Below are 57384 nucleotides of genomic sequence, written 5' to 3'. Positions count from 1 at the left end.
AGAAGCACCGCCTGGAGGTTCTCCAGGAGGACTACCCGGAACCGGGCGCGAGCGTGGTGCGCACAGCGGGCGGGAAGGACCCAGCGGTGGCCATCGCCAACGAACTGCACGAGGCGGCCGGCGTCGAGTACGCGGTCCCGAACTTCGTGCGGCTGGAACCGCGGCTCTCCGCCCCCGCTGAGGAGCTCGACGAGCTTGAGGAACTGGTCGCACCCGATTCCTCCGAGGCCGTAGGTCCCACGTACACCCCCAACGACCCGCTGCTCGTGGCGCAATGGGGAATCGCAAGGATCCGCTGCCCCGAGGCATGGGACATCTCCCGCGGCAGCTCGGCGATCTCGGTGGCAGTCATTGACGAGGGAGGCAACGCGCATGAGGACTACGTCCTTGCGCCGGGCTTCGACGCCCGATTCAACGACTCGAACCCGACCCCTAAGCCGGCCGACGGCCACGGGGTGGCCTGCGCCGGGATCGTTGCGGCGACCGCAAACAACGGCCGGGGTGTTGCCGGGGTCGCACCGTTGAGCAAGATCCGGCACATCCGCATCGCCTACGGTATCGGTGGGGGCTACTGGTCAACCACCGATGCCGTCATTGCAGCCGGAGTGCGCAAGGCGGTGGACCTCGGCGCCGATGTCCTGTCCAATTCCTGGGGCACCGGGGCCAGTACCGTGGTGTCCACCGCTTTCCGCTACGCCCAAAGCCACGGGCGCGGCGGACTCGGAACCCCGATCGCCGCAGCCACGGGCAACGACGACTGGCGCGGCGTCGGCTACCCCGCCCGGCTTTCGTCCTCGATTCCGGGGTTTCTCGCCGTGGGGGCGTCCAACCAGTGGGACCAGCGCAAGAGCAAGACAAGTCTCGACGGTGAAAACTGGTGGGGATCGAACTACGGCCCGCAGGTCGACGTCGTGGCCCCGGGGGTCAAGATCCCGACCACCGACATCATGGGCTCCGGCGGCTATAGCAGTGGCAACTACGTGAACAACTTCAATGGAACCTCCTCGGCGACCCCGCACGTAGCGGGCCTGATGGCACTGATCCTGGCAGTTGATCCCGCGCTGCGTTCCTGGGAGGTTGAAGACATCATCAAGCTCACCGCGCGGGAACTTGGCTCCGCTGGCCGCGATGAGCACTTCGGGTTCGGGCGGATCGATGCCCGTGCCGCCCTCGAGGCCGCCTCGAGGATCTTCTCCTCGATCCAGGTCGCCCCGGTCTTCCTGGGTTCCGGGCGGGACACCTACATCCGCGCCAATATCCGGATCTACAACCCGGGGATCAACACGGTGCGGCTGAATTCGCTGACGTTCCGCTCACACGCACCCAACGGCGCGGTGCTCGAGGAGTTCACCTTCGCCGGGAACCCCGGCCCGGTGATGACCGCACGCAGCGGGAACGATGTCCGGTTTACCAACGTCTTGCTGCGGGCCAACGGGAACAGGTCCCGCTGGTCCACCAAATGGTCCGCCAGCTGGGGATACACCTACTGGCGTCCGGGGGCACCGCTGCATCCGCTCGGAGCCATGGAGCCGGTCGGCGAGACGATGGAAGAGGCACAGGGAATCAACGAGACGGTGCAGACGGTCGAAGGCTCGGACTCGGGATACGAATCCGCACCAGTGGCCATGCCGGCGCAGGCACCGGATACCACGGCGGGGGACACCGTCTTTGTCGAGAGGGAGAGCAAGACGATCACGATCCTCGTGCGCTGAGGCGGCAACACCAAGGAAGGGACCGCGCACACATTCTTGGGGGATGTGTGCGCGGTCCCTGCCTTCGTGCCCGGACCGCGGCGAGGATTGGCCTACAGCGGAACCTCAACGGCATCCCAGGGGGCGAAACCGGCAGGCAGCCCAGAGGTCCTGTTCGTCGCATCCGGTCACGATGTCCGCTGCGGGAGACAAAGGCGGGATAATCGAATCAAGCACCGCGTCAGCCGACAAGCTCAAGGAGTACTCCCATGACAGCAACCCCAAACACCGGAACCGAATCCGTACGCACCTCATACAAGGTCCGTGCCTCCGAACTGGTTGGCCGCAACTGGCTCAACACCGGCGGGAAGCAGCTAAGCCTTGAGGACTTCCGCGGCAAAATCACGATCCTCGATTTTTGGACGTTCTGCTGCATCAACTGTCTGCACGTGATCGATGAGCTGCGCCCGCTCGAGGCCAAGTACTCCGAGGTATTGGTCACCGTTGGAGTGCACTCCCCGAAGTTCGAATACGAGGCAGACCCCGCCGCACTGGCCGCAGCAGTGGAACGCTACGAAATCGCACACCCGGTACTCGATGACCCCGAACTTGTCACCTGGCAAGCCTATGCGGCTCGCGCTTGGCCCACCCTGGTGGTTGTCGACCCGTTGGGTTACATCGTGGCACACCTCTCCGGAGAGGGCCACGCCGCAGGACTTGAATCGCTCATCGAGGAACTCATCGCCGAGCATGATGCCAAGGGCACCTTGCACCGCGGCACGGGTCCCTATGTGGCGCCGCCGGCACGCGAAGGGGACCTGCGCTTCCCGGGCAAGGCCGTGGCGCTGGAAAACGGCAACTTCCTCGTCGGCGATTCCGGTCACCACCGCATCGTGGAGCTGGGCAACGACCTGGCATCCGTGGTGCGCACCTTTGGCTCCGGGACCAAGGGCTTTGCCGATGGAGAAGCGGACACCGCGGCGTTCAACGAACCACAGGGCCTTGCCCTGGTGCCCGCCGAGCTGGCACAGAGCCTGGGCTACCACGTGGTCATCGCCGATACCGTGAACCACCGCTTGCGCTCGCTGAACCTGGACACCGGTGTGGTCGGCACGCTGGCCGGCAACGGCGTCCAGCGACTGCTCGATTCCGAGCAGGCACGCGCTGCGGTTGACGAGAACGATGAGGAAACCTGGATCAGCGCACTGGGCAACGAGCCGCTGAACACCTCGCTGTCCTCGCCCTGGGACGTCTTGTGGAGCCCCAAGTCCCAGGCGATCATCATCGCCATGGCCGGCACCCACCAGATCTTCTCCTACGATCCGGTTTCCTTAGCCCTTGCGGTGTTTGCCGGCACCGGTCTGGAGGGCCTGACCGACGGAGTCGCCTCGGAGAGCTGGTTCGCCCAGCCCTCCGGGCTGGCGCTGGATTCGACGAAGAACATCTGGGTCGCCGACTCGGAGACCTCCGCGCTGCGCCGGCTGGTGCTTGGCGAAGACGGGGCCGTGGAGCAGGTGGAGTCCGCGATCGGTGCCGGGCTCTTTGACTTCGGCTTCCGTGACGGAGACGCCGACCAGGCCCGTCTGCAACACCCGCTGGGAGTTGCGGCGCTGCCGGACGGTTCGATTGCCGTTGCCGACACCTACAACGGTGCGGTCCGCCGCTACGATCCGGCCACCGCCACCGTTTCCACCCTGGCGCGTGGATTGAACGAGCCCTCCGACGTCCAGCTCGATGCCTCGGTGGATGGGGAGCCGGTGCTGTTGGTGGTGGAAACCAACAACCACCACCTCGTGCGACTGCCGCTTCCGGCAGAGGCGTTGGTCGTTGACGAGGGCGCGTCCCAAACCCAGCGCCCCAAGACCAAGGTCACGGCCGGGGAACACGCACTGACGGTGCGCTTCAGTGCACCCAAGGGCCAGAAGCTCGATGACCGTTGGGGGGATCCGACCCAACTGAAGATATCTTCCTCCCCGGAGGAATTGCTGCTCTCCGGCGCGGGGACCTCGACAGGGTTGTCCCGGACCCTGGAGCTGAACCCGGAAATCCCCGAGGGTGTCCTGCACATCACCGCCCGGGCAGCGGCCTGTGACGGCGAGCCCGGAGGCGAGATCCCGATGCACGCCGCCTGCCACCTCTACCAGCAGGACTGGGGTATTCCGGTGCTGCTGGATCCTGCCGGTGAGAGTGAATTGGTCCTGGACCTGCGCGGCCTGGACAACTAGCGACGCCGTATCCAATGGCCGGTACGTTCCGCACGAAGGCGGAGCGTACCGGCCATTGCGTGTTCAGCGACCGAGGTCGGTTTTACGAGGCAGGGTGAGGCGCATCATGGCGGGAATCTTACGATACGAGTATCGTTAGCAATGCTAAGAAACTAAAGAGGTCGAAAACGAGGTCGCCGGATGGCCGGCGCAATGAAGGAGAATCCGGGCTTCGCCCGGATCAAATGAACGTAACCGAGAATGCCCCGAATCCCATACGAATAGCCACCACCCGCGTCTGCAATGCGACGAACACCGGGGACCTGGCCGCCGAACTACGCGTGGCCGTGATGAAGACTTCGCGTCGCCTGCGCCTGGAGTCCAGCTCCGAGACACTGACTCCCGCCCAGTACTCCGTCCTAGCTGGTTTGCGCCATGAGCAACGAACCTTGGGCGAACTGGCCACCCGCGAACAGGTCACCGCCCCGTCCATGACCCGAATCGTGAAATCCTTGCTGGAAGCTGGGTTCATCACGCGCACCGTCAGCGAGTCCGATGCCCGTCAGGTGTTGATCGCGCTGACCCCCGAAGGGATGGATGCCTTCCAAGGTGCCAGGAACCAACGGACCGCTTGGCTGGCCGTCGGCCTCGAAGCGCTCGATCCCAAGGACCGCGCAACCCTGGCTCGGGCAGCAGCGCTGCTGCAGGAAATGAGCGCCAAATGAGCAAGATGTTTAGTGCGCTAAAGGTCCCGAACTACAGGCTCTGGACGGCCGGAGCCTTGGTCTCCAACATCGGGACCTGGATGCAGCGTGTTGCCCAGGACTGGCTGGTGCTCACGATCCTGACCAACCACGACGGAACGGCCACCGGCATCACCACCGGCCTGCAATTCGTTCCCATCCTGTTCCTTGGCCCGTTTGCCGGTGTGCTCGCGGACCGCATGAACAAGCGCAAGTTGCTCTTGATCACCCAATCGGCCATGGGAATCTTTGCCACGATCCTTGGGGTGCTGGTGGTCACGGGCACCGCCGAACTCTGGCACGTGTACCTGCTGGCCTTGGGCCTGGGCGTGGCAAGCGCATTCGATGCCCCTGCACGCCAGGCGTTCGTCGCCGAACTGGTCCCGGCCACTGAACTGCCCAACGCCGTCGCGCTGAACAGCGCCTCGTTCAACCTGGCACGCCTGGCCGGTCCCGGCGTCGCCGGGTTGCTGATCGCGTGGTTAGGCACCGGACCTGCTTTCCTGATCAACGCAGTCAGCTTCGGGGCGGTGCTCTTCTCACTGGCCAAGATGCGCGAAGAGCAGTTCCAGCCGACCACGTTGGTGGCCCGCGAGAAGGGACAGATCCGCGAGGGTATTGCCTACGTGCGCAAACGTCCGGACCTTTTGCTGATCTTTGCCCTGGCCTTCGTCGTTGCAACCTTCGGGCTGAACTTCCAGCTGACCAACGCCATGATGTCCACGGACGTCTTCCATGTGGGCGCCGGGGAATTCGGCCTGCTCGGAACCATCATGGCCGTCGGTACCCTCGGCGGTGCGTTGCTGGCGGCCCGGCGCGGAGTCCCAAGGATGCGCTACCTGCTCGGTGGTGCGGTCGGGTTTGGCGCGACGGCTTTGATCGCCAGTTTCATGCCGACATTCTTCTGGTATGCGGTGATGATGGTGCCCGTGGGATTGGCCTCGTTGACGTTCTTGAACAGTGCGAACACCATGATCCAGCTTTCCGTCGATCCGGCCTACCGCGGCCGCGTGATGGCGCTCTACGTTGTGATCGTCCAGGGAGGCACTCCGTTTGGCGCCCCGTTGGTGGGATGGCTGGGCACCGAGTTCGGTGCTCGGTGGTCGGTCGGCAGCGGCGCCCTGATTTCCCTGATCGCCGGGCTCATTGCGGTGATCGTGGTGTTGCGCAAGAACCGTGGGCCCCGGGAACCGGGCAACGGTTTCTTTGCCAGGCACAAGCCACGTATCTTGATTCCGGCTTCCAGCAGGTAGGTTCCCGCGGTGTAAAAGGCCTCCGGCGCGTCTATTCGCCGGAGGCCGGGGTGACCCGGACCTTGGTGGTGCTGACCTTGAGCCCGGCAGTGAAGCCGAAGTCTGAATCCACCGTCTGCTCGGTGTAACGTCCGGTGCGCAGGTCTTGTTCGGTGACCTCGAGGTGGGCCTTGACCGTCAAGGGACGCAAGGCCCAGGACCCGTCGAAGGCAACGATCTCGGCCGAGGGGTAGTCGGCGATGCTCCAGTGGATAGAATCCGAGCGCACCCGTGCTGTCGTGGAATAGCTCATCGGGCAACCTGCGGGCATCAGGACGTGCTGCTTGGCGCAGTCGTCGAGGTAGGCTGCGATCTGTTTGTTGACTTCGTTTTTCAGTTTCTTCGTCGGCTGCGTTCGCAGTTTCACCGCGGTGGGCTTCGTGGAGTAACCGGTGACAGCCAGTCCCCGGGAATCTGCACTGAAATGCGGGGTTGTGAAACCGGTGTCGATCACCGCCGGGACAAATACCGGAACTGTCGTCTTTCCCTTGGAGAGCGGTGCCGGCTGTGAATTCACCACCACTTCATTGGTGGTGTTCGCCGAGATGGCCACGGTGGGCAAGGTGACGGGGACGAACGACCAGTCATCAAAGAACACCCAGTGGCGACCGGTTCGCTGTAGCTTGTAGCTGGTCTGCTGCTCGACCCCGTGGATCGAATACGAGGCCATGAGGGTAACGAAGTCCTCGGAACCAGTGACCTTTTCCGGCTTGCCGATCGTGAAGTCCTTGATATCCGCGCTGGCGGCCTTCAAGCCTTCTCCGTCCAGGAGCAGGGCGTTGCCCTTGGGCACTTTGGCGTTGAGAAGTCCAAGGGCTGCCGCACCCTCGCCCTTGATGAGGTGCGATTGGAGCTGCTCGACTTTTTGGGCAGGCCCGAAGACCCGGTGGTTCGTCAGGGTGATGACGACAAATGCAATTACTGCCAGCACAACAATGGCCGCCGCCCAGATGGCGGCGACCCTTGTGGGTGATAAACGTTCGCTCATTGAATCCAAGGTTACCGGGAAAATTGCTTCGCCTGCGCCGACCTTCCCTAGCGGCGTCGTCGGCGCATCGTTCCGAACATGCCCCGCAGCATTTCCGCACCGAACATGTTGGCGCCTGCATGGACATGTCAAGCAACGGTTTATCGGGATTCGACCTTGTCGGACGGGGGCCGGATTTGCGTTTGAGGGCTTCGTTTGTGGCAACCGGCGGATCGGGCATGGTTCAGTCCGTTGCCCCGGTTTTCGGGGACGAGGGCGGGATTGAGGAAGGCAGGGCGAGTATTGACTCCTCGATCCGGCATGCCTCGGCATCGATGTCCGCCTGGGATTGCCCAGGTCCGGGCAAGCGGGCTGTCACCGAGCCGCCTTTGGACAGCGGTGCGGGCTTCCCCGCCACTGCCAGCACTGGCCAGCGGACGGTGAGCCTTGCGTCCCCATGGCGGAGATGCATCCATCGCGACGGAGGCGACAAAGCAGGCCAAGCCCACGGGCAGGTTCGAGGGGCTCCCTGTTCCGACCAACCCCGGGTTCGCCACCCTCAATCGGCGAGCCTGGGATCCGATCTGTCCGGAGTCCATAGGCCACCGATGGCGGGCAGAGGACGAATCTGTGTTTTCGCATGGGCGCCTGACCAAGCACGAGCGGATGAGGGGATGCAAGTGCTTCCGGGTATCCCGCGCGCATCCCTGTTCGCTGTCCCGGCAGCTAGAACGGGTTAAGCAGGCGATGGACGAATTGTTGGGTCCGCTCATTGCGGGGGTTACGCAACACCACGTCCGGGTGTCCATGCTCAACGACGACACCCTGGTCCATGAAGACAACCTCGTCGGCAACCTCGCGCGCAAAAGCGAGTTCATGGGTCACCAACACCATGGTCCAGCCTTCGTCTGCCAGCTCCTTGATGACCTTCAGTACATCGCCCACCAACTCAGGGTCCAACGCTGAGGTCGGCTCGTCGAAGAGCAACAACGAGGGCTTCAGCGCCAGGGCCCGCACGATGCCCACGCGTTGTTGCTGTCCACCGGAGAGCTCGTGTGGATACTGGTCCTGTTTCTCTGCCAGGCCCACTCGCCCCAGCAACGACTGGGCCGCGGAGACGGCTTCCTTGCGTTTGCGGCGCTGCACCTGAACGGGGCCCTCGATGACATTCTCCAGGACTGTCATGTGGGGAAAGAGATTGTAGTTCTGGAACACCATGGCGCTGCGGGTTCGCAGGACCTGGGCCTGCTTCTGGGTGGTTCCAGGGACGAACGCCACCGTCGGGCCCTCACTGAAGGAAACCTCGCCGCCGTCGGGGATTTCCAGGCCATTGAGGCAGCGCAACACCGTGGTCTTGCCGGATCCCGAGGGGCCGATCAATGCGAGCACCTGGCCCTTGCGGACTTCAAGGTTTATGGATTTGAGTACCTCGTGGTCGCCGAAGCGCTTCTGCAGGTTCGCAACCTTCAGCAGCGTCGGTGCGGTGGTGCCGGGATCAGTGGGCGACATAGCGGTCGAACCTTCTTTCCAAACGGGTCTGGCCGGCAGAGAGCACCAGGCAGAAAACCCAATAGACCAGTGCTGCCTCGATATAGACCAACATGAATTCCTGGCTGAAAGCGGCAATCTCTTGCGCCTTGCGAAATAGTTCGGAGAAGAGGATCAGCGAGGCCAGCGAGGTGTCCTTGACCAGAGAGATAAACGTGTTGGACAGTGGCGGCAGCGAAACGCGTGCGGCTTGCGGCAGGATCAACCGGCGCAGTGCGGTGGTACGTGACATTCCGATCGTATACCCGGCTTCCCATTGGCCCTTGGGAACAGAGAGGATCGCCGCCCTGATTACTTCGGCGGCGTAGCCGCCCACATTCAGCGAGAACGCAATGATGGCGCTGGGCCACGGGCTCAGCGTCACCCCGATGGAAGGCAAACCGTAGAAGATCACGAAAAGCTGGACCAACAGAGGGGTTCCGCGGACCACCGAAATGTAGGCGCGGGCGATGAAGGACACTAGCGGGTTGGTGCTCAGCCGCATCAGTGCCATCAGCAGAGCGATCACCAATCCGATGGCGAAGCTCGCCAGCGAGAGCGGAATGGTGCCCTTGAGTCCACCTAACACAAGGGGCCAGAGCGAGTCACCGAATAATTGCCAATCGATATCCATCAACCGGACTCCTTCGCAAGGTGGAAGCGCGGGCCGCTGAAGCGCTGCCCGCGATGCTGCCCGATACTACTTGGTGACGTCGGCCCCGAAATACTTATCGGAGATCCTGGCCAGGCTTCCATCGGCTGAGAGCTCATCCAAGGCCCCGTCCACCGCGGTGACCAGGTCCTCGCTTCCCTCACGAAAGGCCAAGGCGCTGAACGATTGCTCGGTGGTCTCGGCGGCGATCTTGATGCCGTCGTCCTGCTTGGTCTTTTGTGAATCCAGGTAGGTCAGCTTGTCGTTCACGGTGGCGTCCACGCGGCCTTGCTTCAGCAGTGTAATAGCCTGGGCCCAGCCCTCGATGGCTTCCACCTCAGCTCCGGAGTCCTTGGCAAGCCGGTACCAGTTGCTGGTCAGCGACTGGGCGGTGGTCTTGCCCTTGAGGTCGGCAAAGGAAGAGATCTCATTATTGTCCGACTTGGTCACGATGACCCCGGTGCTCACGGTGTAGGGCGTGGAGAATTCATACTTGGCCTTGCGTTCCGGGGTGGTTGAAACCTGGTTGGCTACCACATCAAAGCGACCGGATTCGAGCCCGGCAAATATTGCATCCCACTGGGTTTCCTCGAATTGTGGTTCCACACCCAGCTTCCCGGCCGCGGCGGTGACGACCTCGACGTCGAAGCCGGTCAGCGCGCCGGTACCACCCTCATGGAAGGAAAACGGCTTGTACGTCCCTTCGGTGCCGACCTTCAACACACCCGATTCCTTGACCTGGGCGAGCGTAACGCCCGTGGCCGTGCCCTCGGCCATCGAGGAACCGGAAGATTCGGTCGGGCTGCCACAGCCGGCCAGTGCCAGTGCCAGAAGCGCAATGGTCGCCAAGGCAGTGATTTGGCGTTTCATCGAAACGGTCCTTTCGTTCATGGTCGTGCACTGTTTGCCGGGCGGCCATTTCCTGGGGAAAGTGGGCAAGGCATAACGATCGGCACGGAGGAAGCTATCTGTGACACTAACAGGCAGCACGGAGCGCATATTCCCTGTGTTCCGAACTGCGTCGATGCTTCGTGGTCATGCCGGTCCAAGAAACCCTGGATGTTGGTGCATCTCAGGCGAGCAACAGGGGAATCGCCATCATCGCAGGTACGGCGACGACGGTGGTGAGCAAGACGGTGTCCTTGGCCAGGACGATGCCGCGCTCGTAGCGGGACGCGGTGACGAAGATGTTCTGTGCCGTAGGCAGTGCTGCCATGATCACCGAGGCGAACACCGCATCGCTGTCGAGCCCAAACACCCATACCGCCAACACCCAGGCGACCACCGGCTGGAACACCAGTTTCATCCCCGTCGCCACCAGGGTGTCGGCACTGCGCCCCGAAGAAGCCTCCAGCGGCTTGGAACCCACCAGGGAAATGCCGAAGGCGATGAGCATGGCAGGGATCGATGCCCCGGCGATCAGCTCGATCGGGTCGGCCAGTGGTTGGGGAAGCGTGACGTTGAACAGCGCGCACACCAGCCCGGCCAACGAGCCGACGATCATGGGGTTTTTCATCGTCTGCACCAGCATGGAAAAGGCGGTGGTGCGGTTCCTTGAGGTGCTCGAATCAAGGATCGCCAGGCACACGGGGGAGTAGAGGGCCAGCTGCCACAGGATCACCGGGGCCGCGTGGCCGATATCCCCCAGCACGTACAGGGCAATGGGCAGTCCCAGGTTCGCCGAGTTCACCGTGGAGGCGCTCATGGCCCCGATGGTGGTTTCGGTCAGGTCCCGGCGCAGCCACCAGCGGGTCAGCAACACAAAGACGATTGCGGTGGCCAAGGAGGAGAAGGCCGCGATACCCAAAAACGGTCCAAGCACCGCGGTCGGATCCGAATCGGCCAGGGTGGTGAAGAGCAGTGCGGGGCTGGCGACAAAGAAGGTGAGACGGTTGAGCACGTAGCGTGCCTGGTCTCCCAGGACACCGGTTTTACCGACGAGGTAGCCCACGGCGATGACCGTCCAGACCACCGCAAAACCTGAGAGTACACCGCTCATGAGTTTCCTGGGATCTCTTCCCGCCCTCCGGGGCGTTGGGCTGAATACCGGCTTAACGATGTGGGACCCGGCCACCGGCCGGGTCCCACATCGTTTTCGAGCGGGCGACGGGAATCGAACCCGCGTGTCCAGCTTGGGAAGCTGGCGCTCTACCATTGAGCTACGCCCGCAGTGCTCCGGAAAGCCTATTGGCCGTCCGGGCAAAAACAGCATATCCCAAAGTGGGGTGCCATAACCTAATCGGCGATTCAGTGGACGTCAAAAAGCGGTGTCGGGGCTCTGTGAGGGCTTGGGGAGGAAGGGCTTGGCGATGGGTTCGGCCAGGCGGGCCGCGACGGGTCCCAGGACCGCAAGCAGCAGCACATAGGCGGTTGACAGGGCGGCAAGCTCACCGGTGATCGCCCCGGAAGCGACGGCAAGCCCCGCAATGACAATGGAGAATTCACCGCGGGCAATCAACGCCACCCCGGCCCTGACGCGTCCGCGGATCCCGATGCCGACCCGCTTGGCGGCCCACACTCCGGTGGCGACCTTGGTTAGGGAGGTGACCACGGCCAGCAAGATGGCCATCGGCAGCACGGCCGGAATCGTGGTGGGGTCGGTGTTTAGCCCGAAAACCACAAAGAACATGGCGGCGAAGAGGTCCCTCAGGGGTTCCAGGACCTTGGTCGCCGAGTGGGCGGTGGACCCGGATATCGCGATGCCAAGCATGAAGGCCCCCACAGCGGCGGAAACCTGCAGGGCCGAGGCAAGGCCCGCGACCAGCAAGGCAGCGCCAATGAGCTTGAGCAGGAAGTTCTCCCGGTCCGAGGAGTGGATCAGCCGGGAGATCTGTGGCCCGAAGCGCAGCGCTGCCAACAGCACCAGCGTGATGGCTGCCATGGCGATCCCCACGGTCCGCAGTCCGCCCATGAAGCTCAGCCCGGAGAGGGTCGCGGTGAGCACCGGAAGGTAGATCGCCATGGCCAGGTCCTCGAGCACCAGGATCGAGAGCACCACGGGGGTTTCCCTGTTGCCAAGCCGGCCCAGGTCCGAGAGCACCTTGGCAATGATGCCGGAAGAGGAGACATAGGTGACCCCGCCCAGGACGAGCGCCCCGGAAAACCCCCAACCCATGATCAATGCTAGGCCCGCGCCCGGGGTGAAATTCAGCACAAGGTCCACCACCCCGGCGAACCAAGAGCCCTTCAGGCCCGTGACAAGTTCGCGTGCGGTGTATTCAAGGCCCAGCATCAGCAGCAGCAAGATGACGCCGATTTCGCTGGCGATCTCCCCGAACTCCGTGATGCCGGCCAGGTTGACCACCCCGCCGGCACCAAAGAGAAGGCCACCCAGCAGGTACAGCGGGACCGGGGACATACCGACCTTGGCAGCTAGGCGCCCCAACAATCCAAGCCCCAAGAAGACGGCGCCAAGCTCAACAAGAATCAGCGCGTTGCCGTCCATTTCCCGTGCACCTGCCTTTATCCGTCGTTGATCAGGTGCGCTGCGTTGTCCAAGCCTGCAGAAGTTCCGACGATGATCAGTACGTCCCCGGCATTGAGCTCGAAGCCCGGGATGGGGGACGGAAAGACGTTGCCGCTGCGCGAGACCGCGACAACCGAGACGCCGGTGCGTGTGCGCAGCCGGGTGTCGCCCAGGGTTTGGCCCACATAGGGGCTTTCGTGGCTCAGTACGAATTGCTGCGTGTTGACACCGGGCAGGTCCCGGTGTTCATCGGAGAGCTGCGTGACCAACTGGGGTGCTCCGAGCATGGCGCCAATGGCACCGGCTTCCTCGACGCTCAACGGAATGGCGGCGGCACAGGCATCAGGGTCTTCGCGCTGGGAAATGATCAGCTGCATGGTTCCGTCACGCAGGATCACCACGCCCACCCGACGACCTGAAGCGAGGGTTATTTCGCGTCGGACGCCGAGGCCGGGCAGCGACGTATCTTCAAAATTCATGCTCCCACTCTAGACTGAGCCGCCGGTAAAAACGCAGCGCGTCAAACACGGGGGCCGGCGGAAGCCGCGGCGGCCTAGTTTGACGGGCGCTTCAGGGTTCCGTCGAGGTTGAATTCTTCGCGGATGGTCTTGACCCCGGCGGCGTCGATCTCGAAGCACAGCTCGTGGCCGGGGTTGATCACCAGTCCGGTGTCGAGAAGCGAACGGACCACGGTGCCGCCAAGGACCTGCACGCCGTACGGGGCGACATCGATGTAGGCGCCCGGGATGCGTGCCACGTGCGTGAACAAGGCGATGACCGGTTCGCCGGCTGCGTTCTGCAGCAGCATTGGCTGGGCGTTACTGGTTTCGCCGGTGACTTTCTCGCGGCTCAGGAAAAACACCTCGGAGTTCATGAACGTGCCGATGACTTGGCCGTTGAGGGCCGGATCGTTCTGCGCGGCGCGGATCATCGTCTCGAAATGGGTGGCCGGGTCGTTGGAGGTGGTCGTCGATTCGGCGCGCCGTGCCGACTCGATGTCTTCGGCGCCGGTGCTGGGCTTGGCCTGCTCGTTGTCTTCACTCATGCCACCAAGCATGTCGACAATGCACCCGGGTGCGCAACCCGATGTCTGGTTGAACAACCAAGCGTTCTAGAGTGGGGGGACAAAATTGTTTCTGTTGCAAGGAAGCCTGATGCCCGAATTCCAGTATGAAGACCTTCTGCCCATCGGGGCGGACGAGACCACCTACCGCCAGATTTCCACGCAAGGCGTACGGACGGTGGAAGGCCCGGGCGGGCGGACATACCTCGAAGTGGACCCCGAGGCGCTTCGGATGCTGGCCAGCACGGCGCTGCACGACATCTCCCACTACCTGCGCCCGGCGCACCTGCAGCAGCTGCGCAACATCCTCGATGACGCCGAAGCCAGCGCGAACGACAAGTTCGTGGCACTTGACCTTTTGAAGAACGCCAACATCGCCGCCGGCGGCGTCCTGCCCATGTGCCAAGACACGGGGACGGCAATCGTGATGGGCAAGCGCGGATCGCAGGTGCTGACCCAGGGACCCGACGAAAAGGACCTCTCCAAGGGGATCTACGACGCTTATACGACGCTTAACCTGCGTTACTCGCAGCTGGCACCGCTGACCACGTGGGAAGAAAAGTCCACGGGCAACAACCTGCCGGCCCAGATCGAACTGTATGCCGACACCGAGCCGGGACATGAGAACCAGTACAAGTTCCTGTTCATGGCCAAGGGCGGCGGCTCGGCCAACAAGTCCTTCCTGTACCAAGAGACCAAGGCCATCCTGAACGAAAACTCGATGCTGCGCTTCCTTGACGAGAAGCTGCGCTCGTTGGGCACAGCGGCCTGCCCTCCTTACCACCTCTCCATCGTCGTGGGCGGCACCAGCGCGGAGTTCGCGCTGAAGACCGCCAAGTACGGTTCGGCTAAGTACCTCGACAACCTGCCCACCACCGGTGCGATGACCGGCCGGGGGTTCCGCGACATGGACCTGGAGGAGAAGGTCCTTGAGCTGACCCGTAACTTCGGCATTGGCGCCCAGTTCGGAGGCAAGTACTTCTGCCACGATGTGCGCGTGGTGCGTCTGCCGCGCCACGGTGCCTCGCTGCCGGTTGCCATCGCCGTTTCCTGCTCGGCCGACCGCCAGATGCTGGCCAAGATCACCGCCGAGGGCGTGTTCGTGGAGCAGCTGGAAACCGACCCGGCACGTTTCATGCCCGAGGCATCGCACCCGGCGATCGCCGCGCACGACGACGAGACCGAGGGAGTCACCGGCACCGGGGGTTCCTCGGTGGTGAAGATCGATTTGAACAAACCGATGAGCGAGATCCTGGCGGAGCTGGACAAGCACCCGGTGAAGAGCCGCCTGTCGCTGACCGGTCCGCTGGTGGTGGCCCGCGACATCGCACATGCCAAGATCAAGGACCGCTTGGACGCCGGCGAAGAGATGCCCCAGTACCTCAAGGACCACCCGGTGTACTACGCCGGACCGGCCAAGACGCCGGCGGGCATGGCCTCGGGCTCCTTCGGCCCCACGACGGCTGGGCGCATGGACTCATACGTCGACCAGTTCCAGGCCGCCGGCGGATCCATGGTGATGCTGGCCAAGGGCAACCGGTCCAGGTCCGTCACCGACGCCTGCAGCTCCCACGGCGGGTTCTACCTTGGCTCAATCGGCGGTCCCGCGGCACGTTTGGCACTGGAATGCATCAAGAAAGTCGAGGTCCTGGAGTACGAGGAGCTGGGCATGGAAGCGATCTGGAAGATCGAGGTCGAGGACTTTCCGGCGTTCATCGTCGTGGACAACAAGGGCAACGACTTCTTTGCCGAGACATCCAAGCCGACCTTCACCGGCATTCCGGTCCGCGCCAAATAGCACGGCACGGCGGGACCCTTCCGGGTCCAACGCACCAGGGGGACGGGTATTCAACCCGCCCCCCTGGTGCGTTAACGCAGTCCCCGGGAGATTCAGCCGTTCAGGGTCAGGACAACCAGCAGCACGTTCAGTGCGATCAACAGCACCGAGACCAGGATTCCGGCACCGGTGGTGAACCAGCGGTTGGCGTGGTTGCCCATCACCGATTTCCTTGCCGTCAGATTCACCAGCGGAACCAGCGCAAACGGGATCCCGAACGAGAGGGCAACCTGGCTCAGGATCAGCGCGAAGGTTGGATCCACGCCCGTGGCCAGCAGGGCCAGTGCCGGGGCCAGGGTGATCACTCGCCGGGCCAGCAACGAGATGCGACGGTGCAGCAACCCCGCCATGATCTCGGCGCCTGCGTAGGCGCCCACGGCGGTGGAGGCCAGGCCGGAAGCCAGCAGGCCGACGGCGAATAGCGTGGCGATGACCGGACCCAGCGCCGCCTCGAGCGCCGCATGGGCACCCTCGAGTGATTCGGTGCCCTGCACCCCGGCCAGGTTCACCGCGGCCAGCAGCAGCATTGCCACGTTGACCGACCCGGCGATCAACATGGCCAGGGACACGTCCCATCGGGTGGCCTTCAAGAGCCGGGGGATCGACTGCAGCTTCGGGGTCGTGCCAAAGCGGTCACGTGCCAGGGACGAGTGCGCGTAGATGGCGTGCGGCATGATGGTGGCGCCCAGGATCGAGACGGCGAGCAACACCGAGTTGGTGTCGGCGAACCTCGGGACAAGGCCGCCGGCCACCCCGGAGACTTCGGGCGGGGCAATGACCACGCCGGCGCAGAACCCGACGGCGATGACCAGCAACAACCCGATGACGATGCGCTCAAAGACCCAGGGCCCGTGGCGTGACTGCACGAGCAGCAGGCCCATGGAGATGACCCCGGTGATCAGCCCGCCGACGAGCAGCGGCAGGCCGAAGAGCAGATAGAGGGCCACCGCTCCGCCGATGACCTCGGCGATATCTGTGGCCATGGCGACCGCTTCGGCCTGGATCCAGTAGGCGATCCGTCCGCCCCGGGTGCCAAAGCGCTCACGCATCAACTCGGGCAGCGACCGGCCGGTGACAACACCCAGCTTGGCCGAGAGGTATTGCACGAGCCACGCCATGACGTTGCCGCTGACCACCACCCATACGAGCAAGTAGCCATATTGGGCCCCGGCGCTCATGTTGGCAGCGACGTTGCCCGGGTCCAGGTAGGCGACCCCGGCGACCAGTGCGGGGCCCAGGAACCAGAGCAGGCGGCGGGCCGGAGGCAGATTGGTGCTCTGGTTCGCGGTTTCCCCAGCCGTCGGTGGACGGTCGGGAACGTTTTTAGGCATGCCTAAACACTAACGCCGTTGGCCGGATCCACCGAGTAAAAGCGGCACCCGGATACAGGAAGTGCGGCGTTCTTCCCTGCATGGGGGCAGCTGGGAAGCGTGCCCGCGAAGCTTTGCTTCCGGGGGGGGCGGTTACGTGCGGGCCGCCCGGTCCCGGGGGGTGGAGCCTAGCGACCGAAGTCGTAGCCGGTCGACCAGTCGCGGTAGGGCGGCAGGAACCGCAGGACCAGCAGCGACTCGCGCTGCTCCTTGACCTGGGCGTCGGTGGGCGGCTTGGGCTTGGCCTTTGGGGCTTTCGGGGTCTTGGCCGCCTTGAGCAGGGTTGCCTGGTAGGCCTCGAAGGTGCCGGCCTTTGACTTGGCCATGGCCTTGGCATGGTCCGTCCCGATGTAACGCAGGTGCCACGGTTCGTACTTGTAGCCGGTGATCTTTTCGCCGTCGGAGGGGTAACGGATGATGAAGCCGAAATCGGCTGCGTTCGACGCGAGCCACATGCCGCCGGCGGTATCGCCGAAGCATTCCTTGAGGTTGCATTGTCCGGTGGAAAGGCCGATGTCCGCTGCCAGCCCGAGCTGGTGCTCGCTGGTTCCCGGGGCTGCCGAGATCCGCGTGGCGTAGTCGGTTCCGTAACGTGCCTTGTATCCGTTGAACAGGGAAACTTGGCGTTCGTAGGAGCGGTAGGCACTGAGCAAGACCAGCGATTTCGAATCCTTGCGTGCTGCACTGAGCAAGGATTCCAGCGCGGCGGAGGCGTCCTTGCGCAGCTCGTGCCCGCTATTGGCCACATCGCGTAGGTCCTTGGGCTTGTAGTTCGCCGGGTCCAACGGGTGTTCTCGGCTGACAAGGGCCAGGAAGGAGGCCTGGTCTTCGGTCAGTTCATCCTTGGTCGGAGGTTTCGGAGCCTTCTCGGCATGCACCTTGGCCGTTGCCGGCGCTACCGGGGTGGCCTGGGCTGCCAGCGGCGCAGCGAAGGCCAAGCTGGCGCACAGGAGCAGTGCGGGAATGCCGGCACGAAACAAAGACACGATGTCCCTTCGGGATGGAAGCCAAGGATGGATCCCCTTCAGGATAGCCGCTGGGGCGGTGGTTCCGCTCTCGCGGGCCTGGATCCTGTGCCTGGCCGCATTCGGGGACGGGGCGCATCGGTCAGACTCCAAGGTCACCGATGCCGTGCTCCCGGGGGGAATGGGATATTTTGGTGTTGTGCTGATTTCTGATGGTGATATTCGACGCGAGCTGGCCTCCAACCGTATTAAGGTGGACCCCTACGACCCGGGGATGATCCAGCCGGCGAGTGTGGACGTGAGGTTGGACCGGTTTTTCCGGCTTTTCGACAACCACAAGTACGCCCACATCGACCCGGCCGCGGACCAGCCCGAGCTGACCCGCCTGGTGGAAGTCGATCCGGACGAGCCTTTCATCTTGCATCCCGGTGAGTTCGTGCTTGGTTCGACCTATGAGGCGGTCACCTTGCCCACCGACGTTGCCGCCCGGCTCGAGGGAAAGAGCTCGCTGGGGCGCCTTGGCCTGCTGACCCACTCCACCGCCGGGTTCATCGACCCGGGATTCTCCGGACACGTGACCTTGGAACTGTCCAACATGGCGACCTTGCCCATCAAGCTGTGGCCGGGATCGAAGATCGGGCAGCTGTGCTTCTTCAGGCTCACCTCCCCGGCCGAGCACCCGTACGGGTCCGGACCCTATGGAAACCGATACCAGGGCCAACGCGGCCCCACCGCTTCGCGCAGCCACTTGAATTTCCACAGGACCGTCCTGGAAAACTAGGCAACCGGCCAAGCCGCCCGTGCGGTTTTCCGCATTGGACTAAAGAAGCAATTTCATGCCCTCGTGGCTGGCCTCGAAACCCAACGCCGCGTAGAAGCGGTGGGCCTCGGCGCGCGTTTTGTCGTGGTCAGCTGGACCAACGAGCAACCGTTGGCTCGCGCATTTTCGATGGCCCAGGAAACGAAACCGCTGCCTACCCCTTGTCCCCTGTAGCCCGTTTTGATCCGTACCGCCTCGATCTGGGCCCGCAGGGAGCCGCGGCGCGAAAGCCCCGGGATGAAGGAGAGCTGCAGCATGGCAATGACCCTTCCCGCATGTTCGCACACCAGCAGGCGGTGCGCGGGGTCCCGTTCGATCGCTTCGAACGCCATGCGATAATGGCCCATATCCGTGTCGGAGGGCGACTCACGCACGGCGCCCAAGGGGTCAGCGGCCAGCAGTGCCAAGAGCACCGGCAGGTCCGGGGCCTTGGCCTCACGGACCACCACATCGATCCCGGGGATTGCCAACAGTTCGGTTTGCTTCACGAACACTTCCTTGTCTTGGGGGATCCCTGACTAGATGAGTCCGAGGGACCTGACCATCTCGCGTTCCTCAACAAGTTCGTTGACCGAGACCTCCAGGCGTTCCCGGACATCGGCGCCCATTTCCAGCTGCTGCTCGATATGCCAGGATCCCTGCTGGGAGGTGACGGGGAAGGAGCTGACCAGTCCCCGCGGAACACCGTAGGATCCATCGGAGACCACGGCGGCCGAGGTCCATGAACTACCGGTTCCCAACACCCAGTCGTGGACGTGGTCGATGGCCGCGGCCGCGGCAGAGGCGGCCGATGAGGAGCCCCGGACCTCGATGATCTCCGCCCCGCGTTGGGCCACCCGGGGGATGAAGGTCGTGGCGAACCATTGCGCCATGTCCTGGGCACTGCCAATCGCCTTGGCCAGGGCTCCGACAAGCGAGCCCTGGGTTCCGTCTGGCCCGGTGAGGATGCCGTGGGAGATATCCGGAACCTGGGTGGCCGAGTGGTTTCCCCAGATGGTGACATTGCTGATCGAGGCCACCGGGACATCGAGCACCTGGGCCAGCTGGGCCAGGGCGCGGTTGTGGTCCAGGCGCGTCATGGCGTTGAAGCGCTCCGGAGGGACATCCGGCGCATGGGCCGAGGCGATCAACGCGTTGGTGTTCGCGGGGTTGCCCACCACCAAGACCTTCACGTCCTCGGCGGCATGGGCGTTGATGGCGGCGCCCTGTGGTCCGAAGATCGCGCCGTTGGCTTTGAGCAGGTCGGAGCGCTCCATGCCCGGTCCCCGTGGCCGGGCACCGACCAGCAAGGCGACATTGGCCCCGTCGAATCCACGTGCCGGATCATCGGTCACTTCCACGGACTCGAGCGCGGGAAATGCGCAGTCCTGCAGTTCCAGGGCGCTGCCCTCGGCGGATTTCAACCCGGCGGGGATTTCCAGCAGCCTGAGCCGTACGGGAGTCTGCGGGCCCAGCATGGCTCCGGAGGCGATGCGGAACAGCAGTGCATAGCCGATCTGTCCGCCGGCACCGGTCACGGTCACTGTTACAGGTTTTTGTGCGCTCATGCTCTCATGCAACCATCCCGGCGGGGGCAAAGTCACGAAGCGACTCACCAAACGGTTACTTGGCCGGGTGCGGGGACCGGACGGGCAGCAGCAGCAGTAGTCCCAGGAGCAGGACCACCAGGATGCCCAGGATCCCGTAGCGCTGTGCCTGGGCCACGTGCGGGGCCGCCAGCGCAATGGACGCGGCAAAGAGCGCGGGAGCCAGGAAGCTGACTGCACGGCCCGTGGTGGCGTAGAGCCCGAACAGTTCGCCTTCCTGCCCGGCGGGGGCCAACCGTGCAAGGAAAGCGCGGCTGGAGGACTGGGCGGGACCCACGAAGAGGCACAACATCAATCCGAACACCCAGAAGCCGGAGGCGTCCGGGGACAGGAACACCCCGGAACCGGCAATGAGCAATCCCAGAAGCGAACCGACGATGACTCGCTTGGGGCCGATCCGGTCATCGAGCCATCCCCCGAGCATTGCACCGGCGGCCGCAACGACGTTGCCCGCGATGGCGAAGATGATGACCTGGGTCAGCGGGAAGCCGAAGGTCCCGGCAGCAATGATCCCGCCGAAGGTGAACACCGCGGCCAAGCCGTCACGGAAGACAGCGCTGGCAAAAAGGAAGTAGACGGTGTGCCGGTCCGCGCGTGCCAGGGCCACGACCCGACGCCACAGTTCCTTATAGGACTGAAGGATCGTGAAGCGGGGGCCACCTTCGGTCCCGGGGATCTCGGGGACCGCGAAGAGCACGGCAGCCCGAACCCCATGAACCACACCGCGGAGAACAACGCGACCAGGCGCAGGTTCAGCGAGTCGGTTTCGGAGGCGCCGGCCCAGGGGAAGATCGGGGTGACCAAGGTGAAGAGCACGATCGCTAGGGCCGCGATTCCACCGATATAGCCCATGCCCCAGCCAAATCCGGAAACCTTGCCGATGGTCTTGGGAGTGGAGATCTGCGGGAGCATGGCGTTGTAGTTCACCGTGGCGAACTCCGAGAAGACCGAAGCAGCGGCAATCAACGTCACCCCGAGGATGAGGAAACGCGGTTCGGGGAAGACGAAGAAACAGGCGCCGGTGAGAAGCGCCACGATCACGGTGTTGACCCCGAGCCAGAAACGGCGCCTTCCGCCGGCATCAGAGCGCAGGCCAGTGACCGGTGCCAGCAAGGCGATGGCCAGGCCTGCAATTGCCAGGCCGTTGCCCAGCACGACCGAGTTGGCGTCCTTGTCTCCAAACAGGTCGCTGGTCAAATAGACGGTGAAGACGAAAGTGGTCATCACCGCGTTGATGGCGGCAGCTCCCCAATCCCAGGAAGCCCAAGCCAAGACGGTTTTGGTGATAATTCTCTGCCGCTTCACCGGCGCCGAGGGTGCCGCAGGTAACTCGCTCATGGCAAGTAGCGTAGCGCCCCGCACCGGGCAACGGGGGTCAGCCGAAGATTTTCTTTTTTCGAGCCGAATAAATGTACTTTGCGAAGTGTCTCTTTAACGATGCAGAAACACTTTTCGTTCCGTGAAGTTTCCCTTCCTGGATTCCGCGTCAAAACGCGAGCTGGCAAGCCTTGGATGTTAGACTGGGGGCTGCGTTTTGACTGTTTTGATACCTCGACGCCCCCTGCCGATCATTGGAGAAATGAGTGCTGTTTGTCCTGATTGCGCTCTTTGCCGTCGCGGGGATTGCACCACTCATTTTTAGGGTTCTGGGCCGTTCGACGTTCTACGTCCTGGGTGCGGTTCCCGCAGCTGCCTTCGTCTGGTTGCTGGCCAATTTCCCCAGGTTCACCCATGCAGGCCAGTCGGCGGCCAGTGGCCAGCCCAACGCTCCGCCTTCGGAGCTCTACACCTGGATCGGCCCGCTGGACGCGCATCTGGATTTCAGGATGGACGCCCTCTCCGCGGTGCTGTGCCTGTTGGTGTTGGGCGTCGGGGCACTCGTACTGTTTTACTGTGCGCGCTACTTCAAGAACGATGACCCGCACACCGGTGCCTTCGGAGCCCAGCTGCTGGCCTTCGCCGCGTCGATGTTCGGACTGGTGACGGCCGACGACATGATCATGCTCTTCATCTTCTGGGAGCTGACAACGATCCTTTCGTACCTGCTGATCGGGTACAACCGCACCAGGATGAGCGCCCGGCGTGCCGCCCTGACCGCCTTGATAGTCACCACCTTCGGCGGATTGACGATGCTGGCCGGATTGGTGATGCTTGGCACCGCCGCCGGAACCTACCGGATCTCCGAGATCCTTGCCAAGGCCCCGGAGCTGAGTGCGCTTGGAACCTTCACCGATGTGGCAATCGCCCTGATGCTCATCGGGGCCATTTCCAAATCGGCACTGGTTCCCTTCCACTTCTGGCTTCCCGGCGCCATGGCCGCACCGACTCCCGTCTCGGCATACCTGCATGCCGCGGCCATGGTCAAGGCCGGCATCTACCTGGTGGCACGCCTGGCCCCGGGATTCAACGGGACAAGCTTCTGGCAACCCATGCTGCTGGTACTCGGCCTGACCACCTTGCTCGTTGGCGGCTGGCATGCGCTGAAGCAACACGACCTGAAGCTTCTCCTTGCCTACGGCACCGTCTCCCAATTGGGTTTCCTGATCCTGATCCTGGGCATGGGCAGCCCCAATGCCGCCCTTGCTGGCCTGGCCATGATGCTGGCCCACGGGTTCTTCAAGGCAACGCTCTTCCTGGTGGTGGGCATCATCGACCACAAATCCGGAACCCGCGACCTGCGCCAGCTCTCGGGACTCTACAAGTCCTCGCCGTACCTGTTCATCGTCGCCGCCATTGCGGCCGCTTCCATGGCGGGACTGCCGCCGCTGTACGGGTTCGTTGCCAAGGAAGCGGTCTATGAGGCGCTGCTGGAACACGCCAACGGTAATGGCGCCATCGGGGTGCTGCTCCTTGTCGGCGTGCTCCTGGGAGCGGTGATGACCTTCGCCTATTCGGCGCGCTTCCTTTGGGGCGGCTTCGCTTCCAAGAAGGGCATGGAACCCACCGCGTTCCCCCGCGTCCCGGTCCTGTTCCTGGCCCCGCTGGTGGTTCTCACCGGGGCCACGGTGGTGTTCGCCTGGATCCCGCAGGTGCTGGAGGGAGCCATCGCCCCCTACCTCGACTTGTTCGTTGCCGCCGGAGAACCCATCCACCTGGGGCTGTGGCACGGGCTGACCCCGGCATTGGGGCTGAGCGTGTTGACCATGGCACTGGGCTCAGCGGTGTTCCTGGGCCGCAAGAAGGTCTTTGCCGCGCAGTCCAGGATCCCCGCCGTGCTGGATTCCGAACGCGAGTACAAGCGCGTGGTCACGGGCTTGGACAACCTGGCGATTTGGCTCACCGGCAGCACCCAGCGCGGTTCCCTCTCGTTCTATCTCGTGGTGATCCTCTCCGTGGCGTTGGTCCTGCCCGCCACGGCGGCGATCTGGCTGGACACCCCGGACCCGGGAAACTTCATCGTCTTTGACACCCCCGCCCAGGTGGTGATCGGGCTGATCATGATCCTCGGCGCACTCGGGGCCCTCCAGGCCAACAGGCGGTTCCTGGCCGTGCTGATGGTTTCTGTCAGCGGGTACGGCATGGCCGGGATCTTCGCCCTGCAAGGCGCCCCGGACCTTGCCGTGACCCAGCTCCTTGTCGAAACCATCGTGCTTGTCGCCTTCGTGCTTGCCCTGCGTGCCCTGCCGGTGGAACTGTGGGCCAAGAACCCCACCGGCCACCGGATCGGCCGCGCGATCATCGGCATCGGGTTCGGGGCCTCGATGGTCTACATCGCCGCGACCTCGATGGCCTCGCGGGTCGCCGAACCGGTCTCGCTGGCCTACCCCGAACTTGCGTACACCGGCGGCGCAGGAAAGAACATCGTCAACGTGACTCTGGTGGACATGCGCGCCTGGGACACCTTTGGCGAGATCACCGTGCTGGCGGCCGCCGCCACCGGCGTCGCGTCGCTGATCTTCGTGTTGGGGCGCGGGGACAAGCGCCTGCGCGCCTCGAGCGTGCCGGCCGGATCGGTCGACCACGGCTCCGAGGCCATCGGCACCTCCGGGCAAAGCCGCGTCGGTTTGGCCGTGGCCCGGAGCTTCGCGATCTCCAAGCGCGAGTCCTGGCTCGTCGCGGGAAACACCCTGGCCCCGGAACGGCGCTCCATCACCTTCGAAGTGGTCACCCGGCTGCTGTTCCACAGCATCCTGCTGGCCTCCCTTTACCTGCTGCTGACCGGGCACAACACCCCCGGAGGCGGTTTCGCCGGCGGGCTTCTGGCAGGATTGGCACTGACCATCCGCTACCTTGCAGGCGGACGCGTGGAATTGGCCGAGGCGACCCCGGTGAGCCCGGGAACCCTGCTGGGAACCGGGTTGGGGCTCGCGGCACTCAGTGCAGCGGCACCCCTGGCCTTTGGGGCCCAGATGTTCACCTCCGCGGTGATCGAATTCAATTGGCCGCTCTTCGGGGAACAAAAGTTTGTCACCTCCACGATCTTTGACATCGGGGTCTATCTGGTGGTGGTGGGCCTGGTCATCGACGTGCTGCGCTCCCTGGGCTCGGAGATCGATGACCGATCCGAGGGCCGCAGCCCCACCGATGCCCATGACGTGGCCTCGGACGCCGAGACGGGAGTGGGACGTTGAGCACTAATATCACCTTGCTCATTGTGATGGGCGTGCTTTTCGCCGTGGGCATCTACCTTTTGCTCGAGCGCTCGCTGACCCGGGTGCTGCTGGGTATCGTGCTGCTGGGCAACGGGGTGAACCTGCTGATCCTTACCGCCGGGGGGCGCCGCGGCCAAGCGCCGCTCTACCAGGAGGGGCTCGCGGCGAAGGCCTACTCAGACCCTCTGCCGCAGGCCTTGATCCTCACGGCCATCGTGATCACCTTCGCGGTGACCGCCTTCATGCTGGCGCTGATCTACCGCTCCTGGGTGATCTCCCGGGCCGACGTGGTGGCCGATGACGACGAGGACCTCCGCGTCTCGATGCAGTCGCCGTTCGACTTCGAGGAAGATTCCCCAGTTCCCGAGGACACCACGGAGTTCGACGCGGAAAAGGACGCGTGGAATCCGAAACCGCCGCGGGAGATCCGGCAGAAGGGACAACGGCCATGATCGATGCTCCCCTGACCGCAGTCTCGTTTGCGCCCCTGGCCGTGGCGTTGCCGATCTTCGGTGCGGCCCTGGCCTTCGTCCTGCGCCGACGCCGACGTTCCCAGCGCGTGGTGACCATCGGGATCCTGGTCATCACCCTGTCGCTGGAAACCTGGATGTTGGCCCAGGTCTGGGGCGGTGAGACCTACTCGGTGACCCTGGGCGGTTGGGCCCCGCCCTTTGGCATTTCCATGGTCGTTGACGGGTTCTCCGCCTTCATGTTGGTGGTTTCCTCCATCGTCTCGTTGGCGGTGCTGCTCTATGCCACCGGGCAGGGCATGGCCGACGGGGACGAAAGCGGACCCGTCTCGATCTTCCACCCGGCCTACCTGATCCTGGTGGCCGGGGTGTCCAACGCGTTTTTGGCCGGGGACCTGTTCAACCTCTACGTGGGCTTCGAGATCCTGCTGACCGCCTCCTATGTGCTGATGACCCTGGGCGGGACCACGGCGCGGATCCGCGCCGGAACCACCTACGTGGTGGTCTCGGTGGCATCCTCGATGCTGTTCTTGATCGCCATCGGCATGATCTACGCCGCGACTGGCACCGTGAACATGGCAGACCNCCTTCTGGCTTCCGGATTCCTACCCGACCGCACCGGCACCGGTGACCGCGGTGTTCGCCGGCTTGCTGACCAAGGTCGGTGTCTATGCGATCATCCGCACCGAAACCCTGCTGTTCCCCGGAAACCAGCTCTCCAACGCGCTGATGGTGGTGGCCGGGCTGACCATGCTGATCGGGATACTCGGTGCGGTGGCGCAGACCGACTTCAAGCGGATGCTTTCCTTCACCCTGACCAGCCACATCGGCTTCCTGATCTTCGGGGTGGCGGTGGGCAACCAGCTGGGCCTCGGGGCCACCGTGTTCTACGTGGCCCACCACATCGTGGTGCAGACCTCGCTGTTCCTGGTTGCCGGGCTCATTGAGCGCCGGGCGGGGACCTCGAGCATCGAACGGCTCGGCTCGCTGGCCAAGCTCTCCCCGCTGCTCTCGGTGCTCTACTTCATCCCGGCCATGAACCTGGGCGGGATCCCGCCGTTCTCCGGGTTCCTGGGCAAGCTCGGGCTTATCCAAGGCGGTGCCCAGCTAGGTACGCCGCTGGCCTGGGTACTGGTTGGCGTCTCGCTGCTGACCTCGCTGCTGACCCTGCTGGCGGTGGCGCGTGTCTGGAACAGGGCGTTCTGGCGCAAGGCCGAGGACGCCACCGATCCCGATCCGTTGTTGCTGGTGGGCGCCGGGGAAATCCGCGGGGCGACCTACGACATCGTTGCCCAAGAACCGGCAAGCCGCTACAGCGACCGCGGGGATACCGCACTGTTGCCGACGGGCATGCTGGCGATGACCGCAGCATTGGTCCTGGTGGGGGTGGCTCTGACGGTGTTCGCCGGTCCGCTGTTCGAGTTCAGCGACCAGGTCGCCGGGCAATTGCTGGATCGGAACAACTACATCGAAGCTGTGCTGGGCACCTCGGGGGGGCCGGGACGATGAGCCGGGACCAACGCCTGCACGACGTCTCCGATGAGGGGACCAAGCGCCCGCGGACCACCTTGGGCCAGGAACTCCCGCTGCTGGTGTGGATGATGCTCATCTGGGGAGCTCTGTGGCAGGACTTCGCAATCGGCAACCTCATCTTCGGGTTGCTGCTCTCGCTGGGTCTAATCAGGGTCTTCCGCCTGCCCCCGGTGATCCTCTCCGGGCGTTTCAACTTCTGGCACGCAGCGGTGTTCGTCGGGGCGTTCCTGCGTGATGTGACGTGGGCAAGCTTCGAGGTCATGTACCTTGCGGTGTTCCGTGGACCGCGCACCAAGAGCGCGATCATCGCCGTGACGCTGCGCACTGATTCGGACCTGCTGGTCACCTTCGTGGGACACGTCTTGACGTTGGTGCCCGGTTCCTACGTCGTGGAGGTGGACCGGCGGTCCTCAACCTTGTACCTGCATGTGCTCAACGTCAACGACCAGGCCGGCGTCGACGCGGCCAGGGCCGCAGTGATGAAGATCGAGGAAAGGCTGATCCGCATGATGGGAACCACCAAGGAACTCGCCGGCCTCGCCGCGCTGAAGAACGGTGAGAGCAACGAAGGGGCAAGCGCATCATGAACATCGTCTTGTGGGTCTGTGGCATCACCCTGTCGATCGCAGGGGCCCTGACCATCATCAGGCTTGCCAAGGGCCCGTCCATCCTTGAACGGGTGATCGCCACCGATGTGCTGCTGCTGATCCTCTCCGCGGCGTTGTGCATCGAGATGACCGTTAACAAACACACCGACAACCTCATCTTCGTGCTGCTGGCCTGCCTTGTCGGGTTCGTCGGGTCGGTGACGGTCTCGCGCTTCGTCACCGATCGGAGAAACGCCTGATGCTCGATACCGTGATTGACGTCGTGGCCGGGACATTCATGGTCGTGGGGTGCCTGATGTCCCTTGCCGCCGGCATCGGGATGCTGCGCTTTCCCGACCTGCTTTCGCGCCTGCACGCGGCTACCAAGCCGCAGGTGCTGGGGCTGTTCCTGCTGTTGGCCGCCCTTGGCCTGGAACTGCGGTCCTGGGTGGTGTTGCCGGTGCTGCTCCTGGCGTGGTTGCTGCAGCTGCTCACCGCGCCGGTGTCGGCGCACATGGTCGGGCGTGCTGGATACCGCACAAGGCACCTCAAGCGCGAGACGCTCATCGTTGATGAGCTTGCAGCCGTCGTCCAGGCAGCGGCGCAGCGCGAGGAACGCGAACACGGGCAGGACGGGGAGCGGGACCGCTCCGATTTCCTGGACTAGTCACAAACGCCTCGGGTAACCAAAGCGGTTGCTTTGGTTACCCGAGGCGTTCTTGGAAAAAGCGGGACCGAGCCCTACTTGCGGAGCTTCGCGACCGCCTTCTGCGTGCCGCGGTCGGCAAGCACCTGGATCAGCGCTGCGACAACGGCCGAAATCACCGCGAAGGCGATGGCTTGGCGCATCGAGGCTTCGGCTTGGGCTTCTTTGTCGCCGTGCTTGGGAGGCTGCTGGCCGGTGAAACCGACCCACGCCTTGTCGACGATCTTTCCACCCACGAAGCCCGCGGCGATGGAGATGACCGGACCGAGTAGTTTCATCAAGCTGTTCATGGGGACTCCCGAATGTTGCGGCAAAGGTACTCGATCCAGCATAGCGTGAGGTAGCATCGAAGAACTGAAACAATCACGACAGGGGAGCGTCGTGCGGTGAAAACCGCACCTAGACGCTGAGAGTGCGCACAGCCGCAGACCCTCGAACCTGCTCCGGCTAGTACCGGCGAAGGAAGTCGAGTTCTCAGGGGTGCAATGCATGACGGGCATTCCCTCCCCTCCTTGAATCCAAGGAGGATCCACACCATGAACATCATCAAACAGCCCCTCGGGCACCAAACGGCAACCACCAGCTGGCGCGTCGTGGACATTGTCATTGCGGCGGTCATCGCCGTGTGCTCGGGGGTGATTTTCTGGGCCTGGAACAGCACCCACCACATCTTCGACGGACTCTTCCTGGCCTTCCCGCCGGCCACGTCCCTGGTCTCCGGGATGTGGCTCTTCCCCGCGGTGCTCGGAGCACTGATCATCCGCAAGCCCGGTGCCGCGATCTTCTGCGAGATGGTCGCCGCCGCGGTGTCGATGCTCATGGGCTCGGAATTCGGCTGGACCGTGCTGGCCGCGGGCCTGGTACAGGGCGCCGGGGCGGAAATCGTCTTCGCAGCGTTCCGCTACCGCAAGTTCAACCTGCCCGTCGCGCTGCTGGCCGGTGCCGGCACCGGGCTCTTCGGCGGCATCAACGACGCCTACATCTTCCGGTACTTCCCCGAATACACCGACAGCATGCTGGTGGTCTATGTCGTGTGCATGAGCATCTCGGGCATCGTTATTGCCGGGCTGCTCTCGTTCCTGGCCACCCGCGCACTGGCAAATACCGGGGCGTTGAGTGCCTTGGGCAGCCGCAAGGCCGCCAGCGAATCCGTCTTCGGTTAAGCAGGGGCGGAAACATATGTCTACAGCATCAATGCTGCACGAGGAGCACGATCCGCTCGCCCGGACCGACGAGCAGGAAGCAACGACCATCGGCGTCGGCGTCAGTGCCCGCGACTGGGGGTGGCGGCACGCGGGACGCGCCGACCCCGCGCTGTGGGGCCTGGACCTGGAAATCCGTGCCGGGGAGAGGGTGCTGCTGGCCGGTCCCTCGGGCGCCGGGAAATCCTCTCTGCTTTACGCCCTGGCCGGTGTCTTGGCCGAGGACGACGAGTCCTATTCATCAGGGGAACTGCTGCTCAACGGAACCCCGGCGGGTCACTGCCGGGGCTTGGTCGGGCTTATGCAACAAGACCCCGAAACCCAGGTTATCCAGGCACGGGTCGGTGACGACGTGGCCTTCGGCGCCGAAAACCTTTCGGTGCCGCCCGAAGAAATCCAGAAACGGATCATCGCGGCACTTCAGTCCGTAGGCCTCGATATCCCGTTGGACCATCCCACCGCGGCTCTCTCGGGGGGACAAAAGCAACGGCTGGCGCTTGCAGGGATCCTGGCCATGGGCCCGGGGTTGGTGCTTCTGGATGAACCGACCGCGAACCTTGACCCCGAAGGCGTCCTGGAGGTCAGGGATGCGGTGATCCGGGCGCTTGATGCCACCGGTGCCACGTTGTTGATCGTCGAGCACCGGCTTGAGGCCTGGTCCCATCACATGGACCGGGTCATCGTGCTTGAACCCGGTGGAGGGGTTGCCCACCAGGGAACACCCGGACAGCTTTTTGCTCCGGGCCCGATCCGTGAGGACCTGATAGCGGCCGGGGTCTGGGTCCCGGGCTACACCCCGGAATTCGAGCCACGGATCGAGTGGGCCCCAGCGGGGTCCGTGCTTCTGGAAGCACGCGAGCTGGAGGTTGCCCGCAAGCGTGGGGGCCGGGTCGCGGCCAACGGGCTGGAGATAGCGGTGCGCGGGGGCGAGGCATGGTGCATCCGCGGCGCCAACGGCGCCGGGAAATCAACCTTCGCCTTGACCCTGGGTGGGCTGCTGCCCAAGGCCGCCGGAACCGTGCTGGCCACCGATGAGCTGGCCTCCGGGCCCGAAGCGGACCCCTACCGGTGGCGCGCCACCGAATTGGTGGCTCGCATTGGTTCGGTGTTCCAGGAACCCGAGCACCAATTCGTCACCAACACGGTGGCCGAGGAACTGGCCTTCGGGCCCACCCACGCGGTCAAGCCCGGAACCAGGGAACCGCTTTTCACCCACGGACAGATCCGGGAGCGGGTCCAGGAGCTGCTGGTTCGGTTGCGGCTGGGCCACTTGGCCGACGCGAACCCCTTCACGCTTTCCGGAGGGGAAAAGCGGCGGCTCTCGGTGGCCACGGTGCTGGCTTCGGGCCCACAGGTGTTGATCCTTGATGAACCGACGTTCGGCCAGGATGCCAATACATGGCGCGAACTGGCATTGTTGCTGCGCGAGGAACTCCAGCGAGGCACCGCCATCATCGCGGTGACCCACGACGCCGATTTCGCCAGCGCTCTGGGCTCGCGCGAATTCACGGTGGAAGCTGCGGCACACAGCGAGAAGGGGCCCGAGAAACGTGCCGGGCTGCTGGAAGAGGACGCCAACGGTGCTGCCAGCTTCCTGGGCTCCGTGAATCCCCTGGCCAAACTGGCCGCGGTGGTTCTGGCAACCCTTCCGTTGATCGCCTCAATGGACTGGCTTAGCAGTGGGTTGGTGGTTCTGGCGACCTTGTTTGCCCTGCCGCTGGCGGGAATGTCGATACCGCGCTTCCTGGCCCGGGGGTGGCCGCTGATGTTGGCAGCGCTCTTCGCCGCCTGGGGAACCACGCTGGTGGGCCGGGACTCCGGTGCGGTGCTGGTGGACCTGGGGATTTTTGATATCACTGAGGGGTCCTTGGCCGCCGGCGCCGCAACGGGCCTTCGGGCCTTCGCGGTGGCGATACCGGCGGTGCTGTTGCTGTTCACCACCGACCCCACCGACCTGGCTAACTCCCTGGCCCAAAAGGCGAAGCTTCCGCACCGCTTTGTCCTGGGTGCCTTGGCGGGAATGCGCCTGCTGGGCCTGTTGATAGAGGAATGGACGACACTGGGCATGGCCCGGCGTGCCAGGGGCGTGGGCAGCCGGGGTTCCGCGCCAGCTCGCTTGCGGGCAAACCTTGGGCAGGTCTTTGCCTTGTTGGTCCAGGCCATCCGGCGTGGGTCGCGACTTGCGGTGACCATGGAGGCCAAAGGCTTCGGGACCACCGAACGGACCTGGCTGCGCAAGTCCGTCTTCGGGATCAAGGATGCCGCGGTCGTGGCCACCGGGTTGCTTCTGGGGCTGGGCGCGTCATGGGCGGCCATCGCGTGTGGCACCTGGAACCTGGTCTGGGGCTAAGCCCCGGGCCTAGGCGGGGTTCGACCTCTTGGCATCCCACGGATCCCGAAAGGCCGGACCCTCGTTGTTTAAGGCCCAGGGAGTGGTCGGTCCTCGAAGCCCAGAGAGGCAATCGCCGGCAGGGTTCCCGCGGCAAGGTTCTCCAGCACGTAGCGTTCGTGCTCCGGTATGGGTTCGGGCAGTCCCGCCAGGTCGAACCATTCCATGGCCGCGCACTTGCCCGGCTCCATGATCCTTGCCGTTCCTTTCCAGCGGGTGGCGGAGAAAAAGAAATCGACGCGCTGGGCCAAGGCACCCTGCCCGCCGCTGCTCCGGTGCAGCGTACTCAGCGGCAACAGGTCCAGAGGGTCCACCTGGAGACCGGTTTCCTCGGATGCCTCGCGGAGCGCTGCGGCGAGCGCTGATTCCCCGGCCTCGACGTGCCCGGCCGCGGCGCAGGCCCAGTGCCCGTCCATGAAGCCGGTGTTTTGGCGCAACTGCAGCAGCACCTGGCTTCCGCGGCGAAACACCACGTAGGCGGCGGGTACCAGCTGGAAAAGTTCTTGCACCGAAGAAACCCCTTTCGGCAGGTTCTCCCCGCAGGGGGAGAACGATTACTCGATGGCGTTGACCATCGCTGTCAGTTCCTCATGCAGCTCCGCGTCGCGGGCAATCGGGGTCCCGTCAAGGGAGTTCACCGGAGTCAGCAGCCGGACACTGGACACCAGCCAGACGCCCTCAGCATCCATGAGATGTTCGGGCACCAGCGGCCCGTAGCCCAGTTCCCAGCCTGCTTCCTTCGCGGCGGCAAAAATCGCTCCCTGGGTGGTACCAGGGAGGATGCCGGTTTCCAGCGTGGGGGTGATCAGCCGCTTGGTGTCCCCGTCACGGTGCGCTAGCAAGACGGTGGAGGTCGGGCCCTCCAAGACGATTCCGTCGCTGGAAATGAAGATGACGTCCTCGGCACCCTGCTTCCGGGCATGGCGCAGGGCCGCCATGTTCACGGCGTAGGACAGGGTTTTGGCGCCCATCAACAGCCACGGTGCGCGCTCGGCGACCGTCGAGTCGTAGCCACGGTCCAACAGGAGCACCGACACCCCAGCCTCGCGCTGCTTCCGGCCCAGCTCAGGGGCGGGGGAGACCATGACCCAGCTGGTTCCAACCCCAGTTTCATCGGAGCCGCGGGTAGCCACCAGCTTCACGACGGCCTCCGCACACGGCGTGGCGGCATCGAACTCGGCCACGGCCGTCTCGATGGCGGCACGCCAAGCACCTTCGTCGGGGATCCGCAGGTCGCAGACTTGGGCCGAAACACGCAGGCGGGCCAGGTGCGCGTCCAGCTTGCGGACCACCTGGCGGGTGTAGAGCGCGGACTCGAAGATCCCGTCACCTCGAGTCACCCCCTGGTCAAGGACCGAGAGCTGGGCCGCGGTGTCATCCGCGATGCGACCGGCGGAAAAATCGGGGTCAAGGAACACAAGTGCAGTCATGGCTACAAGATTACAGCCGCACCCGTGGATCTCCGGTGTTTCGCGACTCGGCGGTAGTCTGGGATGAATCATCGAATCGGTCACTGGCAAGGAGGGTTCCATGGCTTTGGGCAACGATGCGCTGACAATGGGCGCCGCCTTGTGGTCGGTCGCCGTGGGCATCGAGCTGACCATCCGAATCGTCATGGTAGGGATCGTGCCGGGCAACCGCCGCCCGACAACGGCCATGGCATGGCTGCTGGCGATCTTCTTCATTCCCGTGGTGGGTCTGGTGATCTACCTGCTCTTTGGAAACAACAAGCTTTCCCGGCGCCGGATCGAACGCCAGCGCAGCGTCAACGACTCGATCCTTGAATCCACCCAGCACATGAGTGATGATCGGTGGGCACCGCAGGCCCCTGAATGGGTGCTCTCGGCCGTCGAGCTGAACAGGACGCTGGGGGCGTTGCCCCTGCAGGCAGGAAACTCAATCAAGTTCATCACCGGGTACCGGGAATTCCTCGATGAGATGCGCATGGAAATCGACGGGGCCCGTCGCTACGTGCATGTGCAGTTCTACATCATCGGCGAGGACGATCAATACGTCGGGCCCATTCTTGAGGCCATGGAACGCGCGGTGGCCCGCGGGGTGAAGGTCAGGGTGCTCTTTGACCACCTGGGCTCGCTGCGCGTCAGCGGGTACTTCGGGCTGGTGAGGCGGATGAGCGCGGCGGGCATCAAATGGCGACGGATGCTGCCGCTGGCGCCCTTCCAGCGCCGATGGCGGCGCCCGGATTTGCGCAACCACCGCAAGATCGTGGTGGTGGACGGGGAAGTGGCCTTCACCGGCAGCCAGAACCTCATCGAGCCCGGGTACAAGCGGGCCAGCGCGCACGCCATCGGACGTGAATGGGTCGAGCTGATGGTCAAGGTCCGTGGACCGCTGGTGGGCAGCTTCGACGTGGTCTTCGCGACGGACTGGTCCCAGGAAGGCGACGAGGACCTGCTCCACGACCTGGCGATCGTGGCCGAAACAATGCATGAGATGCCCGACGCTGGTGAAAGCATCGGCCAACTGGTGCCCAGCGGGCCGGGGTTCGAATCGGAAAACAACCTTCGCTTGTTCAACACGCTGATCTATTCGGCCACCGAACGGCTCTCGATCACCAGCCCGTATTTTGTTCCCGACGACTCGCTGCTTTACGCGATCACCACCGCCGCCCAGCGCGGTGTTGCTGTGGAGCTTTTCGTCTGCGAGAAGGGCGACCAGGCTCTGGTGCAGCACGCCCAGCAGTCCTACTACGAGATGCTGTTGCGGGCAGGGGTGCGCATCTACCGCTACCCCGCTCCCACCGTGCTGCATTCCAAATGCATGGCAGTGGACAACGACGTCGTGGTGATGGGCTCCTCGAACATGGACATGCGGTCCTTTTCGCTGAACCTCGAAATCACCTTGATGCTTCTGGGCGCAGCCCCGGTCAAGGAACTGATGAGGGTGCAGGACGCATACCGGGCGGTTGCCACGGAACTGACCCTTGAGCAATGGGACACCCGCACCCCGATCAGCCGGTGGATCGACAACGTGGCGAGGCTCTCGGCCACCTTGCAATAGGCACCACGTGGTGCACGGAACCTAGCTGTCGGGGAAGGCCGAGCCCAGTGCGCAGAGCACGCCGAAGGCCTTGGTGCGTACCTCGTCCCATTCCTCTGCAGGGGAGGAGTCCGCGGTGATCGCCCCGCCCACCCCCAGGGAAAGGTCCCAGGTTCCGGCCCCTGGTTTACGGCTCATCACCAGGGTGCGGATCACTACGGAAAGATCGCTTGCACCGGTGGCGGAGAAGTACCCGACGACGCCGGAATACATGCCGCGGGCAACCCCTTCCTCCAAGGAGTCGAGGATCGCCATGGTGGAGACCTTTGGGGCCCCTGTCATGGATCCAGCGGGGAACGCAGCGGCAATCGCCTCGGCACGCGGCGCACCGGGCAGCAGTTTCGCCGCGATGGTTGAGACCATCTGGTGCACGCTCGCGTAGCTCTCAATGGCGCACAGGCGCTGTACCGACAGCGTGCCGGGCACGGCAAAGCGTGAGAGGTCGTTGCGCAGCAAGTCAACGATCATGATGTTCTCGGCGCGGTCCTTGGGGGAGGAGGCCAAGTCCGCAAGAAGCGCTTCATCGGCTGCCTGCGTTGATCCGCGTGGCCGGGTGCCCTTGATGGGCTCTGCACGCATCCATCCATCGGCATCCAGGCATAGGAAGCGCTCGGGGGACGTGCTGGCGCTGGCGAAGTCCCCGAAGCGCAGGTAGTGCGCGAAGGGTGCGGGGTTCCCGGCACGCAGGCGCAGGTAGTTTTCCCAGGGGTCGCAGTCGATCGCGGCTGCGGCCAGGGACGTGGTCAAACAGACTTCGTAGCTGTTGCCTTGGCGGATCTGTTCCTTCGCGGCACGGACCTTGGCCAGATAGCCGGTGCGCCCATCGCGCAGGGTGAAAAGCGGGGCCGGACCAAGGGGCGGCGGCACGGCTGCGTTGCCCGGGCCCGCCTCCAGCAGCGCTGCGGCCCCGTCAAGGAAGCCGTCGGCGTCGGCGCCCGGGGAGGCGATCAGGTGCACGGTGGAGCAAAGGTGGTCAATGACCACGACCCTGGAAGGCCTGATCAAAATGGCGTCGGCGGGGGCGCCGGGTTCCGTGGAGGAAACGTGGTTGTCGGTGCCGCCTGTTTCGCGCTTGAGCTCATATCCGAGGTAGCCAAGCCACCCTGGAAGGAACGGCAGGTCCGCGGGGTTTGCCCGGGCGGGCCCCGAATCCCACGTGTCGGCAAGCCAATCAAAGAACCCTCCGGTGATCCGCGCGGTGGCGGTGCCCTCGCGCAGGATTCCTGCGGAGTGGCGTTGTTCGTAGATCGCGCACGCATCGGTGGTGGCTGCGCCCATGATGGAATATCGGTTGCGCTGGCGCGGGTCCGTGAAGCCGAGGTTGCTCGATTCCAGCAGCACCGCGTGGCGTGCCTGGCCAAAGAGCGATTCGAAGAGCGCAGAGGCGTCGGGGGCGGCATCCACAATCCGGTGCAGCGGTTCAAGCGCCGCACTCTGGGAGCGTTCGGGTGCCAATACCCGGTTGCAGGCAGGCAGGGCCTGCAGTGCACGCAGCAGGTGCTCGGTGGCACTGCCATCGGCACGGTTCTGAATAGTGATATCGGCGTGGGCGGGCACCGCATCCGTGGAGAGGTAGGTGTCTTCCTGGGCCGCCCAGGAATCCCAGTGGGATGCGAAGGTTTCCCCGTCCCGGGCCAGGGCCCGTGCCTTGCGGGTTTCTTCGGGGACCTGCACCCAGATTAGTGCGTCGAGCAGCGGACGGGCGGCCTCGCAGCCGGCGCCGACGCCTTCGATGATGATGACAGGGGCGGGGGACAAGGTGGAGGGCTCGCCGGTTGTGCCCTGGGCCCAGTCCCAGGTCTTCCACGTTGCCGCCTGGTTGTTCACCAAGGGACCCAGGACCGTTTCTACATAGGCTGCGGTGCCCGCAGCCAGCCCGTCCCAGCCGGGATATATGTCCTCCAGGTGGAAGAGTGCTACCTCGCGGTGGCGACGCAGCGCCGTGGCGAGCTCGGCGGCAAGCGTGCTTTTCCCTGCTCCGGAGCGGCCATCGATGCCAAGGACCAGGACGGGGTTAGTTGCCACGTGAGGGCATGGTGTGGGCGCGCACGTAGTCCAGTACTCCCGGTATGGCGGCGTTGACCATTTGCCAGCACAGGCGGAAGTCGGCTGAATCGCCGAACCAGGGATCGTATATGTCTTGTTCCCCGATCGGCGCCGAAGCCAGCGAGGTGTCGAAGGACCGCATCATGCGAAGTTCAGGGCGAGGTGTTGCTGGATCGGTGGGAATCAACTTTGAGAGCACCGCGTGGTGGTCCTGGTCCATGGCAAGCAGCAGATCTACCCCGGGCAGCGAATCCGGGTCCAGGGTGCGCGCGACGTGTTCCTCGGCGTTGATTCCATGGGACTGCAAGATGGCGGCGGCGCGTGGGTCGATCCCGTGGCCGACCTCCCCGTCACTGGTACCGGCGGACTCGATGGCGACATCCGTGATCCCCGCATCCTCAAGCGCGGTGCGGATCATGTACTCGGCCATGGGGGAACGGCAGATATTGCCCGTACACACTGTCATTATCCGAAACATGTTTTTAGTCTAGGACTCTTACGCCCCTAGTGACAGTGCTAAACACGGTTAGGGTCGATGGTTATCGGATTGTGCCCTTCACAACCGCACCCTGGTCGTGAAGACGCGGGGGCGGGCTCAGTGGATGAACACCAGCAGTGCGGCGACGAAGATGAAGAGGGTGCCGAAGAGAAGATTGAGGATCCGTTGTCCGCGTTCGGTCGCCGTGAAGCGGCTGAAGCTCTTGGCGGAGGCGGCGAAGAACAGCCACATCACCACGATGTCCACCGCCACGATGGTGCCGATGAAGATCAGGTATTGCGAGAGCACCGGGGCATCAAGCCTGATGAATTGCGGGGTGAACGCCAGGAAGAAAACGATCGCCTTGGGGTTGAGCAGGTTGACCCACAACCCGCGACGGAACATCGAGGCAGCCGATTCGCGCCCGCGCACATCGATGTCCCCGCTCTCCTGCGCCTTGGCCAGGATCAGTCGGACCCCCAGATACACCAGGTAGGCGGCACCGGCGTATCGGATGGCGGTAAAGAACACCGGGGAACGCGAGACCAGCAGCCCCACCCCGGCGGCAACGATGACCACGTGGACCAGTAGGGCGGCCTGCTGGCCCAGGATGCCCCACATGGACCGGCGGAAGCCGGAGTTCAGGGAGTTGGTCATGGTGTTGATGGCCCCGGCTCCGGGGGTGAAGCTGATTAGCGTGGAGGCGCCAAGCAGCGAAAGCCAAAGGGAAAGAGTCACCGCACAAGCTTAGGGTAGCGCCGCTGCAAACCGTACCGTCAGTGGCCCCGGCGCCGCGCCCGCGAGGACCGGCTCACGCGGAGGCCGGCTAGGTCCATGCCGGGACTTGGTGCGATGCGGCAACGCGGGCGTACCACAGCGCCGAGGCCTTGGGGATGCGCCGCTGGGATTCGTAGTCGACGCGCACGATCCCAAAGCGCTTGGAATAGCCAAAAGCCCATTCGAAGTTATCCAACAGGGACCACACCAGATACCCCCGGACATCGGCGCCGCGTTCCATGGCGCGGTGCACCGCCCGCAGGTGTGCATCGATGAAAGCCAGGCGGTCCCGGCTGTCATCGACAAACCCGTCTGCATCGGGCACATCCTGGTAGGCGGCACCGTTCTCGGTGATCACCATGGGGATGCCGGCTGGCCCGGTGTACTGGTCCTGCAGGCGAAGCAGCAGTCGTTCAAGGCCCTCGGGCTGCACCTCCCAGCCCATGGCGGTGCGCGGCAGTCCGCGGGAGATCTCCTGCACCCGTTCGCTGCCCACCATCGGGGACCTGCGTGCCAGCCCCCGTTCGGAGGCGAACGCCAGTTCCGAATCCGCGATGGGTGGGTCGACGGGGCCGGCCACCATGACCCCGTTGTAGTAGTTCACGCCCAACACGTTGATCGGTGCGGCAATGATCTCCATGTCGTTGTCCCGGATGTGGCGGCCCAGTCCGGCCTGCGCCATGTCCTCAAGTACGTCGGAGGGGTAGCTGCCGCGAAAGACGGGGTCCAGGAAGACCCTGTTGAAGGACCCGTCGATGCGTCGAGCGGCATCGGTGTCCGCGGGGGAGTCCGGATCCGCTGGATCGGCGAGCGTGAAGTTCAGTGTGATTCCCAGGCGGTGCCCGGGACCGGCGGCCTCCCGCATGGCCGATGTGGCCAGGCCGTGGCCCAGGAGCAGGTGGTGCGCCGCTGCCACTGCCTCGGAAGGGGCGGTGTGCCCCGGGGCGTGTTCGCCGCCGGCGTGGGAAAGGAAGGATGAGCACCAAGGTTCGTTCAGTGTGGTCCAGTCGGAAACCCGGTCCCCGAGGTGTTCGAACACCTCCAGGGCGTAGTCGGCGAAGCGGTAGGCGGTGTCCCTGTTCGCCCAGCCGCCGCGCTCGCCCAACGCCTGGGGAAGGTCCCAGTGGTAGAGGGTGAGCCAGGGAGAGATCTCGTGTTCCAGCAATTCATCGACGAGCCGGGAATAGAAGTCCAGGCCCGTCGGATTCAGTTTCCCGTCCCCGGGCTTGATGCGCGGCCAAGAGGTGGAGAAGCGGTAGGTGTCCAGACCCAGATCTGCCATCAGCGCGACGTCCTGGGGCATCCGGTGATAGTGGTCGGCGGCAACGGAGCCGTCATGGCCGCCGAACACCGCGCCGGGAACCTTGCAGAAGGCGTCCCAGATGGATTCCTGGCGTCCGTCTTCTCCGCTGGCACCCTCAACCTGGAAGGCAGCCGTGGCCGAGCCAAAACGGAACGCGGAAGGAAAATCAAGGGCCGTGGCCGAGTTGAACCCTGCGGCAAGGGGATTGGAAGCGTGCGGGCTGCTGGCATTGATCGACATGTTGGGCTTCTTTGGGGTCTGCGGCGCGGGGGCACGCGGCCGGGGAGCATGAACCAGAGCCTAGTGGGATTCGCGCCCTCCGGCCATGGGAAGCTGCCGAAAAGCGAAGGCGAACGTGCAATTCCCCATCGTGGGTCGCCACTGGGAACCGGTGCCCGCAGCGGGGCTGGTCCCTGCGCTCTGAGGGTAGTGTGCCCTACGTATTTTCACCGTCTTGGCGGGCCTTGTCCACCCCGGCGGCTGCATCGGACATGAAGCGCGAGATCAGCTTCACCTCCTCCTGGGTGTATGCGGAGATAACACCCATCATGCTGGTTGCCAGGGGTGCGAACATGGCCTTGCCATCGGCATGGGCCTTGGGTGTGGCCTTGATGCGCACCACGCGGCGGTCCTTGTCGATGCGCAAGCGTTGGATGTGGCCCATGCGTTCGAGCCGGTCGAGCATCGCACTGGTGGCCGGCGAGCTTAGTTGCAGGATGCGTGAGAGGTCACCGGGAGTGGGGCAGGTTCCCTCGCGCTCAAAGCCGATGATCACCGAGAGTGCATTCATGTCGGTGCGGTGCGTGCGGTAGCGCGTTCCGGTGGATTCCACGTACCGGTCCGAGGCCTGCCCGAATTGCTGCAGGAGCATCACGAGTTCAAAGGCGGCGGCTGGGTCCATGGGAACCATTGTATGCCGCAGCTTGAATTAGTTCCATAATGGAAATACTCTTTGGGGCAGGCACATTTTGCATGAAGCGGGGCTCTGCCCGCGCAACGAGGGAGAACACCGTGGGAAAACACCTGAAGGACACCGAGGCGGACACCCGCGGCCCGGCCAAGGGTTCGGGCCGCGGGACCGGAAAAGCCGTCCTGCGTGCACTGTTGGCCGTGGTGCTGGTGGTGATCTGGCTTGGTGTCGCTGGAATCGGCGGTCCGACCTTCGGAAAGCTCAGCGACGTGCAGACCAACGACCAGGCGTCGTTCCTGCCGGCCTCGGCAGAGGCAACGCGGGCACTGGAGTGGCAGGCAAAGTTCCGCACCTCCGATGCGATCCCGGCTGTCGTCGTGGTGGTGGGGGACTCGAAGCTGGACCAAACCGAAATCAAGAAGCTGGCGGCATCGCTGGATGACCTCGGGGGCCTGGACGGGAAGATCGTTGGCCCGTTTGCCTCCCAGGACGGACTGGCCGCCCAGCTGCTTGTTCCCCTTGACGGTAACGGCGAAGTCAAGGAGTCCGTCGACAAGCTCCGCGCGGAACTAGCCGAGCGGGCGCCCGAAGGAACCCGAGCCTACGTGACCGGTCCTGCCGGATTCAGTGCTGATTTGTCCGAGGCGTTTTCCGGCATCGACGGCGTGCTGCTCGGGGTGGCCCTGAGTGCCGTCTTCTTGATCCTGCTTCTGGTCTATCGCTCCTTGCTCCTGCCGGTGGTCGTCCTGTTCACCGCGGTGGCGGCACTGTGTGCGGCCATCCTCGCGGTGTATTTCATGGCGAAGGAAGGCTGGATTCGGCTTGATGGCCAGAGCCAGGGCATCCTGTCCATCCTGGTGATCGGTGCGGCGACGGACTACTCGCTCCTGCTTGTCGCTAGGCACAAGGAAGCCCTTTCCCACGGACAGGACCGTTGGGAAGCGGCAATGACGGCATGGAAGCGTTCGGTCGAACCGATCCTGGCTTCCGGCGGCACCGTGACGGTGGGCCTGCTGTGCCTGCTCTTCTCAGACTTGAACTCAAACAAGGCCCTTGGTCCCATCGGCGCCAGCGGCATCATTTTTTCGATCATCGCAGCACTCTCGTTCCTTCCCGCGGCGCTGGCTCTGCTGGGGCGCGCGGCCTATTGGCCATTCATGCCCAAGCAAGCCGCGCCGCTTGGCCCCGAGGAGCTTCCCCCGGGACTGTGGGGACGTGTCGCGGGGTTCGTCGGACGCCACCCGCGCCCGATTTGGGTGCTAACCGCGCTCGTGCTGGCCGCAGGTGCCTTGGGCATGACACAGCTCAAGGCCTCCGGTGTGCCACAGAGCGACCTGGTGCTGGGCCAAACCGACTCCCGCGACGGGCAAGGGATTTTGGGCGAGCATTTCCCCGGCGGAACCGGGAGCCCGGTGTTTGCAGTTGTCGAACAAAGTCAAGCCGGCAACCTCCTGCCAAAGGTCGAAGGCGCAGGAGGAGTGGCCTCGGCCTACATCCAGGCCGCCGACGGCGGACCTGCCATGGCCCAGGCCGGACGCGACCCCCAAGTCGTCGAAAACCGGGTCCTGCTCTCAATCACCCTCAGCGATGCCGCGGATTCGGAAGCCGCAAAGTCAACGCTTGTTGAGTTGAGGGATATCGTCCACGCAGCGGATCCCGAAGGACTCGTTGGGGGAACCACCGCAACCCTGAGCGACACCGCCGCGACCGCGCAGGCCGACCTGGTCAAGATCATCCCGCTGATCCTTGGCGCCATCTTGGTCATCCTGATGTTGCTGCTGCGCTCGATCCTGGCCCCGGTGCTTTTGGTCGCCACGACGTTGCTTTCCTACGGGACGGCCATGGGGGTCTCGGCATGGGTTTTCAACGGGATCTTCAATTTCCCCGGGGCGGACCCATCGGTCCCGCTCTTCGGTTTTGTGTTCTTGGTCGCGTTGGGCGTGGACTACAACATCTTCCTGATGACCAGGGTGAGGGAGGAATCCCTGGGCCATGGAACCCGTTCTGGGGTGTTGCGCGGGTTGTCGGTCACCGGAGGGGTGATCACCAGCGCCGGGGTGGTCCTGGCCGCCACGTTTGCCGCGTTGGGCATCATTCCGATCATGTTCTTGGTCCAATTGGGCTTCATCGTGGCCTTCGGGGTGCTGCTGGACACCTTGGTTGTGCGCTCATTGCTGGTGCCGGCCCTGGTGCATGACATCGGTCAAAAAGTATGGTGGCCCAGCAAGCTGGCACGGACAAAGTAACGAAGCTCTCGTTCGACCAAGGGCCGGGAACTGCTAGGCTAGAGACTTGTAGATCGACCAAGGTTGAATTTTCACTTCACCACTTGTTGGTCTATGCGTCGACAGATTAGATTTCCCGATCCGCCGTCTTACTTGACTCGACCTCGAGTCGAATTCGGTGTTCATGCGGTGCACAACTCGTGCACCAGCCTGGCTCTCTCTTTCTTCGGCGACCACGCGCGCCGAAACCGTCGTGCGAAGCTTTGAGAGAAAGTACCACGTGAGTCCTTCATTCACTTCCCTTGGCGTGCCCGCAATCTTCGCTGATGTCCTGGCATCGCAAGGCATCGAAACCGCATTCCCCATCCAGGAAGCCACCCTTCCTTCCACCCTCAACGGTGGAGACGTCCTGGGCCGCGGCCAAACCGGCTCGGGCAAGACCCTGGCGTTCTCCCTTCCGGTGGTTGCCCGCTTGGCAGCGAACCCCAAACCACGCAAGGCCCGTTTCCCACGTGCGTTGATCATGGCACCGACCCGCGAACTGGCCACCCAGATCGCCAAGGTCGTCGAACCGCTGGCCAAGGCCGTTGACCTTCGCACCGCCGTTGTCTTCGGCGGCGTTTCGCAGCTGCGCCAGGAAAAGGACCTCAACGCCGGCGTTGATATCCTCATCGCGTGCCCCGGCCGTCTCGAGGACCTGCTCAAGCAGCGCGTCGCCGATCTGTCCCGCGTGGAAATCTCCGTGCTTGACGAGGCCGACCACATGGCCGACCTCGGCTTCCTGCCGGTGGTCAAGCGCATCCTGGACCAGGCTCCGCGCGGTATCCAGCACATGCTTTTCTCCGCGACCCTGGACAACGGCGTGGACAAGTTGGTTCAGCGCTACCTCTCCAACCCCACGGTCCACGAGGTCGATGCACCCACCGCAGCGGTGAACACCATGGAACACCACGTGTTCATGGTGTCCAACGACGACAAGAAGGAACTGATCCGCACCCTGGCCTCCGGCTCAGGCCGCCGCATCATGTTCATGCGCACCAAGCACCACGCCAAGAAGATGGCCGTATGGCTCTCCAAGTGCGGCATCCCCACCGTTGACCTGCACGGCAACCTCAGCCAGAACGCCCGCGACCGCAACCTTGCCGCTTTCTCGGCCGGGGACGCCCGCGTGCTGGTGGCCACCGACGTCGCCGCCCGCGGCGTGCACGTCGATGACGTCGAGCTCGTTGTCCACGTCGATCCGCCGGCGGAGCACAAGGCCTACCTGCACCGCTCGGGCCGCACCGCACGTGCCGGCTCCTCCGGGACCGTCGTCACCATTGCGACACCGGACCAGCAGTCCGATGTGAAGTCACTGCTCAAGGCAGCCGGCCTCAAGGTCCCGATGGTCAAGGTGACACCCAATTCGCAGGTCGTTTCCGACGTCGTGGGAAATCGCGCCGAGCCCGTGGCCTATGTTGCCCCGCAGCTGCGCAGCACCGCCTCGGTCCGCACCCAGGCATTGACGGACTCGGACGCCGCAGGAGGCCGTGGCCGTCGTCGAGGTGGCCGCGGAACCGCCAAGGCCAACACCGGCGAGGCTCCTCGCAGCCGCGACGAGAGCAGTGGAGAGCGCCGCAGCGAAAGCCGTGGTGCCAATGCCTCGGCAGGACGCGGCAACGAACGCCGCTCCGAGAACCGTGGCGAAGGTCGTGGCTATGCTGCTTCGGGCGGCCGTGGAGCAGAGCGCCGTGGCGCAGGCGCGTCCGGTGGCCGTGGCGGCGAGCGTCGCACCGAGAACCGCACCGATAACCGTTCGGACCGTCGTGCAGACATGCGCCAGGACGACCGCGACGTAGCTCGTCGTAGCACGGTCCCGAACCGCGGTTCGGCTGCCTCGCGTAACAACTCGGGCCACCGCCAGGGTTCGGGCGCCGGTTCGCGTCCGCGCGGCGGCAACACCATTGGTGAGGCCTTGGGCGCGTCCAAGGTCGAAGCTGCAGCCGGTGCAGGCCGTGGACGCGGTCCGCGTCGCGCCTCGGCTCCTGCCTCGAGCAACCGCAGCCGCTAAAACCCTCCGGTCGCCGATGGCGGCCGTTCCCGGTTCTACACGTGGGCCTTGGAATGCCACAATTGTTGCATTCCAAGGCCCACGTGGTCTTTAATGAAGTTTCGCGTGATCCCTCGGGCTCATCCCTTTGAAGGAATCGCCTCCGCGGCGATCCTGGCAAAGTCATCCTTTGGGACAGCTGTCGAGCAGACCCGGCCCACTAGCGTTGGGGGAAGCCCGCGCCCAGGGTCTTGGGCCGGGTGTCTGTGTCCCTGCTGCCCCTACGCAGCCGGGAGCAATAAACACCACGTTGGAGAATCGCCTTGATCGAGTCACTGCAGGAGTTCACGTCCTCTTTCCCTTCGGCGTTGCAGTGGATCGGCGTGGCACTTCTCGCCGCGGTCCCCTTTATCGAGTCCTACTTCGGGGCCGTTGTCGGGGTGGTCATCGGCATGAACCCGGTGTTCGCCGTACTTGCAGCTGTCGTGGGCAACGTCGCCTCAATGGTTCTGTTGGTCAACGGAGCCCACTTCGTTCGTCGCAAGGTCGCCAAGGACAAGGTGCCCTCGCAGAAGTACGCCAGGCTGCGTGGAGCGTTTGATAAATACGGCATTGCCGGGGTCAGCCTGTTGGGCCAAACCATCCTTCCGAGCCAAATCACCTCCCTGGCACTGGTGTCTTTCGGGGCGGCAAAGGAGAAGGTCATTTTCTGGCAGGTCATTTCCATCGTTCTCTGGGGTTCGACCTTCGGCCTGCTGGCCTACCTGGGAGTGGACCTTGTTCTCGGGACCTAGTCCGTCGGCCCTCCAAGGAGCGCAGTACCGTGCCCAAGGGCACTGGCTGGCCCGCTGCGTGGGGGTTTCGGTCCGTGGAACTGGTGTTTTTGTTCCGATCTCTCACGGCGAACAACACTCCCAGCAAACTCTAAGTTCCTTGTAATTACGAGGTTTTTTCTGCGTATTCGGGTCTCGTTGACTCGGCAAAGAGCAAACTTGAGCCACTCGCACTCAACTTTGAATTGACATCGTTTTGCCTGTTGGTAAACTTGAGTCCAGAACGCTCAACCGATTGGAATTGGGTTGGCGTTGGTTTATTTTCCCAAGGTAAGAAGGAGCATCCCCATGTCACGTGCCGTAGGTATTGACCTCGGAACCACCAACTCCGTAGTATCCGTCCTCGAAGGTGGCGAGCCCACCGTCATCGCCAACGCAGAAGGCAACCGCACCACCCCGTCGGTCGTCGCCTTCGCCAAGAGCGGCGAGGTCCTGGTTGGCGACATCGCCAAGCGCCAGGCCGTGAACAACATCGATCGCACCATCGCCTCTGTCAAGCGCCACATGGGCACCGACTGGTCGGTGGCCATCGACGACAAGAACTACACCGCGCAGGAAATCTCCGCCCGTACGCTGATGAAACTCAAGACCGACGCGGAGTCCTACCTGGGCGAAAAGGTCACCGACGCCGTCATCACCGTCCCGGCCTACTTCAACGACGCTGAACGCCAGGCCACCAAGGAAGCCGGCGAGATCGCTGGCCTGAAGGTCCTGCGTATCGTCAACGAGCCGACCGCAGCGGCCCTGGCCTACGGCCTGGACAAGGGCAAGGAAGACGAGCTCATCCTGGTCTTCGACCTCGGCGGCGGTACCTTTGACGTCTCCCTGCTCGAAGTCGGCAAGGACGAAGACGACTTCTCCACCATCCAGGTGCGCTCCACCTCGGGCGACAACCGCCTCGGCGGCGACGACTGGGACCAGCGCGTCGTTGACTGGCTGTTGGCCCAGGCCAAGCAGAAGGGTGCGGACCTGTCCAAGGACAAGATCGCGTTGCAGCGCCTGAAGGAAGCAGCCGAGCAGGCCAAGAAGGAACTCTCCAGCGCCACCTCGACCAACATCTCCCTGCAGTACCTCTCGGTCACCGCTGACGGCCCGGTCCACCTGGACGAGCACCTCTCGCGTGCCAAGTTCCAGGAACTGACTGCGGACCTGCTTGAGCGCACCCGCAAGCCGTTCAAGGACGTCGTCAAGGAAGCCGGGGTGAACGTCTCGGAGATCGCACACGTGATCCTCGTCGGCGGATCCACCCGTATGCCAGCCGTTGCCGAGCTGGTCAAGGAATTGGCCGGCAAGGAAGCCAACAAGGGCGTGAACCCGGATGAGGTCGTCGCCGTTGGCGCCGCATTGCAGGCCGGCGTGCTCAAGGGCGAGCGCAAGGACGTCCTGCTCATCGACGTCACCCCGCTGTCCCTGGGCATCGAGACCAAGGGCGGAGTGATGACCAAGCTGATCGAGCGCAACACCGCGATCCCGACCAAGCGCTCTGAGACCTTCACCACCGCCGATGACAACCAGCCTTCGGTATCCATCCAGGTCTTCCAGGGCGAACGCGAGTTCACCCGAGACAACAAGAACCTGGGCACCTTCGAGTTGACCGGCATTGCCCCGGCGCCTCGCGGCATCCCGCAGGTCGAGGTCACCTTTGACATCGATGCCAACGGCATCGTCCATGTTTCGGCCAAGGACAAGGGCACGGGAGTCGAGCAGTCGATGACCATCACCGGTGGTTCCTCGCTGTCCAAGGAAGACATCGACCGCATGGTCCAGGAAGCAGAAGAGCACGCCGAAGAGGACAAGGCCCGCCGCGAGGCAGCTGAGACCCGCAACGCCGCCGAGCAGGCGGCCTACTCGGTCGACAAGCTCATCAAGGACAACGATGACAAGCTGCCCGAGGAGGTCAAGACCGAGGTCCAGGCCGACGTCGATGCACTGAAGGCCGCCCTCGAGCAGCAGGACAACGACGACGAGGTCAAGGCGGCGTTCGATAAGCTGCAGACCTCGCAGACCAAGCTCGGCGAAGCCATCTACTCGCAGGCACAGTCCGAGTCCGAGGCCGCCGAAGGCGAGCCGGCTCCGGAAGCCGAAGAAGACATTGTCGACGCCGAGGTCATTGACGAAGACGAAAAGAAGTAGGGAGGCGCATCAACCATGTCAGAGCAAACACCCGAGGAGGGTTCCTCCAACGAAGAGGTAACCCCCGTGGATGAAGCACATGACTCGGGCGACGCGTTGAGCCAGGCCGAGGCCATTCTCAACGAGGTTGGTACCGAGGTCGACGAGGAAGCCCCGGCAAACGAGAAGGAAACCGAGCTGCGCAACGACCTGTTGCGTCTGCAGGCCGAGTACGTCAACTACCGCAGGCGCGTCGAGCGCGACCGCGATGTTGCCCGCGAAGTCGCAGTGCAGTCGGTCTTCAACAACCTGCTGCCGGTGCTCGATGACATCGACGCGGCCCGGGCCCACGGGGATTTGACCGATGGTCCCTTCGCTGCGATCGCCAACAAGCTCGACAGCGTGCTTGAAGGCCTTGGCCTGGAGCGCATCGCCGACGCCGGTGTGGAGTTCGATCCGAACATCCACGAGGCGTTGCTGCAACAGCCGCACGCCGAGATCCCGGCGGACCACGTGGCCCAAGTGCTGCGCACCGGGTTCAAGAAGGGTGATCGCATCCTTCGCGCCGCCCAGGTGATTGTTTCCCTCGGGGAATAAGCACCAAGGGCAAGAACTGCAGAAATGCATGTATTGCACCACCAATGTGCGGCGGATCGCCGGTTCCTCGAAGGGAATCGAGGCGGACCGCCGCACACTTGGTGGAACACCCCCACAGTTTTCTCCCCGCCGCGAAGATCCGGCCGGTGAGGCTCCACGATTTTTACAACAAGAAGGAGGCGCCTGATGGCAAGTCAGGACTGGGTCGAAAAGGATTTCTACGCCACCCTTGGCGTCTCCAAGGATGCCAGCGATGCGGACATCAAGAAGGCGTACCGGAAGATGGCACGCAAGTACCACCCGGACACCAACTCAGGTGACCCCAAGGCCGAAAGCAAGTTCAAGGACATCACCGAGGCCAATTCCGTACTCTCGGATCCCGAGGACCGCCAACAATACGACGCGATCCGTGCAATGGGCGGCGGCGCGCGTTTCAGCGCCGGCGGCCAGGGCGGACCGCAGGGCGGTGGCGGCGGTTTCGAGGACGTGTTCTCCAACCTCTTTGGTCAAGGTGGAGGCGGGGGCGGATCCCGGCACGGCGGCGGGCAGGTGCCACCGGAATTCGCCGACCTCTTCGGCGGAGGAGGGGGAGGCTTCGGGGGCTTCGGCCAGCAGGCCCCGCGCAAGGGCGCGGACCGCACGGCCAGCACCACGATTTCGTTTGGCGGTTCCATGAAGGGAACCACCATCGGCCTGAGAGAGGCCAACGGCGAAGTCATCGATGTCCGGATCCCCGCCGGAATCAAGGACGGGCAGTCGGTTCGGGTCCGCGGCAAGGGTTCGCCAGGTGGCGCCGGGACCGGGGACTTGATCGTCAAGGTGGCCGTCAAAGCGCACCCGGTCTTCGCTCGCGAGGACAACAACATCCGGATCCACGTCCCGGTCACCTTTGACGAGGCAACCCTGGGCGGAGAAATCCAGGTGCCGACGCTCACCGGGGAATCCGTGAAGATGAAGGTTCCCGCCGGTTCGGCGAACGGGCGGACACTGCGGCTGAAGGGACGCGGGGTCAAGACCTCCAAGGTCACCGGCGACCTGCTGGTCACCCTCGAGGTGGTTGTCCCGCAGAACCTCTCCAAGGAGGCCAAGGCCGCCATCGAGGCATTCGCCGAGGCGACCAAGTCCGAGAACCCGCGCGAGACCTTGATGGCGCGCGCAAAGCTCTAGTGCCCGGGGGGCGCGGGGTGTTTGGCGCGCACGATGTGTTAGCTACGGTGGAACGAACGCTGGAAAGGCAGGGATCATGGGCAACGACCGACAAAGGCCGATCTTCGTCATTTCGATTGCGGCCGAACTAGCCGACATGCACCCCCAGACGCTGCGCCAATATGACCGTTTGGGCTTGGTCTCGCCCTCACGCCAGGGCGGCAAGCATCGTCGTTACTCGGAACACGACGTGGATCTGCTGCGCGAGATCCAGTCGCTGTCCAAGGACGGGGTTTCGCTGGAAGGCATCCGCCGCATCATGGAGCTGGAAAACCAGGTAGCTGCGTTGCGCGTACGGGTCGGCGAACTCAGCCACGAGGTTTTCGCGCTGCGCAGCGCCCACCAAGCTGCCGGCCAGGGCAGGATATTTGCCGCCGGCAGCACCGGGGACGTTGTCTCGATGGCGCGTGGCCAGCGTCCGCGCGGGCGCAGCCAAGCGGTTGTCGTGTGGAAGCCCCGCAGCAAGTAGCCGCCGACAACACCGTTCGAGGAGGACCGCATGGCGCCCGCCGGGGACTATGCCCAACTTTCTGAATCAGCGCACCGCCGATTTGAGGCGTTGTGTGCGATTCGCGGCAAGCTGCGCGCCACCCACCGCCAGGCGCTGGACGGAACGGCCCATGCGCTCAGACGCGGATCCATGGACCCGGCCATCCCGGCCCGCCACCTCCTCTACCTCGAGCTATCGAACCGCGAACCGTTGGCTGCCGTTGCCGTGGGCGACTTGGACACCGCCACCCACGTGACCTTCCAGCTATCGGGAACAGGAATCCGTGCCCGCAATGCCCTCTGGGGTAGCGTGCGTGAGGCCGGCCAGCTCTACCTTGAACAGCAGAAGGTTGGGATCGCCGCCCCGGCTGTGGTGGCCTGGCTCGGATATCCCGCACCCAACCTTGCCAGCGCCTTGCTCGGTGTTGCTGCCCGCAAGGGACTGCACAAGCTGGGCCAGGACCTGGGTGACTTCCTCCGGCTCCGTCCCGACCGACCCCATCTGGCACTCGAGGCCCACTCCTACTCGGCGGCGATTGCCGCCCGGGTCCTTGATGCCGAATCCGGATACGCGATGAGGGTGCAGTCGGTGGCAACGATAGGCTCAGCCGGGATTCCCCGGTATCTTTGCGATGCACCGGAACGGTTGGGCGTACCAATCGGGCACGTGTACGAGGCTGTGGCGCCGGGGGACCACCTGGCATGCCTTGGCCGGGTGCTTTCGGGACGCAAGCCGTTTACGGGACGGGAATTCGCGGTAGGCGCCAGGCCGGAGCTTGGCTTGTCGGCGGTCACCGGACACAACACCTCGCAGTTTCGCGCCGATGCGGCACCCGGTGCTCGTGGCTATCGGGATCCGGGAACCCTTTGCCTGCGCAACCTAGCGTTGATCACGACCGGGCAGGAACCGCTGGGTTAAAAGCCGGGTGTGGTGCCGGGCAATGCCCGAAACCACCCCGGAGCGACAGATTTCTAGCTGACCCTGCGGTAGGCCAGGTCAAAGATCAAACGGCCGGCCTTCAGCGCCTTGCCTTCGAACCCGGTCAGGGTGCGCCCCTCAAAGCGAGGTGCCCAGCCTCCACGCCCGTCGATGAACCCGGGATCCTTCTCATCCTTTTCCAGACCGAAACGGCGGACCTTGGTGAGGTTGCTGTCCTCGCCGGAGCGTTCCCCGGCATGCAGGTTGATGAAACCGTCTGAAGCACCAAAGACATCACGCATCTGCTCGGCGTAGTTGGACCAGTCGGTTGCCAAACGCACTATGCCGCCGGGCACCAAGACGCGTTCAAGCTTCTCAACGAACGAATCCTTGATCAGGCGGCGCTTGTGGTGGCGGATCTTGTGCCACGGATCCGAAAAGAAGATCCAGATCTCCTGGGCCGAGGCCGCGGGAAGCATGGAGTCCAGGGCCTCGGGTGCGTTCGCCTGGACGGCGCGCACGTTGTCCAGCTCGTTGTTCTCCACCCTGACCATGAGGGCTGCAAGCCCCGGGAGGTACACCTCAACGGCCAAGAAATCCATGTCACGGTGCTCGCTGGCGGCAAATGCCATCGCTTCGCCCAAGCCCGAACCGATCTCCACGATCAGCGGTGCCTTGCGGCCGTAGATGCCCTCTTGGTCGAACTCGTAGCCCTCACCCACGGAGGTGTCGGAACGGTCCCGAGGAGGCTCGATGATGTACTTGTGGGATGTGCGTTCCCAGGCATCTGCGCGCCGCCCCTGAAGGCGGTTGCCGCGACGGACGAACGACACTGGTTCGGTACGGTAAAAGCTGAGGTCGTCAACGGCGCGTCCGCTGGCGGGCATTTTGTGTTCTGGGGGAATGCTCATGGGCTTAAGGGTAGCGAACTTCACCGGCTGGGATTGGCGCCGATGGCTGACGATGGTTTTATCGGGCGTGGTCCTTGGGAGTAGCTTGCACCGGCTTCGAGCCCGGCAGGCCCCAATAGTTCGCTGACGGTGACGAAGGTATAGCCCCAATTGCGAAGGCCCGACAATATCCGGGGCACGGCAGCCACCGTGGTGGAACGGATGTCGTGCAGGAGCACGATTGAGCCTGGCGTTGTCTGGGAAACAGCAGTGTCGACGACCTTTTCGGTGTCGCGGTGTTTCCACTCAAGGGTGTCGAGATCCCGCAGGATCACCTGGGTGCTGGCAAGTCGGTCGCTGATGGCGTTATGTGATCCGTAGGGCGGACGCAGCAACGTCGCGGGCTGCTCGATGGTCACCGTGATGGCGGCGTTGGTGCGTTCAAACTCACGTCGAATCTGCGCGGAAGACATCGAAGCCAGCGACCGGTGGTTCCAGGTGCGGTTTCCGATCTCGTGGCCCTCGCCAGCCATGCGTACCAAGAGTTCTGGCCGAAGCTTGGCATTGGGTCCGGGGACAAAGAGAGAGGATTTTCGACGAAGCGCGTGCGGCATCCAATAATCTTGCCCGTTCGTGCGGACCGAATCGAATCCTCGACACACTGCAGGTAGAACTAGTCCGAATCGTTAGAAACGGGAGCCGCGAATTGGGGGATCGCTCAGGGCGATACCCCATGGTGCTGCACGGGTTCGTGGGCGAAGCTTGAACCATGCGAAACACTCTCTCCGTTGTCATGAACGTTATTTGGCTTCTCTTTGGCGGAATCTGGCTGGCGGCCGGATACTTCTTGGCCGGCATCATTTGCTGCCTCCTGATTGTCACCATTCCCTTTGGCATAGCGTCCTTCCGCATCGCAGTGTATGCATTGTGGCCATTCGGCCGTAGGGTGGTTGATCGCGGGCGAGTAGGTGCTTTTTCGACCATTGGAAATGTCATATGGGTTTTAGTCGCTGGAATCTGGATTGCAATCGGGCACGTACTGACGGCGATACCGATGTTCGCGAGCATCATCGGTATTCCGTTGGGTATCGCGAACCTGAAGATGATCCCCATTTCGCTCATGCCGCTCGGCAAGGTGATTGTTCCAAGTGCCCAGTACCTCCCGGTGCCGCGCTAGCGCGCCTAAAGCTCCGTGGGGCGCACAGCCCTAATTTCCGGGGCAGGGAAGTCTCTAGCATGAGTTGGAGGCAGCACCGCGAAGCGACGGAGGCAAGGACCCAACCCAAGAAAGCAGTGAACAACTGCCGGTGGTTTACCAAACGAGGGTTGGCAGCCGCTTGATACTATACGGGCACTTTTCCGAATGCGGGGAGTTTCAGGCCTACTCTCTACGCCGAAGGTCATCGGGAATCGTCAAGTGGGCCGATGAGGGGTGAATTCACGATGGATGGGCGTCCTTTCGTGGCGCTGTATGGTGGACCTCATTTCAGGTTCAACGAAGAAATATCCTCTCAAGTCATGTGCTGTGAACAGCCCGAAGTCGACTACTACCGCGACAAACTCGCTGCCGGCGGGCAGGAGGGACAGTGCGGTTGTTTGAAGGACCGTTTCGGTGCCTGAAGGCGGCATGCTCCCGTTGATGTTCGTCTCGGCGCGTTGCCAAGGGATCCGGACCCGGAAATCCTGCGCCACGTGACCCAGGCCTTCATGCCGATGGGAAAGTTGGATGTTGGTGCTTCTGAAAAGGCGGCCGGCCAGTAGGATTCGGTAAATGGCGGGTCAGGCACAAGATTCCCTGCACTCACTGTCCGGTACACCAAGTGGACAAATGCTGTTGCGGAGATTTAGGGGAAAAATACACGTGTGGACGTAGGATACCCAAAAGCCGGATGTCGCGATGGCGGCGTCGTGCCGGCTTGTCCCCGGCCACAGCCTTCGCAGGCCCTTGCCTGAACGGGTTCGGCTTTGGCCTTCGTAGCGGCTCTGGACAGAGTCCCCCCTGTCCACGCGGAGACCTCTATGTTCGCGAACATTTTGCACAAGGGCCGTGGAAACCCGATGACGATGCTGCTGCGTCCGTCGGTTCCTCGCCGCGTCGAATGCCCTTGTAGAAAACGCCTGGGACTCTTCGGCATTCGATCGGTCTAGGTAGTTGGTAGAGGTTCCTTGAGCGAGCACCAGAGTGATACGACCAAGGCCAATCCCCACATGAGGAACAACGGGTCCCATAACCATGCATGACCCATCATCGCCTCGACGTCATATCCATCCGCAGGACGGATCGCCCCTCCAAGCACGGCAGCGCTGAGAATCATGTTTAAACCTCCATAGAAAACCAGAAGCAAGCCACCGGCCCAGCTCACCGCACGCCAGAATTTTCGCCGCCGAAATCGTCCATAGGCGACGGCAACGGGGATCACCGCAGCCAGCAACTTCCCCATGGCGACCATGCCGATCACGAGCCCGGCACGCAGTGGGGCCTCGACAGAGAGCGTTACGGCCCATTGCCCGACTGTGGCCAGAAGCCACTGTCCTCCAACGGCCCAATACACGCTGAATCCGGCGTGCACGCTACCGGCTATGCAGGCGACCCACACTAGGATCCAGCCGAGGGTAGTTCTCATATCGGACGCCACACCGTTCACTGTAACTGGCTGAGGAGGCGGTTGGTTGGCGTGAAGCAAGTGTGCCGTTCTTCGGCGATTGTCCCGAACTCTCGTTTCAGTCCGAGTGGTACCCGACGTTGATGACATTTCCGTCGGGAGCCCGGACCAAGAAGCGCCGGTGTCCCCAGGGCTCGGTCGTTAGCGGATGAACGATCTCGTATCCGAGCTGCTTGGCTTGGGAATAGGCGCCCTCGATGTCATCGGTCAGAACGGAGATGACTGCATCTTCCGATGCTGTCGCATCGGCGGAGACGAGCTGGAGCATTGCGCCCGTCTCCGGTGAGACGTAGCGGGCCGCCCAGCCCAAATTGAATTCCTCGGTGCTCAGCCCGAGATAGCCGGTATAAAAACCCTTTGCTGCCTCGACGTCGGCCACGTGAAGATTTGTCATGATACTTGTCGCTCGCATACCTGTGCTCCTGTCAACAACGTATGTTCGGCCAAATGTTACAGGCTCTGCGTACGCCCTGGACAGACTCCATCGCCCTGGTGCTGAAACGAAAGCGGCCGATTCCGAACTTTAGGCACGGGCACCATCTTCGAGAAAAAGATTGTCGTGTGCCAACCCGGATTGCTTTCGACAAGTTGATTGGTTTGCCGGAGCACCTAGTTATCGATGGGGGCGTGGAAGAACCAGAGCTGTCCTTCATGGTCACGCGTGCCGTATTCCCTCGCTCCATAGGGTTGGTCGATGGGCTCCTGCATGATCTGTGCACCCGCGGCAACTGCGCATTTGTGGTGTTCGTCCACGTCATCCACCATTATTACCGTCATTCCCGTGACACCTCCGGCATTGCGCGGAGACCGGAATTCTTCCCCTGCAGGGTGCAACCAGATCACGTGATCACCGGCTCGGACTTCTCCGTGTTTGACCGCCCCGGAACCATCTTTGTCTTGGGCTCCTCCGGTGAGCCCGAAAACCCGGGTGATGTACTCCTGGGCGGCTTCCACGTCATCGTAGACGAGTATTGAGATCGTGTTGCGAACGGATGAATCTAGCATGGCCATTTCCTCCATGGCGGATAGTAGATCTGGGGTGGATGGAACTCTGTCGTGGGAAAGTCCTGTTGCCATGGTCTCCAAGGCTGTTCGCAGCCGGGAAGCAGCGGTAAGTCTCCGGTTCGTGTCTATTATGTGTGCCTCGATTGCCGGACCTATCTGCCAATCGGGTTCGTCCAGTGCACGCGTGATCTCAGCGATTGAAAAATCCATGCGACGCAAGAATTGGATGCGGTAAAGCCTATTGACGTCGTTTGCTGAATATAGGCGGTGACCGGCGTCACTTCTGGCCGATGCCTTGAGAAGGCCGACTTCGTCGTAGTGGTGCAACGTGCGAACCGTCACGCCGGCTGCGCGCGCGAGTTTACCTATCTTCCAAGTATCCGAGCGCTCGGGGCCCGGCGTTGTGTGGCTCATAACGAAAGGATAGATCCTGTCGTAGCGTCAGGGTCAAGCCCGGAACGGCTCCAGAGTCAATAGAAAAGGTCTCGTAGGTCGTGCTGGACATAATCGGCCAGCAAAAGAGTTGCGGCTCTTGCGTTCGATGCGCCCTCTTCAAAAGAAGCTGTAGATGTAGTATCCGAAGTCTCTCGGACCGATCGGCAGAACTCTTTGGTGCGAGCGTAAGGGGCGGTTTGCTCCGGCTCCACGTTCTCTTTTGCGTTCAATCGCCCGCTATGCCGTGGATCGGCCTACGGCGGACAGCGCCGCAATTTCGCCTATGTCATGTCCCCGGTCGTGTGCAGATCGATGAGGTGAACTTCCTGCTTGGCGGTGGGCTTGTGCTGTTTTCCCCGGAGCCGGCCCTTGGCCTGCACGATTTCCATCCCTTTGCGGGAGCGCATGCTGATGAGACCTGATTCGAACTCGGCGATCATTTCCAGGACATTGAAAAGCAGTTTGTCCATCGGGTCTGTGGAGTGATGGACCGTGCCGCCGATGTTGAACTTGATGTCTCGACTGGCGGGATCATTTCCTATTTTGTGGGCGTCAACGACTGAACAGGCTAGGCGGTCGAGCTTCGATACAACGGCCGTATCCCCGGCTATGCACGCAGCGTGGGCTTCACCTAATCCGGCGCGGTTCTTGTTTCCGCGGTGAGCACATGACCAACGTAGGCGGCAAGGGTGATAGCGGAATTGACACTATCTACGACGATTCCGGATCGGGTCTCACCCCTACCCCACGGTGGTGTCCAGTGCGGGTGACTCGGCAACCGATAACTTTATCGATCTGGTGATCGGGGTCATTGGCGTGCTCGTGCTCGAATTCATCATCGGCATTCCTCGGACGGCCTTTCACGGCTGGTGCTCTCTCGCGGAACCGTCGAGTTGCGCTCGATCGTCGAGATCGTCCAGATCGTCGAGATCGTCATTCGTCGCATCATCGTGCCGGCACTGCCACTTTTCACCTTCGGCATCTTCAGGGATCTTTCGGCCAGAGGCTCCGCCGATCCGGTCGTGACGAAGCCCGTGGCTCGTGGCTCCTTTGCCCTGGCGTTCGTCGTGTTGCTCGCGCAGTACTCGGTGGCAGGCTCGATGTCCGGCGTTACCCCATTGAAGACCCTACCGAACATGCGCGATGCGTACTTCACAGCATCGCGTACCTCGTCGTTGACTGAGACGATTCCGGTGACGCTTGCCTCCACGAAGAAAAATGACGTCTCGGCCTCAGTTGCTGGCTTCGTGCTGCCGCTGAGTGCCACCATCCACCTTTCGGAGTCGACGGTTAAGATCACCTGTTTCTCAATCGCGGTGCTGCTGCGCACGGGCGGTAATATCAGATTCGGCGCATACCTGCCGTTCATCCTCGGGCTGGGTGTCCTGATGATCGCTGCTCCAGGCGTTACCGGTGGCGCGATCGCGCTGATCATGAACGAGCTCATCAGCGGGCCGTCTTGGCTCCCAGACACAGGATCCGGAAGACGGGAATGTTGAAGAGGGAGAAAGCCGCGAGGCCACCTCGCACATCCTGTCCCAGTTACGCGGATCCATAGCTCATTGGGTGGAAGACGCGGACGAAACCCCCGGCAATGCTGAGTCGTATCAGTGGTGCTGGGGGGTGCCCCTATCTTTTTCGCAAGTCCTTTTCGGGTTTTTCCCGGAAAATGTTTGGGGATCTCGGAACCGGCGTTTTTGGGCATGGCTTCGCGGCCTGACCCGGCGGCGTGGGGTCGGACTTTG

50 protein-coding genes, 1 tRNA gene, 4 pseudogenes and 1 riboswitch (1 of these 56 only partly in view) are annotated in these 57384 nt (G+C 63.5%); of the genes and pseudogenes, 26 read left to right on the top strand and 29 right to left on the bottom strand.

Annotated elements, in window-relative coordinates:
- From ABEA12_RS13875 to ABEA12_RS13860, 4 genes are all read left to right on the top strand, one after another.
- A protein-coding gene (locus ABEA12_RS13875; protein WP_210099863.1) for a S8 family serine peptidase crosses the window boundary here: on the top strand, positions 1-1712 show its 3' portion. It extends 388 nt beyond the left edge of the window; only the last 1712 of its 2100 coding nucleotides appear in the window; its start codon lies off the left edge, out of view; the stop codon is at positions 1710-1712.
- Positions 1713-1960: 248 nt separating this feature from the next.
- The gene (locus ABEA12_RS13870) at positions 1961-3916 is read left to right on the top strand and encodes an NHL domain-containing thioredoxin family protein (protein WP_210099864.1); all 1956 of its coding nucleotides are present in this window, start codon (positions 1961-1963) and stop codon (positions 3914-3916) included.
- A gap of 224 nt (positions 3917-4140) precedes the next feature.
- Complete coding sequence (locus ABEA12_RS13865) at positions 4141-4620, top strand: MarR family winged helix-turn-helix transcriptional regulator (protein WP_210099865.1); 480 nt, start codon at positions 4141-4143, stop codon at positions 4618-4620.
- On the top strand, positions 4617-5891 hold the full coding sequence (locus ABEA12_RS13860; protein ID WP_425571785.1) for an MFS transporter: 1275 nt from the start codon (positions 4617-4619) through the stop codon (positions 5889-5891). The genes ABEA12_RS13865 and ABEA12_RS13860 overlap by 4 nt, the downstream gene beginning before the upstream one ends.
- Before the next feature lie 31 nt (positions 5892-5922).
- Here the strand turns inward: ABEA12_RS13860 and ABEA12_RS13855 are convergent, their stop codons facing one another.
- From ABEA12_RS13855 to ABEA12_RS13815, 9 genes are all read right to left on the bottom strand, one after another.
- Positions 5923-6918, bottom strand: a complete 996-nt coding sequence (locus tag ABEA12_RS13855) for a hypothetical protein (protein ID WP_210099866.1) — start codon at positions 6916-6918, stop codon at positions 5923-5925.
- Positions 6919-7623: 705 nt separating this feature from the next.
- A complete protein-coding gene (locus ABEA12_RS13850) occupies positions 7624-8406 on the bottom strand; it encodes an amino acid ABC transporter ATP-binding protein (protein ID WP_345468657.1) in 783 nt (260 codons plus the stop codon).
- Positions 8393-9058: an amino acid ABC transporter permease gene (locus ABEA12_RS13845; protein ID WP_210099867.1), complete on the bottom strand. Its 666-nt coding sequence runs from the start codon at positions 9056-9058 to the stop codon at positions 8393-8395. Before ABEA12_RS13845 ends, ABEA12_RS13850 begins: the two co-directional genes overlap by 14 nt.
- Before the next feature lie 66 nt (positions 9059-9124).
- Positions 9125-9946, bottom strand: coding sequence for an amino acid ABC transporter substrate-binding protein (locus tag ABEA12_RS13840; RefSeq protein ID WP_210099868.1), 822 nt, complete (start codon positions 9944-9946; stop codon positions 9125-9127).
- A 202-nt stretch (positions 9947-10148) separates the two neighbouring features.
- Positions 10149-11075 carry an AEC family transporter gene (locus tag ABEA12_RS13835; RefSeq protein WP_210099869.1) on the bottom strand — a complete coding sequence of 309 codons (927 nt, stop codon included), beginning with the start codon at positions 11073-11075 and terminating at the stop codon, positions 10149-10151.
- 99 nt (positions 11076-11174) lie between these two features.
- Positions 11175-11245 (bottom strand) — tRNA-Gly (locus tag ABEA12_RS13830).
- Between the two features lie 88 nt (positions 11246-11333).
- Positions 11334-12521 (bottom strand): cation:proton antiporter, encoded by a 1188-nt coding sequence (locus ABEA12_RS13825; protein WP_210099870.1) that lies wholly within the window; start codon positions 12519-12521, stop codon positions 11334-11336.
- A gap of 17 nt (positions 12522-12538) precedes the next feature.
- Complete coding sequence (locus ABEA12_RS13820) at positions 12539-13021, bottom strand: cation:proton antiporter regulatory subunit (RefSeq protein ID WP_210099871.1); 483 nt, start codon at positions 13019-13021, stop codon at positions 12539-12541.
- Positions 13022-13095: 74 nt separating this feature from the next.
- Complete coding sequence (locus tag ABEA12_RS13815) at positions 13096-13587, bottom strand: SseB family protein (RefSeq protein WP_210099872.1); 492 nt, start codon at positions 13585-13587, stop codon at positions 13096-13098.
- A 109-nt stretch (positions 13588-13696) separates the two neighbouring features.
- On the opposite strand from ABEA12_RS13815, the gene ABEA12_RS13810 reads away from it, so the two are divergent.
- Positions 13697-15403, top strand: coding sequence for a fumarate hydratase (locus ABEA12_RS13810; protein ID WP_210099873.1), 1707 nt, complete (start codon positions 13697-13699; stop codon positions 15401-15403).
- Between the two features lie 92 nt (positions 15404-15495).
- Here the strand turns inward: ABEA12_RS13810 and ABEA12_RS13805 are convergent, their stop codons facing one another.
- Positions 15496-16773 (bottom strand): Nramp family divalent metal transporter, encoded by a 1278-nt coding sequence (locus tag ABEA12_RS13805; RefSeq protein ID WP_210099874.1) that lies wholly within the window; start codon positions 16771-16773, stop codon positions 15496-15498.
- Positions 16774-16940: 167 nt separating this feature from the next.
- Positions 16941-17798, bottom strand: coding sequence for a M15 family metallopeptidase (locus ABEA12_RS13800; protein ID WP_210099875.1), 858 nt, complete (start codon positions 17796-17798; stop codon positions 16941-16943).
- Positions 17799-17976: 178 nt separating this feature from the next.
- On the opposite strand from ABEA12_RS13800, the gene dcd reads away from it, so the two are divergent.
- The gene (dcd, locus tag ABEA12_RS13795) at positions 17977-18558 is read left to right on the top strand and encodes a dCTP deaminase (protein ID WP_210102454.1); all 582 of its coding nucleotides are present in this window, start codon (positions 17977-17979) and stop codon (positions 18556-18558) included.
- A gap of 53 nt (positions 18559-18611) precedes the next feature.
- On the opposite strand, the gene ABEA12_RS13790 is transcribed toward dcd, so the two are convergent.
- The 3 genes and pseudogenes from ABEA12_RS13790 to ABEA12_RS13780 all read right to left on the bottom strand — a co-directional run bounded on the left by ABEA12_RS13790 (position 18612) and on the right by ABEA12_RS13780 (position 21521).
- Positions 18612-19085, bottom strand: a complete 474-nt coding sequence (locus ABEA12_RS13790) for a GNAT family N-acetyltransferase (RefSeq protein ID WP_345468652.1) — start codon at positions 19083-19085, stop codon at positions 18612-18614.
- A gap of 30 nt (positions 19086-19115) precedes the next feature.
- Positions 19116-20144: a malate dehydrogenase gene (locus tag ABEA12_RS13785; RefSeq protein ID WP_210099876.1), complete on the bottom strand. Its 1029-nt coding sequence runs from the start codon at positions 20142-20144 to the stop codon at positions 19116-19118.
- A 55-nt stretch (positions 20145-20199) separates the two neighbouring features.
- Positions 20200-21521: pseudogene (locus ABEA12_RS13780) on the bottom strand (MFS transporter).
- A gap of 245 nt (positions 21522-21766) precedes the next feature.
- Here ABEA12_RS13780 and ABEA12_RS13775 point away from each other — a divergent pair.
- The 6 genes and pseudogenes from ABEA12_RS13775 to mnhG all read left to right on the top strand — a co-directional run bounded on the left by ABEA12_RS13775 (position 21767) and on the right by mnhG (position 28032).
- Positions 21767-24754: a Na+/H+ antiporter subunit A gene (locus ABEA12_RS13775; RefSeq protein WP_210099877.1), complete on the top strand. Its 2988-nt coding sequence runs from the start codon at positions 21767-21769 to the stop codon at positions 24752-24754.
- Entirely contained in the window at positions 24751-25227 is a 477-nt protein-coding gene (locus ABEA12_RS13770) for a Na(+)/H(+) antiporter subunit C (RefSeq protein WP_210099878.1), read from the top strand. Before ABEA12_RS13775 ends, ABEA12_RS13770 begins: the two co-directional genes overlap by 4 nt.
- A gap of 11 nt (positions 25228-25238) precedes the next feature.
- Positions 25239-26754: pseudogene (locus tag ABEA12_RS13765) on the top strand (monovalent cation/H+ antiporter subunit D).
- Positions 26751-27365, top strand: coding sequence for a Na+/H+ antiporter subunit E (locus tag ABEA12_RS13760; RefSeq protein ID WP_210099879.1), 615 nt, complete (start codon positions 26751-26753; stop codon positions 27363-27365). The pseudogene ABEA12_RS13765 and the gene ABEA12_RS13760 overlap by 4 nt, the downstream one beginning before the upstream one ends.
- Positions 27362-27625, top strand: a complete 264-nt coding sequence (locus ABEA12_RS13755; protein ID WP_210099880.1) for an MrpF/PhaF family protein — start codon at positions 27362-27364, stop codon at positions 27623-27625. Before ABEA12_RS13760 ends, ABEA12_RS13755 begins: the two co-directional genes overlap by 4 nt.
- Entirely contained in the window at positions 27625-28032 is a 408-nt protein-coding gene (gene mnhG / locus ABEA12_RS13750; protein ID WP_210099881.1) for a monovalent cation/H(+) antiporter subunit G, read from the top strand. Before ABEA12_RS13755 ends, mnhG begins: the two co-directional genes overlap by 1 nt.
- 74 nt (positions 28033-28106) lie before the next feature.
- On the opposite strand, the gene ABEA12_RS13745 is transcribed toward mnhG, so the two are convergent.
- A complete protein-coding gene (locus ABEA12_RS13745) occupies positions 28107-28361 on the bottom strand; it encodes a DUF4235 domain-containing protein (protein WP_210099882.1) in 255 nt (84 codons plus the stop codon).
- A gap of 70 nt (positions 28362-28431) precedes the next feature.
- Positions 28432-28553: riboswitch (TPP riboswitch) on the top strand.
- A 54-nt stretch (positions 28554-28607) separates the two neighbouring features.
- Here ABEA12_RS13745 and ABEA12_RS13740 point away from each other — a divergent pair.
- Positions 28608-29234, top strand: coding sequence for an ECF transporter S component (locus ABEA12_RS13740; RefSeq protein WP_210099883.1), 627 nt, complete (start codon positions 28608-28610; stop codon positions 29232-29234).
- Positions 29235-29250: 16 nt separating this feature from the next.
- Positions 29251-31623, top strand: a complete 2373-nt coding sequence (locus ABEA12_RS13735) for an ATP-binding cassette domain-containing protein (protein WP_345468648.1) — start codon at positions 29251-29253, stop codon at positions 31621-31623.
- Positions 31624-31691: 68 nt separating this feature from the next.
- Here ABEA12_RS13735 and ABEA12_RS13730 read toward each other — a convergent pair whose 3' ends face one another.
- On the bottom strand, positions 31692-32171 hold the full coding sequence (locus tag ABEA12_RS13730) for an NUDIX hydrolase (RefSeq protein WP_210099884.1): 480 nt from the start codon (positions 32169-32171) through the stop codon (positions 31692-31694).
- Positions 32172-32216: 45 nt separating this feature from the next.
- Positions 32217-33092, bottom strand: coding sequence for an aminodeoxychorismate lyase (locus tag ABEA12_RS13725; protein WP_210099885.1), 876 nt, complete (start codon positions 33090-33092; stop codon positions 32217-32219).
- 100 nt (positions 33093-33192) lie between these two features.
- Between ABEA12_RS13725 and cls the strand changes: the two genes are divergently transcribed.
- Positions 33193-34683 carry a cardiolipin synthase gene (cls, locus tag ABEA12_RS13720; protein ID WP_210099886.1) on the top strand — a complete coding sequence of 497 codons (1491 nt, stop codon included), beginning with the start codon at positions 33193-33195 and terminating at the stop codon, positions 34681-34683.
- A gap of 21 nt (positions 34684-34704) precedes the next feature.
- On the opposite strand, the gene ABEA12_RS13715 is transcribed toward cls, so the two are convergent.
- From ABEA12_RS13715 to ABEA12_RS13695, 5 genes are all read right to left on the bottom strand, one after another.
- Positions 34705-36747 carry a chorismate-binding protein gene (locus tag ABEA12_RS13715; protein WP_210099887.1) on the bottom strand — a complete coding sequence of 681 codons (2043 nt, stop codon included), beginning with the start codon at positions 36745-36747 and terminating at the stop codon, positions 34705-34707.
- Complete coding sequence (locus ABEA12_RS13710) at positions 36737-37234, bottom strand: low molecular weight protein-tyrosine-phosphatase (RefSeq protein WP_345468647.1); 498 nt, start codon at positions 37232-37234, stop codon at positions 36737-36739. The genes ABEA12_RS13715 and ABEA12_RS13710 overlap by 11 nt, the downstream gene beginning before the upstream one ends.
- Positions 37235-37363: 129 nt before the next feature.
- Entirely contained in the window at positions 37364-37984 is a 621-nt protein-coding gene (locus ABEA12_RS13705) for a LysE family transporter (protein ID WP_210099889.1), read from the bottom strand.
- A gap of 88 nt (positions 37985-38072) precedes the next feature.
- Entirely contained in the window at positions 38073-39566 is a 1494-nt protein-coding gene (locus ABEA12_RS13700; RefSeq protein WP_210099890.1) for a glycoside hydrolase family 1 protein, read from the bottom strand.
- 196 nt (positions 39567-39762) lie between these two features.
- A complete protein-coding gene (locus ABEA12_RS13695) occupies positions 39763-40227 on the bottom strand; it encodes a MarR family transcriptional regulator (protein ID WP_210099891.1) in 465 nt (154 codons plus the stop codon).
- 191 nt (positions 40228-40418) lie between these two features.
- On the opposite strand from ABEA12_RS13695, the gene ABEA12_RS13690 reads away from it, so the two are divergent.
- The 8 genes from ABEA12_RS13690 to ABEA12_RS13655 all read left to right on the top strand — a co-directional run bounded on the left by ABEA12_RS13690 (position 40419) and on the right by ABEA12_RS13655 (position 50646).
- Positions 40419-42482 (top strand): MMPL family transporter, encoded by a 2064-nt coding sequence (locus ABEA12_RS13690; RefSeq protein ID WP_345468706.1) that lies wholly within the window; start codon positions 40419-40421, stop codon positions 42480-42482.
- 259 nt (positions 42483-42741) lie between these two features.
- A complete protein-coding gene (locus ABEA12_RS13685; protein WP_210099893.1) occupies positions 42742-44511 on the top strand; it encodes a DEAD/DEAH box helicase in 1770 nt (589 codons plus the stop codon).
- 302 nt (positions 44512-44813) lie between these two features.
- Positions 44814-45284 carry a hypothetical protein gene (locus tag ABEA12_RS13680; protein ID WP_210099894.1) on the top strand — a complete coding sequence of 157 codons (471 nt, stop codon included), beginning with the start codon at positions 44814-44816 and terminating at the stop codon, positions 45282-45284.
- 327 nt (positions 45285-45611) lie between these two features.
- Entirely contained in the window at positions 45612-47456 is a 1845-nt protein-coding gene (gene dnaK, locus ABEA12_RS13675) for a molecular chaperone DnaK (protein ID WP_210099895.1), read from the top strand.
- A 15-nt stretch (positions 47457-47471) separates the two neighbouring features.
- Entirely contained in the window at positions 47472-48032 is a 561-nt protein-coding gene (locus ABEA12_RS13670) for a nucleotide exchange factor GrpE (protein WP_210099896.1), read from the top strand.
- A 186-nt stretch (positions 48033-48218) separates the two neighbouring features.
- Positions 48219-49199 carry a DnaJ C-terminal domain-containing protein gene (locus tag ABEA12_RS13665; protein ID WP_210099897.1) on the top strand — a complete coding sequence of 327 codons (981 nt, stop codon included), beginning with the start codon at positions 48219-48221 and terminating at the stop codon, positions 49197-49199.
- Between the two features lie 76 nt (positions 49200-49275).
- Positions 49276-49707 carry a heat shock protein transcriptional repressor HspR gene (locus ABEA12_RS13660; protein ID WP_210099898.1) on the top strand — a complete coding sequence of 144 codons (432 nt, stop codon included), beginning with the start codon at positions 49276-49278 and terminating at the stop codon, positions 49705-49707.
- 30 nt (positions 49708-49737) lie between these two features.
- Positions 49738-50646 carry an alpha/beta hydrolase gene (locus ABEA12_RS13655; RefSeq protein WP_210099899.1) on the top strand — a complete coding sequence of 303 codons (909 nt, stop codon included), beginning with the start codon at positions 49738-49740 and terminating at the stop codon, positions 50644-50646.
- Positions 50647-50699: 53 nt separating this feature from the next.
- On the opposite strand, the gene trmB is transcribed toward ABEA12_RS13655, so the two are convergent.
- Positions 50700-51557 (bottom strand): tRNA (guanosine(46)-N7)-methyltransferase TrmB, encoded by an 858-nt coding sequence (trmB, locus tag ABEA12_RS13650; protein ID WP_210099900.1) that lies wholly within the window; start codon positions 51555-51557, stop codon positions 50700-50702.
- A 20-nt stretch (positions 51558-51577) separates the two neighbouring features.
- Positions 51578-52150 carry a polysaccharide deacetylase family protein gene (locus ABEA12_RS13645; RefSeq protein ID WP_210099901.1) on the bottom strand — a complete coding sequence of 191 codons (573 nt, stop codon included), beginning with the start codon at positions 52148-52150 and terminating at the stop codon, positions 51578-51580.
- Positions 52151-52305: 155 nt separating this feature from the next.
- Between ABEA12_RS13645 and ABEA12_RS13640 the strand changes: the two genes are divergently transcribed.
- Positions 52306-52713: a YccF domain-containing protein gene (locus ABEA12_RS13640; RefSeq protein WP_210099902.1), complete on the top strand. Its 408-nt coding sequence runs from the start codon at positions 52306-52308 to the stop codon at positions 52711-52713.
- A gap of 176 nt (positions 52714-52889) precedes the next feature.
- Positions 52890-53156 (top strand): annotated as a pseudogene (locus tag ABEA12_RS18725) (VOC family protein); the annotation flags it as partial.
- Positions 53157-53680: 524 nt separating this feature from the next.
- On the opposite strand, the gene ABEA12_RS13635 reads toward ABEA12_RS18725, so the two are convergent.
- The 5 genes and pseudogenes from ABEA12_RS13635 to ABEA12_RS13615 all read right to left on the bottom strand — a co-directional run bounded on the left by ABEA12_RS13635 (position 53681) and on the right by ABEA12_RS13615 (position 56250).
- Positions 53681-54160, bottom strand: coding sequence for a DUF3995 domain-containing protein (locus ABEA12_RS13635; RefSeq protein WP_210099903.1), 480 nt, complete (start codon positions 54158-54160; stop codon positions 53681-53683).
- A 97-nt stretch (positions 54161-54257) separates the two neighbouring features.
- Positions 54258-54611 (bottom strand): VOC family protein, encoded by a 354-nt coding sequence (locus tag ABEA12_RS13630; protein WP_210099904.1) that lies wholly within the window; start codon positions 54609-54611, stop codon positions 54258-54260.
- Positions 54612-54808: 197 nt separating this feature from the next.
- Positions 54809-55204: a VOC family protein gene (locus ABEA12_RS13625; protein ID WP_345468704.1), complete on the bottom strand. Its 396-nt coding sequence runs from the start codon at positions 55202-55204 to the stop codon at positions 54809-54811.
- A gap of 183 nt (positions 55205-55387) precedes the next feature.
- Positions 55388-55618 (bottom strand): annotated as a pseudogene (locus tag ABEA12_RS13620) (MerR family transcriptional regulator); the annotation flags it as partial.
- Positions 55619-55920: 302 nt separating this feature from the next.
- Positions 55921-56250 (bottom strand): recombinase family protein, encoded by a 330-nt coding sequence (locus ABEA12_RS13615; protein ID WP_210102457.1) that lies wholly within the window; start codon positions 56248-56250, stop codon positions 55921-55923.
- A 282-nt stretch (positions 56251-56532) separates the two neighbouring features.
- On the opposite strand from ABEA12_RS13615, the gene ABEA12_RS13610 reads away from it, so the two are divergent.
- Positions 56533-57138 carry a cation:dicarboxylate symporter family transporter gene (locus ABEA12_RS13610; RefSeq protein ID WP_345468640.1) on the top strand — a complete coding sequence of 202 codons (606 nt, stop codon included), beginning with the start codon at positions 56533-56535 and terminating at the stop codon, positions 57136-57138.
- Positions 57139-57384 lie beyond the last annotated feature (246 nt).

This window comes from Paeniglutamicibacter antarcticus (genome assembly GCF_039544305.1).
Classification (GTDB): domain Bacteria; phylum Actinomycetota; class Actinomycetes; order Actinomycetales; family Micrococcaceae; genus Paeniglutamicibacter; species Paeniglutamicibacter antarcticus_C.
Note: the sequence above shows the minus strand (reverse complement) of the source record. Positions and strands in the feature narration are given on the sequence as shown.

Coding starts and splice junctions, on each gene's coding strand:
- ABEA12_RS13870 (WP_210099864.1), top strand. CDS start 1,961: ATGACAGCAACCCCAAACACCGGAACCGAATCCGTACGCACCTCATAC.
- ABEA12_RS13865 (WP_210099865.1), top strand. CDS start 4,141: ATGAACGTAACCGAGAATGCCCCGAATCCCATACGAATAGCCACCACC.
- ABEA12_RS13860 (WP_425571785.1), top strand. CDS start 4,617: ATGAGCAAGATGTTTAGTGCGCTAAAGGTCCCGAACTACAGGCTCTGG.
- ABEA12_RS13855 (WP_210099866.1), bottom strand. CDS start 6,918: ATGAGCGAACGTTTATCACCCACAAGGGTCGCCGCCATCTGGGCGGCG.
- ABEA12_RS13850 (WP_345468657.1), bottom strand. CDS start 8,406: ATGTCGCCCACTGATCCCGGCACCACCGCACCGACGCTGCTGAAGGTT.
- ABEA12_RS13845 (WP_210099867.1), bottom strand. CDS start 9,058: ATGGATATCGATTGGCAATTATTCGGTGACTCGCTCTGGCCCCTTGTG.
- ABEA12_RS13840 (WP_210099868.1), bottom strand. CDS start 9,946: ATGAAACGCCAAATCACTGCCTTGGCGACCATTGCGCTTCTGGCACTG.
- ABEA12_RS13835 (WP_210099869.1), bottom strand. CDS start 11,075: ATGAGCGGTGTACTCTCAGGTTTTGCGGTGGTCTGGACGGTCATCGCC.
- ABEA12_RS13825 (WP_210099870.1), bottom strand. CDS start 12,521: ATGGACGGCAACGCGCTGATTCTTGTTGAGCTTGGCGCCGTCTTCTTG.
- ABEA12_RS13820 (WP_210099871.1), bottom strand. CDS start 13,021: ATGAATTTTGAAGATACGTCGCTGCCCGGCCTCGGCGTCCGACGCGAA.
- ABEA12_RS13815 (WP_210099872.1), bottom strand. CDS start 13,587: ATGAGTGAAGACAACGAGCAGGCCAAGCCCAGCACCGGCGCCGAAGAC.
- ABEA12_RS13810 (WP_210099873.1), top strand. CDS start 13,697: ATGCCCGAATTCCAGTATGAAGACCTTCTGCCCATCGGGGCGGACGAG.
- ABEA12_RS13805 (WP_210099874.1), bottom strand. CDS start 16,773: ATGCCTAAAAACGTTCCCGACCGTCCACCGACGGCTGGGGAAACCGCG.
- ABEA12_RS13785 (WP_210099876.1), bottom strand. CDS start 20,144: ATGAGCGCACAAAAACCTGTAACAGTGACCGTGACCGGTGCCGGCGGA.
- ABEA12_RS13760 (WP_210099879.1), top strand. CDS start 26,751: ATGAGCCGGGACCAACGCCTGCACGACGTCTCCGATGAGGGGACCAAG.
- ABEA12_RS13755 (WP_210099880.1), top strand. CDS start 27,362: ATGAACATCGTCTTGTGGGTCTGTGGCATCACCCTGTCGATCGCAGGG.
- mnhG (WP_210099881.1), top strand. CDS start 27,625: ATGCTCGATACCGTGATTGACGTCGTGGCCGGGACATTCATGGTCGTG.
- ABEA12_RS13745 (WP_210099882.1), bottom strand. CDS start 28,361: ATGAACAGCTTGATGAAACTACTCGGTCCGGTCATCTCCATCGCCGCG.
- ABEA12_RS13740 (WP_210099883.1), top strand. CDS start 28,608: ATGAACATCATCAAACAGCCCCTCGGGCACCAAACGGCAACCACCAGC.
- ABEA12_RS13735 (WP_345468648.1), top strand. CDS start 29,251: ATGTCTACAGCATCAATGCTGCACGAGGAGCACGATCCGCTCGCCCGG.
- ABEA12_RS13725 (WP_210099885.1), bottom strand. CDS start 33,092: ATGACTGCACTTGTGTTCCTTGACCCCGATTTTTCCGCCGGTCGCATC.
- cls (WP_210099886.1), top strand. CDS start 33,193: ATGGCTTTGGGCAACGATGCGCTGACAATGGGCGCCGCCTTGTGGTCG.
- ABEA12_RS13710 (WP_345468647.1), bottom strand. CDS start 37,234: ATGACAGTGTGTACGGGCAATATCTGCCGTTCCCCCATGGCCGAGTAC.
- ABEA12_RS13700 (WP_210099890.1), bottom strand. CDS start 39,566: ATGTCGATCAATGCCAGCAGCCCGCACGCTTCCAATCCCCTTGCCGCA.
- ABEA12_RS13695 (WP_210099891.1), bottom strand. CDS start 40,227: ATGGACCCAGCCGCCGCCTTTGAACTCGTGATGCTCCTGCAGCAATTC.
- dnaK (WP_210099895.1), top strand. CDS start 45,612: ATGTCACGTGCCGTAGGTATTGACCTCGGAACCACCAACTCCGTAGTA.
- ABEA12_RS13670 (WP_210099896.1), top strand. CDS start 47,472: ATGTCAGAGCAAACACCCGAGGAGGGTTCCTCCAACGAAGAGGTAACC.
- ABEA12_RS13665 (WP_210099897.1), top strand. CDS start 48,219: ATGGCAAGTCAGGACTGGGTCGAAAAGGATTTCTACGCCACCCTTGGC.
- ABEA12_RS13660 (WP_210099898.1), top strand. CDS start 49,276: ATGGGCAACGACCGACAAAGGCCGATCTTCGTCATTTCGATTGCGGCC.
- ABEA12_RS13655 (WP_210099899.1), top strand. CDS start 49,738: ATGGCGCCCGCCGGGGACTATGCCCAACTTTCTGAATCAGCGCACCGC.
- trmB (WP_210099900.1), bottom strand. CDS start 51,557: ATGAGCATTCCCCCAGAACACAAAATGCCCGCCAGCGGACGCGCCGTT.
- ABEA12_RS13645 (WP_210099901.1), bottom strand. CDS start 52,150: ATGCCGCACGCGCTTCGTCGAAAATCCTCTCTCTTTGTCCCCGGACCC.
- ABEA12_RS13640 (WP_210099902.1), top strand. CDS start 52,306: ATGCGAAACACTCTCTCCGTTGTCATGAACGTTATTTGGCTTCTCTTT.
- ABEA12_RS13635 (WP_210099903.1), bottom strand. CDS start 54,160: ATGAGAACTACCCTCGGCTGGATCCTAGTGTGGGTCGCCTGCATAGCC.
- ABEA12_RS13630 (WP_210099904.1), bottom strand. CDS start 54,611: ATGCGAGCGACAAGTATCATGACAAATCTTCACGTGGCCGACGTCGAG.
- ABEA12_RS13625 (WP_345468704.1), bottom strand. CDS start 55,204: ATGCTAGATTCATCCGTTCGCAACACGATCTCAATACTCGTCTACGAT.